The 56,744-nt window shown below is 69.0% G+C and carries 52 protein-coding genes (1 of these 52 running past the window's edge); 20 read left to right on the top strand and 32 right to left on the bottom strand.

The window, feature by feature from the left end:
- Positions 1-123: 123 nt before the first annotated feature.
- The gene (locus JLI01S_RS00005) at positions 124-894 is read left to right on the top strand and encodes an SURF1 family cytochrome oxidase biogenesis protein (RefSeq protein WP_068258277.1); all 771 of its coding nucleotides are present in this window, start codon (positions 124-126) and stop codon (positions 892-894) included.
- A gap of 3 nt (positions 895-897) precedes the next feature.
- Here the strand turns inward: JLI01S_RS00005 and JLI01S_RS00010 are convergent, their stop codons facing one another.
- The 5 genes from JLI01S_RS00010 to JLI01S_RS00030 all read right to left on the bottom strand — a co-directional run bounded on the left by JLI01S_RS00010 (position 898) and on the right by JLI01S_RS00030 (position 7,582).
- Positions 898-2,787: an ABC transporter ATP-binding protein gene (locus tag JLI01S_RS00010; RefSeq protein WP_084349082.1), complete on the bottom strand. Its 1,890-nt coding sequence runs from the start codon at positions 2,785-2,787 to the stop codon at positions 898-900.
- A gap of 71 nt (positions 2,788-2,858) precedes the next feature.
- Entirely contained in the window at positions 2,859-3,506 is a 648-nt protein-coding gene (locus JLI01S_RS00015) for a sirohydrochlorin chelatase (RefSeq protein WP_068258281.1), read from the bottom strand.
- Between the two features lie 10 nt (positions 3,507-3,516).
- On the bottom strand, positions 3,517-4,257 hold the full coding sequence (locus tag JLI01S_RS00020; RefSeq protein ID WP_068258283.1) for a phosphoadenylyl-sulfate reductase: 741 nt from the start codon (positions 4,255-4,257) through the stop codon (positions 3,517-3,519).
- The gene (locus tag JLI01S_RS00025; protein ID WP_068258285.1) at positions 4,254-5,918 is read right to left on the bottom strand and encodes a nitrite/sulfite reductase; all 1,665 of its coding nucleotides are present in this window, start codon (positions 5,916-5,918) and stop codon (positions 4,254-4,256) included. The genes JLI01S_RS00020 and JLI01S_RS00025 overlap by 4 nt, the downstream gene beginning before the upstream one ends.
- A 65-nt stretch (positions 5,919-5,983) precedes the next feature.
- A complete protein-coding gene (locus tag JLI01S_RS00030) occupies positions 5,984-7,582 on the bottom strand; it encodes an ABC-F family ATP-binding cassette domain-containing protein (protein ID WP_068258287.1) in 1,599 nt (532 codons plus the stop codon).
- A 112-nt stretch (positions 7,583-7,694) separates the two neighbouring features.
- Here JLI01S_RS00030 and ypfJ point away from each other — a divergent pair, with 112 nt between their 5' ends.
- Entirely contained in the window at positions 7,695-8,618 is a 924-nt protein-coding gene (ypfJ, locus tag JLI01S_RS00035; protein ID WP_068258289.1) for a KPN_02809 family neutral zinc metallopeptidase, read from the top strand.
- Between the two features lie 18 nt (positions 8,619-8,636).
- On the opposite strand, the gene JLI01S_RS00040 is transcribed toward ypfJ, so the two are convergent.
- Genes JLI01S_RS00040 through JLI01S_RS00080 form a run of 9 tightly spaced genes read right to left on the bottom strand, consistent with a single transcriptional unit; the run spans position 8,637 to position 15,746 of the window.
- Positions 8,637-9,197: an acVLRF1 family peptidyl-tRNA hydrolase gene (locus JLI01S_RS00040; RefSeq protein WP_068258294.1), complete on the bottom strand. Its 561-nt coding sequence runs from the start codon at positions 9,195-9,197 to the stop codon at positions 8,637-8,639.
- Positions 9,198-9,208: 11 nt separating this feature from the next.
- Positions 9,209-9,538: a metal-sulfur cluster assembly factor gene (locus JLI01S_RS00045; protein WP_068258296.1), complete on the bottom strand. Its 330-nt coding sequence runs from the start codon at positions 9,536-9,538 to the stop codon at positions 9,209-9,211.
- Positions 9,535-10,005, bottom strand: coding sequence for a Fe-S cluster assembly sulfur transfer protein SufU (sufU, locus tag JLI01S_RS00050; protein WP_068258298.1), 471 nt, complete (start codon positions 10,003-10,005; stop codon positions 9,535-9,537). The genes JLI01S_RS00045 and sufU overlap by 4 nt, the downstream gene beginning before the upstream one ends.
- Positions 10,005-11,285, bottom strand: a complete 1,281-nt coding sequence (locus JLI01S_RS00055) for a cysteine desulfurase (protein ID WP_068258300.1) — start codon at positions 11,283-11,285, stop codon at positions 10,005-10,007. Before JLI01S_RS00055 ends, sufU begins: the two co-directional genes overlap by 1 nt.
- 2 nt (positions 11,286-11,287) lie before the next feature.
- Positions 11,288-12,067, bottom strand: a complete 780-nt coding sequence (sufC, locus tag JLI01S_RS00060) for a Fe-S cluster assembly ATPase SufC (RefSeq protein WP_068258302.1) — start codon at positions 12,065-12,067, stop codon at positions 11,288-11,290.
- A gap of 31 nt (positions 12,068-12,098) precedes the next feature.
- Positions 12,099-12,434: a non-heme iron oxygenase ferredoxin subunit gene (locus JLI01S_RS00065; protein WP_068258304.1), complete on the bottom strand. Its 336-nt coding sequence runs from the start codon at positions 12,432-12,434 to the stop codon at positions 12,099-12,101.
- On the bottom strand, positions 12,431-13,600 hold the full coding sequence (gene sufD, locus JLI01S_RS00070) for a Fe-S cluster assembly protein SufD (protein WP_068258306.1): 1,170 nt from the start codon (positions 13,598-13,600) through the stop codon (positions 12,431-12,433). Before sufD ends, JLI01S_RS00065 begins: the two co-directional genes overlap by 4 nt.
- Positions 13,600-15,021 carry a Fe-S cluster assembly protein SufB gene (gene sufB, locus JLI01S_RS00075; RefSeq protein ID WP_068258311.1) on the bottom strand — a complete coding sequence of 474 codons (1,422 nt, stop codon included), beginning with the start codon at positions 15,019-15,021 and terminating at the stop codon, positions 13,600-13,602. Before sufB ends, sufD begins: the two co-directional genes overlap by 1 nt.
- A complete protein-coding gene (locus JLI01S_RS00080; protein WP_068258313.1) occupies positions 15,018-15,746 on the bottom strand; it encodes a helix-turn-helix transcriptional regulator in 729 nt (242 codons plus the stop codon). Before JLI01S_RS00080 ends, sufB begins: the two co-directional genes overlap by 4 nt.
- 87 nt (positions 15,747-15,833) lie before the next feature.
- Here JLI01S_RS00080 and JLI01S_RS00085 point away from each other — a divergent pair, with 87 nt between their 5' ends.
- From JLI01S_RS00085 to JLI01S_RS00095, 3 genes are read left to right on the top strand one after another with little or no spacing between them, the layout of a single operon-like run.
- Complete coding sequence (locus JLI01S_RS00085) at positions 15,834-16,541, top strand: ABC transporter ATP-binding protein (RefSeq protein WP_068258315.1); 708 nt, start codon at positions 15,834-15,836, stop codon at positions 16,539-16,541.
- A complete protein-coding gene (locus JLI01S_RS00090; RefSeq protein ID WP_068258317.1) occupies positions 16,534-17,289 on the top strand; it encodes an ABC transporter permease in 756 nt (251 codons plus the stop codon). Before JLI01S_RS00085 ends, JLI01S_RS00090 begins: the two co-directional genes overlap by 8 nt.
- A gap of 53 nt (positions 17,290-17,342) precedes the next feature.
- Entirely contained in the window at positions 17,343-18,254 is a 912-nt protein-coding gene (locus JLI01S_RS00095) for a COX15/CtaA family protein (RefSeq protein WP_068258318.1), read from the top strand.
- Between the two features lie 196 nt (positions 18,255-18,450).
- On the opposite strand, the gene JLI01S_RS00100 is transcribed toward JLI01S_RS00095, so the two are convergent.
- Positions 18,451-19,404 carry a heme o synthase gene (locus JLI01S_RS00100; RefSeq protein WP_068258319.1) on the bottom strand — a complete coding sequence of 318 codons (954 nt, stop codon included), beginning with the start codon at positions 19,402-19,404 and terminating at the stop codon, positions 18,451-18,453.
- A gap of 314 nt (positions 19,405-19,718) precedes the next feature.
- On the opposite strand from JLI01S_RS00100, the gene tkt reads away from it, so the two are divergent.
- Genes tkt through pgl form a run of 6 tightly spaced genes read left to right on the top strand, consistent with a single transcriptional unit; the run spans position 19,719 to position 27,957 of the window.
- Positions 19,719-21,815, top strand: a complete 2,097-nt coding sequence (gene tkt, locus JLI01S_RS00105; protein ID WP_068258578.1) for a transketolase — start codon at positions 19,719-19,721, stop codon at positions 21,813-21,815.
- On the top strand, positions 21,812-22,951 hold the full coding sequence (tal, locus tag JLI01S_RS00110) for a transaldolase (RefSeq protein ID WP_068258323.1): 1,140 nt from the start codon (positions 21,812-21,814) through the stop codon (positions 22,949-22,951). The genes tkt and tal overlap by 4 nt, the downstream gene beginning before the upstream one ends.
- On the top strand, positions 22,948-24,564 hold the full coding sequence (locus JLI01S_RS00115; RefSeq protein WP_068258324.1) for a glucose-6-phosphate isomerase: 1,617 nt from the start codon (positions 22,948-22,950) through the stop codon (positions 24,562-24,564). Before tal ends, JLI01S_RS00115 begins: the two co-directional genes overlap by 4 nt.
- Positions 24,561-26,105 (top strand): glucose-6-phosphate dehydrogenase, encoded by a 1,545-nt coding sequence (gene zwf, locus JLI01S_RS00120; RefSeq protein ID WP_068258328.1) that lies wholly within the window; start codon positions 24,561-24,563, stop codon positions 26,103-26,105. The genes JLI01S_RS00115 and zwf overlap by 4 nt, the downstream gene beginning before the upstream one ends.
- Positions 26,102-27,226 (top strand): glucose-6-phosphate dehydrogenase assembly protein OpcA, encoded by a 1,125-nt coding sequence (locus tag JLI01S_RS00125; protein ID WP_068258330.1) that lies wholly within the window; start codon positions 26,102-26,104, stop codon positions 27,224-27,226. Before zwf ends, JLI01S_RS00125 begins: the two co-directional genes overlap by 4 nt.
- Entirely contained in the window at positions 27,223-27,957 is a 735-nt protein-coding gene (gene pgl, locus JLI01S_RS00130; protein WP_068258332.1) for a 6-phosphogluconolactonase, read from the top strand. The genes JLI01S_RS00125 and pgl overlap by 4 nt, the downstream gene beginning before the upstream one ends.
- Before the next feature lie 72 nt (positions 27,958-28,029).
- Here pgl and JLI01S_RS00135 read toward each other — a convergent pair whose 3' ends face one another.
- The 10 genes from JLI01S_RS00135 to JLI01S_RS00180 all read right to left on the bottom strand — a co-directional run bounded on the left by JLI01S_RS00135 (position 28,030) and on the right by JLI01S_RS00180 (position 37,137).
- The gene (locus tag JLI01S_RS00135) at positions 28,030-28,380 is read right to left on the bottom strand and encodes an RNA polymerase-binding protein RbpA (protein WP_068258334.1); all 351 of its coding nucleotides are present in this window, start codon (positions 28,378-28,380) and stop codon (positions 28,030-28,032) included.
- Positions 28,381-28,407: 27 nt separating this feature from the next.
- On the bottom strand, positions 28,408-28,653 hold the full coding sequence (gene secG / locus JLI01S_RS00140; protein ID WP_068258336.1) for a preprotein translocase subunit SecG: 246 nt from the start codon (positions 28,651-28,653) through the stop codon (positions 28,408-28,410).
- A 94-nt stretch (positions 28,654-28,747) separates the two neighbouring features.
- Complete coding sequence (tpiA, locus tag JLI01S_RS00145) at positions 28,748-29,542, bottom strand: triose-phosphate isomerase (protein ID WP_068258337.1); 795 nt, start codon at positions 29,540-29,542, stop codon at positions 28,748-28,750.
- 1 nt (position 29,543) lies between these two features.
- On the bottom strand, positions 29,544-30,752 hold the full coding sequence (locus tag JLI01S_RS00150) for a phosphoglycerate kinase (protein WP_068258338.1): 1,209 nt from the start codon (positions 30,750-30,752) through the stop codon (positions 29,544-29,546).
- A 36-nt stretch (positions 30,753-30,788) separates the two neighbouring features.
- Positions 30,789-31,796 (bottom strand): type I glyceraldehyde-3-phosphate dehydrogenase, encoded by a 1,008-nt coding sequence (gene gap / locus JLI01S_RS00155; protein ID WP_068258340.1) that lies wholly within the window; start codon positions 31,794-31,796, stop codon positions 30,789-30,791.
- Positions 31,797-31,900: 104 nt separating this feature from the next.
- Positions 31,901-32,884, bottom strand: a complete 984-nt coding sequence (gene whiA / locus JLI01S_RS00160) for a DNA-binding protein WhiA (protein WP_068258342.1) — start codon at positions 32,882-32,884, stop codon at positions 31,901-31,903.
- A 58-nt stretch (positions 32,885-32,942) separates the two neighbouring features.
- Complete coding sequence (locus tag JLI01S_RS00165; protein ID WP_068258344.1) at positions 32,943-33,893, bottom strand: gluconeogenesis factor YvcK family protein; 951 nt, start codon at positions 33,891-33,893, stop codon at positions 32,943-32,945.
- Between the two features lie 2 nt (positions 33,894-33,895).
- Positions 33,896-34,801, bottom strand: coding sequence for an RNase adapter RapZ (gene rapZ, locus JLI01S_RS00170; protein WP_068258346.1), 906 nt, complete (start codon positions 34,799-34,801; stop codon positions 33,896-33,898).
- Positions 34,798-36,741, bottom strand: a complete 1,944-nt coding sequence (gene uvrC / locus JLI01S_RS00175; RefSeq protein WP_068258348.1) for an excinuclease ABC subunit UvrC — start codon at positions 36,739-36,741, stop codon at positions 34,798-34,800. Before uvrC ends, rapZ begins: the two co-directional genes overlap by 4 nt.
- A 9-nt stretch (positions 36,742-36,750) precedes the next feature.
- A complete protein-coding gene (locus tag JLI01S_RS00180) occupies positions 36,751-37,137 on the bottom strand; it encodes a Rieske (2Fe-2S) protein (RefSeq protein WP_068258350.1) in 387 nt (128 codons plus the stop codon).
- A gap of 263 nt (positions 37,138-37,400) precedes the next feature.
- On the opposite strand from JLI01S_RS00180, the gene JLI01S_RS00185 reads away from it, so the two are divergent.
- The 5 genes from JLI01S_RS00185 (at position 37,401) to JLI01S_RS00205 (ending at position 42,974) form a co-directional block, all read left to right on the top strand.
- Positions 37,401-38,579: a branched-chain amino acid ABC transporter substrate-binding protein gene (locus JLI01S_RS00185; protein ID WP_174521296.1), complete on the top strand. Its 1,179-nt coding sequence runs from the start codon at positions 37,401-37,403 to the stop codon at positions 38,577-38,579.
- A gap of 168 nt (positions 38,580-38,747) precedes the next feature.
- Positions 38,748-39,707, top strand: a complete 960-nt coding sequence (locus JLI01S_RS00190; RefSeq protein ID WP_068258354.1) for a branched-chain amino acid ABC transporter permease — start codon at positions 38,748-38,750, stop codon at positions 39,705-39,707.
- Entirely contained in the window at positions 39,704-41,371 is a 1,668-nt protein-coding gene (locus tag JLI01S_RS00195) for a branched-chain amino acid ABC transporter permease (protein ID WP_068258358.1), read from the top strand. The genes JLI01S_RS00190 and JLI01S_RS00195 overlap by 4 nt, the downstream gene beginning before the upstream one ends.
- Positions 41,368-42,264, top strand: a complete 897-nt coding sequence (locus JLI01S_RS00200; protein WP_068258360.1) for an ABC transporter ATP-binding protein — start codon at positions 41,368-41,370, stop codon at positions 42,262-42,264. Before JLI01S_RS00195 ends, JLI01S_RS00200 begins: the two co-directional genes overlap by 4 nt.
- A 5-nt stretch (positions 42,265-42,269) precedes the next feature.
- Positions 42,270-42,974: an ABC transporter ATP-binding protein gene (locus JLI01S_RS00205; protein ID WP_245634475.1), complete on the top strand. Its 705-nt coding sequence runs from the start codon at positions 42,270-42,272 to the stop codon at positions 42,972-42,974.
- Between the two features lie 68 nt (positions 42,975-43,042).
- On the opposite strand, the gene uvrA is transcribed toward JLI01S_RS00205, so the two are convergent.
- Entirely contained in the window at positions 43,043-46,147 is a 3,105-nt protein-coding gene (gene uvrA, locus JLI01S_RS00210) for an excinuclease ABC subunit UvrA (RefSeq protein ID WP_068258580.1), read from the bottom strand.
- Positions 46,148-46,227: 80 nt separating this feature from the next.
- Here uvrA and JLI01S_RS00215 point away from each other — a divergent pair, with 80 nt between their 5' ends.
- From JLI01S_RS00215 to JLI01S_RS00225, 3 genes are all read left to right on the top strand, one after another.
- Positions 46,228-48,084 carry a glycoside hydrolase family 15 protein gene (locus tag JLI01S_RS00215; RefSeq protein WP_245634471.1) on the top strand — a complete coding sequence of 619 codons (1,857 nt, stop codon included), beginning with the start codon at positions 46,228-46,230 and terminating at the stop codon, positions 48,082-48,084.
- Positions 48,081-48,749: an MBL fold metallo-hydrolase gene (locus tag JLI01S_RS00220; RefSeq protein WP_068258362.1), complete on the top strand. Its 669-nt coding sequence runs from the start codon at positions 48,081-48,083 to the stop codon at positions 48,747-48,749. The genes JLI01S_RS00215 and JLI01S_RS00220 overlap by 4 nt, the downstream gene beginning before the upstream one ends.
- 150 nt (positions 48,750-48,899) lie before the next feature.
- Complete coding sequence (locus JLI01S_RS00225) at positions 48,900-49,781, top strand: bile acid:sodium symporter family protein (protein WP_068258363.1); 882 nt, start codon at positions 48,900-48,902, stop codon at positions 49,779-49,781.
- A 21-nt stretch (positions 49,782-49,802) separates the two neighbouring features.
- Here JLI01S_RS00225 and JLI01S_RS00230 read toward each other — a convergent pair whose 3' ends face one another.
- Positions 49,803-50,435 (bottom strand): LysE family translocator, encoded by a 633-nt coding sequence (locus JLI01S_RS00230; protein ID WP_068258365.1) that lies wholly within the window; start codon positions 50,433-50,435, stop codon positions 49,803-49,805.
- Positions 50,436-50,459: 24 nt separating this feature from the next.
- On the opposite strand from JLI01S_RS00230, the gene JLI01S_RS00235 reads away from it, so the two are divergent.
- Positions 50,460-51,347 carry an EamA family transporter gene (locus JLI01S_RS00235; RefSeq protein WP_068258368.1) on the top strand — a complete coding sequence of 296 codons (888 nt, stop codon included), beginning with the start codon at positions 50,460-50,462 and terminating at the stop codon, positions 51,345-51,347.
- Positions 51,348-51,436: 89 nt separating this feature from the next.
- Here JLI01S_RS00235 and JLI01S_RS00240 read toward each other — a convergent pair whose 3' ends face one another.
- The 5 genes from JLI01S_RS00240 to rpsA form a co-directional block, all read right to left on the bottom strand.
- Positions 51,437-52,426 (bottom strand): TerC/Alx family metal homeostasis membrane protein, encoded by a 990-nt coding sequence (locus JLI01S_RS00240; RefSeq protein ID WP_068258581.1) that lies wholly within the window; start codon positions 52,424-52,426, stop codon positions 51,437-51,439.
- Positions 52,427-52,656: 230 nt separating this feature from the next.
- Positions 52,657-54,744 (bottom strand): excinuclease ABC subunit UvrB, encoded by a 2,088-nt coding sequence (gene uvrB, locus JLI01S_RS00245; protein WP_068258369.1) that lies wholly within the window; start codon positions 54,742-54,744, stop codon positions 52,657-52,659.
- A 33-nt stretch (positions 54,745-54,777) separates the two neighbouring features.
- Positions 54,778-55,131, bottom strand: a complete 354-nt coding sequence (locus JLI01S_RS00250; RefSeq protein WP_068258370.1) for a hypothetical protein — start codon at positions 55,129-55,131, stop codon at positions 54,778-54,780.
- On the bottom strand, positions 55,132-56,331 hold the full coding sequence (gene coaE, locus JLI01S_RS00255) for a dephospho-CoA kinase (RefSeq protein WP_068258371.1): 1,200 nt from the start codon (positions 56,329-56,331) through the stop codon (positions 55,132-55,134).
- A gap of 87 nt (positions 56,332-56,418) precedes the next feature.
- On the bottom strand, positions 56,419-56,744 hold the 3' end of the coding sequence (gene rpsA / locus JLI01S_RS00260; protein ID WP_068258372.1) for a 30S ribosomal protein S1. Its footprint extends 1,192 nt past the window's final position; the window shows 326 of its 1,518 coding nt (coding positions 1,193-1,518); its start codon lies off the right edge, out of view — the gene reads right to left on this strand; it ends in the stop codon at positions 56,419-56,421.

The following is a 56,744-nucleotide window of genomic DNA, read 5'->3' on the forward strand; positions in this document are numbered from 1 at the left end:
GTCCCGCCGCAAGGTGTGGCTCGCGTGCGACGAGCACGAGGAGGTCCTGCGCGACCACTTGGCGGTGCGCGGTTTCCCCGTGACGACCTGCGCGGTCGACGAGATCCCTGCCGACGCCGGCTGATGCTGCGCCTGGCTGTCACCCCGAGATGGCTCGGGTGGTTCGCTCTCGCGCTCGCGGCGTCCATCGCCTGCGTCTGGCTGGGCCAGTGGCAGTGGGGCAAGTACGAGGACAAGTCGGCGCGGGCCGACCGGATCGAGACCCACTACGCGGCCGCCCCCATCCCCGTCACCCAGGTCCTCACCGACGAGCCCGTGCCGTTGCAGGACGAGTGGATCCGCGTCACCGCCACCGGTCAGTACCTGACCGACGAGCAGCTCCTCGTGCGCAACCGTCCACTCGACGGGACCTATGGCTATGAGGTGCTCGTCCCCCTTCGTCTTGAGGGTGGGCAGGTCCTGATCGTCGACCGCGGGTGGGTGCCCAACAGCCCGAAGGGGGCCGACATCGCCCCAGAGGTCCCCGCCGCCCCCGAGGGTGAGGTCACCGCCACCGGGTGGGTCCGCCTGGGCGAGAAGGACCTGGGCCGTGACATGCAGCCCGGACAGCTCGCCAGCATCAACCTCTCCGCAGCCGACGCCCAGATCGATGGTGACCTCCTCGGTGGCTACCTCTCGCTGCAGTCGGAGGACCCGCAGGTCCCGCGGCCCGAGCCGCTCGAGGTCCCCGACACCGGGACGGGCCCCCACCTGGCGTATGCCATCCAGTGGTGGCTGGTGATCCCGGCATTCTGGGCCTTCCTCGTCATCGCCCTGCGACGGGAGGCGCTGGAGGGCACCGAGCGCGTCCCGCGCCCCAAGAAGGTGCGCATCTGGGACGAGGAGGACGGCTGAGGCTCAGCCGGTGACGTCAGCGGCGGCGGTCGACACCTCGCCGTCGTACTGCGTCGAGTAGAGGTGTGCGTACAGGCCGCCGGCCGCGAGCAGCTGAGTGTGGGTGCCGCGCTCGACGACCCGACCGTCGTCGACGACGAGGATCTGGTCGGCAGCCCGGATCGTCGAGAGCCGGTGCGCGATGACGATCGCTGTGCGTCCCTCGAGCGCGCTGTCGAGGGCCCGCTGCACGGCGACCTCGGACTCGCTGTCGAGGTGGGCGGTGGCCTCGTCGAGGATGAGCACCGCAGGTGACTTCAGCAGCAGCCTGGCGATGGCGAAGCGTTGCTTCTCGCCGCCGGACAGCCGATGCCCTCGGTCACCGACGACGGTGTCCAGGCCGGCAGGGAGCGCCGCGACCAGACCGCGGACCTGCGCGGCCTCCAGAGCGGCCCACATCTCCTCCTCGGTCGTGTCCGGCTTGGCATACGCCAGGTTGGCCCGCAGCGTGTCGTGGAAGAGGTGGGCCTCCTGGGTGACCATGCCGACCGTCGAGCTGACGGACTCCAGCGTGGCCTCCCGCAGGTCGTGGCCCCCGATGCGCACCGTGCCGCGCGTCGGGTCGTAGAAGCGGGTGATGAGCGAGGTGATCGTGCTCTTGCCGGCGCCGCTGGGACCGACGAGGGCGATGAGCTGACCGGGCTCGGCCCGCAGACTCACGCCCTGCAGGACGGGTCCGCCTTCGTCGCGGTCTCCCGTCGTCGCGCCCTCGAGGGAACGCAGCGAGATGGAGTCCGCACCCGGGTAGGTGAAGTGGACGTCGTCCATCTCGACCGACAGCGCCTCGCCGTGCGGCAGCGGCCGGGCATCGGGCACCTCACGGATGCTCGAGGGCATGTCGAGCAGCTCGAAGAGTCGGGCGAAGGAGACGAGCGCCGTGAGGATGTCGACGTGGACATTGGAGATTGCGGTGAGCGGGCCGTAGAGGCGGGCGAGCAGCGCGGAGAGGGCCAGGAGCGTACCGACGGTCAAGGTCCCCTCCACGGCCATCACACCGCCGAAGCCGTAGACCATCGCGGTCGCGAGCGAGGCGAGCAGGGTGAGCATCACGAAGAAGACGGCGCGGTTGACCGCGATCCGCACGCCGATGTCACGCACGCGGGCAGCGCGCTCGTCGTACTGGGCCACCTCGCGGGCCGGCTGACCAAAGATCTTGACCAGCAGCGCCCCGGCGACATTGAAGCGCTCGGTCATCTGGTTGCCCAGGTCGGCGTTGAGGTTCATCTGCTCGGACGACAGCGAGGCCAGGCGCCGCCCCATCCACTTGGCCGGGAGGATGAAGAAGGGGACGAGCACGAGCGCGGCGAGGGTCAGCTGCCACGACAGGGCGAACATCGCGCCGAGGATGAGCACGAGCGAGATGACATTGCTGACCACGGACGACAGCACCGTCGTGAAGGCCTGCTGGGCGCCGATGACGTCGTTGTTGAGTCGGCTGACCAGGGCCCCGGTCTGGGCTCTGGTGAAGAAGGCAATCGGCTGGCGCAGCACGTGCGCGAAGACCTCGGTCCGCAGGTGGTGGATCAGCCCCTCACCGATCCGCGCGGACAGCCAGCGCTGCACGAGGGTGGTGGCTCCCTCGACGAGCGCGATGAGCGCCACGAGGAGGGCGATCGTGACGACGACGCGACGGTCCTGGGGGATCACTCCGTCGTCGATGAGTCGCTGGAGCAGCAGGGGCACGGCCACGACGGTGAGCGAGCCGACGGCGACCAGCGCGAGGAAGCCGGCGATGATCCGGCTGAAGGGCCGGGCATAGCCCAGCACCCGCCGGGCGGTCCCGGGCGGCAGGGGCGCTCGCGTCGTCTCGTTGCTGCTCATCGAGCGCATGAGGCCCCATGCGTTGTTGGTCATCATCCGTGTGTGCTCCTCGTCGTCCGGTGGCGACAACCCCGCCGGTCCCCTCAGGATTCCCTACGGGTGTGTCAGCCGAGGGCCCGACGCAGCACGAGCGACGCGACAGCGGCGGTGTCCGCCAGCCCTCCGGGGACGAAGGGGGACCCTGCGGCCTGCGCGAGGACGGCCACCTTGTCGTGGAGTACGCCCTCCGCGAGGGTCGCCGGGACCACGACCCGACCGGCCGTGGCGCCAGCGCGTGGCGCGGCGAGGGTCATGGTCATCCAGCCCGCCCGGGGGTGTGCATCGAGCAGGGTCCGGATGCTCTGGCCGGCCTGGCCGGAGCGTGATCCCCCGGCGACGAGCAGCACCGGCTGGTCGACAACGTGCCCGGCGGCCACCAGGCGCTCGTCGACGGCGTCGAGCAGCAGTGGGTCTCCCCCGAGCGCAGGAGCGACCCGGACCGGCGCTCCTGCCGCGCCGAGGGCTCGCACCGCAGCGGGCACGTCGACACGCGCGTGGAAAGCGGGGGTGACGAGCATCGGCACGACGGTGACCTCGTCGGTCAGGCTCGGGCCGAGATCGTGGGGACGGGGGTCGTCGTGCTCGATGTAGACCAGGCGGGTCTCACCACGGCCCGCGTCCGCCAGGGGCCCGGCGACCCGCTCGCGGAGCCGCTCCAGCGTGCTCGAGTGCCGAGGGTCCGGTGATCCGTGCGCCAGCAGGATGGTGGTCATGCCGGGCGCATCACGTGTGGAGTCCGCACTCCACCTTGTCCGTGCCCGACCAGCGTCCGGCCCGAGCGTCCTCGCCCTCGGCGACGGGTCGGGTGCAGGGGGCACACCCGATGGAGGCGTACCCACTCTGGCGAAGGGGGTTGAGGAAGACCGACTTCTCGGCCGCGTACTGGTCGACGTCGTCCTGGGTCCAGCCCGCGATCGGGTTGAGCTTGACCATGCCGCGGCGCTCGTCCCAGCCGACGATGGTGATGTCGGTGCGGGTCGGCGCGTCCTCGCGGCGCATGCCGGTGACCCAGGCCCCGTGCTCCTCGAGCGCGCGGTTGAGCGGCTCGACCTTGCGCATGGCGCAGCACAGATTGGGGTCCCGGTCGTGCAGCTGCGGACCGTGCTCCGCGTCCTGCTCGGCCACCGTCAGGCGCGGGTAGATCGTCCGGATCGTGATGGGCAGCATCGCGTCGTATGCGTCTCGCGTGCCGAGCGTCTCCGCGAAGTGGTAGCCGGTGTCGAGGAAGAAGACGTCGGCGCCCTCGAGGGTCGTGCCGACGAGGTGGACGAGTACCTCGTCGCCCATCGAGCTGGCCACGGTGAGGTCGCGACCGAAGGTCTCCTGGGCCCAGGTCAGGGCACGACGACCCAGCTCGACTCTCCCTTCGTGCGTGTCCCCGTGCTCGGCCTCGAGCGCGGCGAACTGCTGCTCACCCGCTCGGGCGATCTCCTGCAACCGATCCTGCGAGAGGGCGGCACTCATCGGATGTCATCCTCTTCGGCGCGGCGGACCCAGAGCGCGAAGGACTCGCCGTCGCTGCGCTGAGCGAGATAGGTGCGGGCGAGCCGCTCGATGTAGTCGGGCAGGTCGTCCCCGGCAACCTTGAGTGCGCGGGTCTTGCGGGCCAGCGCGAGGTCCTCGGCGAGTGCGCCGCCGAGGTGGACCTGGAAGACCTCCAGGTGGCTGCCGTCGTCCTGCTTCTCCAGCATTCCCTTCAGGCCGACGTCGGCCACCTGGCTGCGTGCGCAGCTGTTGGGGCAGCCGTTGAAGTGGATGCTGAAGGGGACGTCGATGTCGAGGCGCTTCTCGAGCTCCTCGACGGTCCAGCGGGCCCGCTTCTTGGTGTCGGTCAACGCGAGCTTGCAGAACTCGAGACCGGTGCAGGCCATGACATTGCGGCGCCACTCGCTCGGGTGGACCTCGAGATCGAGGTCCTTGAGGTCGACGGCGAGTTGGTCCGCAGCAGCCGGGGGCACATCGAGGACGAGAACCTTCTGGTGCGGGGTGAACCGGATGCGCCGGCTACCGGTGGCCTCGGCCAGCTCGGCAAGGCGAGTCAGCTTGGTTCCGGTCATCCTGCCGGCGATCGGCGCAGCGCCGACCCAGACGCGGCCGTCCTTCTGCTCGTGGATGCCGACGTGGTCGCGTCGCGACCCGGGCACGGCCTTGGCCTCCGGCCCATCGGGAAGGGAGCGCCCCAGGTAGTCCCTCTCCAGCACCTCGCGGAACTTCTCGGCACCCCAGTCGGCCATGAGGAACTTCAGCCGGGCCTTGTTGCGCAGGCGTCGGTAGCCGTGGTCGCGGAAGATCGCCGTGACGCCGGCCCACACCTCGGGGACCTGCTCGAGGGAGACCCACACGCCCAGCCGCTGGGCGAAGATCGGCTTGACCGACAGGCCGCCGCCCACCCAGAGGTCGAAGCCCGGACCGTGCTCGGGGTGGTGGACGCCGACGAAGGAGATGTCGTTGATCTCGTGCGCGATGTCCATCGAGGGCGAGCCGGAGATGGCCGTCTTGAACTTCCGGGGCAGGTTGGAGTACTCGGGGTCACCGATGAACTTCGCCTTGATCTCGTCGAGGGCCGGCGTGCCGTCGATGATCTCGTCCTTGGCGATGCCGGCCACCGGTGAGCCGAGCATCGTGCGCGGGCAGTCGCCGCAGGCCTCCGTCGTCGACAGACCGACTGCTTCGAGACGCCGCCAGATCTCCGGCACGTCCTCGATCCGGATCCAGTGCAGCTGGATGTTCTGCCGGTCGGAGATGTCAGCGGTGTCCCGTGCGAAGTCCGTGCTGATGCCCGCAACCGCGCGAAGCTGGTCGGTCGTCATCCGTCCGCCGTCGCTGCGAACCCGCATCATGAAGAACTCGTCGTCGAGGCCGTCCTCGCCCGTGTGCGTCCCGTCGAGGCCCTGCTTGCGCTGCGTGTAGAGGCCCCACCAGCGCATGCGACCGGTGAGGTCGTCCTTGGCGATGGAAGCGAAGCCCTGCTTGGAGTAGGTCTCCTCGATCCGCGCGCGCACGTTGAGCGCGTCGTCCTCCTGCTTGAACTCCTCGTTGTGGTTCAGCGGAGTCCGGTCGCCATCTGCCCAGGCTCCGGTGGACTTCGTGCGCGTGGGTCGGGTCGTCACAGTCACAGAACTCATAGTAGTGACTCACTTATGGAACTCATAACTCACCGTTATGTGTCTCACGTGGTGGAGCGCGGGCCTCAGGCCAAGGTGACCAGATCCCGGTAGTCCGGGCTGTAGAAGTCCTCGACGCCGTCGGGCAGGAGCAGGATCCGCTCGGGCTGGAGCGCGTCGACCGCGCCCTCGTCGTGCGTCACGAGGACGACGGCACCCTTGAAGGTCGACAGCGCCCCGAGGATCTCCTCACGGCTGGCAGGGTCGAGGTTGTTGGTCGGCTCGTCGAGGAGCAGCACATTGGCGCTGGAGACGACGAGCAGCGCGAGCGACAACCGCGTCTTCTCCCCACCCGAGAGCACCCCGGCCGGCTTGTTGACGTCATCCCCGCTGAAGAGGAAGGAGCCGAGCACCTTGCGGACCTCGGTCTCGCCGAGGTCCGGGGCCGCTGACTTCATGTTGGCCAGCACCGACCGGTCGACGTCCAGGTTTTCGTGCTCCTGGGCGTAGTACCCGAGCTTGAGGCCGTGGCCGGGCTCGACCTGTCCGGTGTCCGGGGCGTCCACACCCGCGAGCATGCGCAGCAGGGTCGTCTTGCCGGCGCCGTTGAGCCCGAGGACGACGACCTTGGTCCCCCGGTCGATGGCCAGGTCGACGTCGGTGAAGATCTCCAGGCTCCCGTAGGAGCGGGAGAGACCAGAGGCACGAAGGGGGGTCCGCCCGCACGGCGCCGGGTCCGGGAAGCGCAGCTTGGCCACGCGATCCTGGGTGCGTTCGCCCTCGACGCCGGCGAGCATCCGCTCGGCGCGCTTGATCATCTGCTGCGCTGCGGTGGCCTTGGTGGCCTTGGCGCGCATCTTGTCCGCCTGCTCGAGCAGGACGGTCGCCTTCTTGGTGGCGTTCTGCACCTCGCGCTTGCGGCGACGCTCGTCCGTCTCGCGCTGCTGGAGGTAGTTCTTCCAGCCCATGTTGTAGATGTCCAGCTCGCACCGGTTGGCGTCGAGGTGGAAGACCCGGTTGACGACGACCTCGAGCAGCTCGACGTCGTGGCTGATGATGATCAGCCCTCCCTTGTAGTTGCGCAGGTGCTCACGCAGCCAGGCGATGGAGTCGGCGTCAAGGTGGTTGGTCGGTTCGTCGAGCAGGAGCGTCTCGTTGCCGGAGAAGAGGATCCGGGCCAGCTCCACCCTTCGTCGCTGACCACCCGAGAGCGTCTCAAGGCTCTGGTCCAGGCGCGCCTCGTCGATCCCGAGGGCAGAGGCGATGCTCGCGGCCTCGGACTCTGCGGCGTACCCGCCGGCCGCGTCGAACTCCTCCTGCAGCCGACCGAAGCGCCCCATCGCCTTCTCCAGTGTCTCGGGGTCGGCGCTCGCCATCCGCTTCTCCGTGGTGCGCAGATCGGTGACGATGCGGTCCAGACCACGGGCCGAGAGGATCCGCTGGCGACCGGTGACGGTCAGGTCCCCCGTGCGCGGGTCCTGGGGAAGGTAGCCGATGCCGCCGGTGGAGGTGACCTCCCCCGACGCGGCCTGCGCCTGACCGGCGAGCACCTTGGTCAGGGTCGTCTTGCCGGCGCCATTGCGTCCGACGAGGCCGACGCGGTCTCCTGCGGCCATGCGGAAGGACGCGCCGTCCAGCAGGATCCGCGAGCCTGCCCGCAGCTCGATGCTGCTTGCTGTGATCACGGGTGGTTCTCCTGCACGTACGAAAGGTCGGTCGCCGGTTAGTGTAAGTCGCAGACCCGCCGGTCACCGCATCCGTCCCGGTCGCCCGACCGAGCCCCATGGAGGAACGCCCATGAGCATCAACGACAACGCCTCGCTCGACACCTCCCGGATGGGCGGCGGCGGAGGCGGCCGGGGGCGCGGTCCCGTGATCGCCGGCGGTGGCGGCATCGTGGGCCTGATCATCGCCGTGATCCTCGTCCTGACCGGCAACGGGGACATGCTCGGCGGTGGCGACGCCCCCCAGGAGACCGCGCAGGGGCAGAGCGACCAGCGCCTGGCCGAGAAGTGCAAGAGCGGCGCTGATGCCAAGAATGACCGCGAGTGCCTCATGGTCCTCGGCGAGAACAGCCTCCACGACTACTGGAGCAGCCAGCCCGATCTGGCCAAGGCCCTGCAGGACGCCAACCAGCGGTTCCGCGGACCGGACAAGGTCGTGGTCTACACCGGCCAGACCCAGTCCCAGTGCGGGACGGCCAGCAACCAGGTCGGTCCCTTCTACTGCCCCGTCGACGAGCAGATCTTCATCGACACCGACTTCTACGACATCATGGAGCAGCAGCTGGGTGCCGAGGACGGCGTGCTCGCCGAGCTCTACGTGCTCGCACACGAGTACGGCCACCACATCCAGAATGTCTACGGCGTGCTCGACGAGGCCCAGAAGGACCCCAAGGGCGCCGACTCGGGTGCCGTGCGCGTCGAGCTGATGGCCGACTGCTTCGCCGGCATGTGGATCCAGCACGCGACCGAGACCAAGGACGCCAAGGGCCAGGCACTGCTCACCGACATCAGCGACGCGGACGTCACCAATGCCATGGGCGCGGCCAAGTCGGTCGGTGACGACGAGATCCAGAAGAAGTCCGGTGGCGGTGTCCAGCCCGAGTCGTGGACCCACGGCTCGGCCAAGGCCCGTCAGGCCTGGCTGCTGCGCGGGATGAAGGCCGACTCGGTCAACCAGTGCGACACCTTCGAGGTCAGCGACCCCAACAACATCTGACCCCCGTTCCCGAGGGGCTCAGTCCTCCAGCGTGATCCGCACCGCCCGCGCTCGGCGCGCGGCCTCCTGGAGCACCGCGTAGCGCGGGTCGGGCAGGTCCCACAGGACCCGGCGCGGCAGGTCGCGCAGGTGCGCGAGCCGGTCGTCGTCGAGGACTTGCTCGGACATCCGTCGGTCCCCCCCGAGGACGAGCGCGTCGATGCTCCCCGCCGACAGATGACGAAGCGCGAGCTCGCTCACCTTGCCGATGACCCCGTCGGCCTGGTTGCCCCGACGGCGCGCATACCGCTGCTGGCTCCAGCCGCCCTTCTTGGTCTTGCCCTGCACATAGGCGGTGCCGCAGGTGTGGGCGAGGAGGTCGCCCCCTTCGTCACGGCCGACGGCGTGACCGCCACGGCGCACGAGGACCAGCCCGATGCGGGAGTGGTCGAAGCCCTCCCCCGTGGCAGTGGAACCGTCACCGCCGGTGAGCACGAAGGAGCCCGGCACGTCGGCGCGCGTGGCGCCGTCGTGCCGGGCTGCAAATCCTTCGACCCACCGCTCGAGGCGGGCCGGGGCCACCTCGACGGTGCGGGACATGCTGGGGTGACTCAGATGTTGAAGCCGAGCGCGCGCAGCTGCTCGCGGCCGTCATCGGTGATCTTGTCCGGACCCCACGGCGGCATCCAGACCCAGTTGATCCTGGAGTCGGTGACCAGGTCGGTGAGGGCCTGGGTGACCTGGTCCTCGATGACATCGGTCAGCGGGCAGGCCGCGGAGGTGAGGGTCATGTCGATGACCGCGTGGTTCTGCGGGTCGACGGTGATGCCGTAGACGAGGCCGAGGTCGACGACGTTGATCCCCAGCTCGGGGTCGACGACGTCGCGCAGCGCCTCCTCGACATCAGCGACATTGCTCGGTGTGGGTGCCTGGGCAGTCATGCGGTCTCTCCTTGGGATGCGGTCGCGATGTCGACGCCGGCCTGGGCCAGCGCGTCGGTGAGGGCCATCCAGCCCAGCAGAGCACACTTGACGCGCGCTGGGTACTGGGCGACTCCGGCCAGGGCCACGCCGTCGCCGATGACCTCTTCGTCGCCCGGGTCCTGGCCGCGGCTGGTGAGCATCTGGCGCATGGCCTCGTGCACGACCATCGCGTCGTCGATGCCCTCTCCGGTGATCTCCTCGGCGAGGATCGAGGTGCTCGCCATGGAGATCGAGCAACCCATCGCCTCGTAGGAGATGTCGGTGATCGTGGCGTCGTGCCCGGTGCCGTCGAGGTGGACGCGCAGCGTCACCTCGTCACCGCAGGTGGGGTTGACGTGGTGCACCTCGGCCAGGTGGCCCTCACGCAGGCCGTGGCCGACCTGGCGCTTGGAGTGGTCGAGGATGAGCTCTTGGTACAGGTCCATCAGGCAGCTCCTGTCTCGACGCCGAAGATCGCGGGCACGCGGTCGAGCGCGGCCACGAGCGTGTCGATCTCGGCCGGGGTGTTGTAGACGGCCAGCGAGGCGCGGGTGGTGGCAGCGACACCGAAGGCGCGGTGCAGCGGCCAGGCGCAGTGGTGACCCACACGCACGGCGACCCCCTGGTCGTCGAGGACCTGGCCCACGTCGTGCGCGTGGACACCGTCGACGACGAAGGACACTGCCGCGCCGCGGTGGACCACGTCGGCCGGACCGATGAGCCGGACCCAGGGCCGCTGCGCGATCGCCTCGAGCAGCTGCGCCGTGAGGGCCTGCTCGTGCGCGGCGATGCGCTCGACACCGATGTCCTGCATCCAGCGCACGGCGGCACCCAGACCGATGGCCTGGCTGGTCATCGGCACGCCGGCCTCGAAGCGGGTGGGCGGCGGCGCGTAGGTGCTGCCCTCCATCCGCACGATCTCGATCATCGACCCGCCGGTGAGGAAGGCGGGCATCTGCTCGAGGAGGTCGTAGCGACCCCACAGGACGCCGATGCCGCTCGGGCCGTACATCTTGTGGCCGGAGAAGGCGAGCAGGTCCACGCCGAGCTCGGTGACGTCCACCGGCAGGTGGGGCACCGACTGGCAGGCGTCGAGGACCGTGATCGCTCCGACGGCCTTGGCCGCAGCGACGATGCGCGGGACATCGCTGACGGCGCCGAGCACGTTGGAGGCGTGGGTGAAGGCCAGGACCTTGGTGCGCTCGGTGACCATCTCGTCGAGCTGCTCGAGGTCGAGACGACCCTCGTCGGTCACGCCGATCCAGCGCAGGGTGGCACCGGTGCGCCGGCACAGCTCCTGCCACGGGATGAGGTTGGCGTGGTGCTCGGCCTCGGTGATCAGGATCTCGTCACCCTCACCGACGCGAAGGGGGGATCCCACCTCCGCGTTGGAGAAGGCGTAGGCGGCAAGGTTGAGCGCCTCGGTGGCGTTCTTGGTGAAGACCACCTCGCGCTCCTGCGCACCGATGAGACCGGCGATGTCGGCTCGGGCGCCCTCGTAGGCCTCGGTGGCCTCCTCGGACAGCGCGTGCGCCCCACGGTGCGGCGCCGAGTTGGCCGTGAGCAGGAAGTCGCGCTCGGCGTCCAGGACGGCGAGCGGCTTCTGCGAGGTCGCACCGGAGTCTAGGTAGACGAGAGGCTTGTCCCCGCGCACCGTGCGCTCGAGGATGGGGAACTGGCCGCGGATCGCGGCCAGCTCGCCCTCGGGGATCAGCTGCGGCGTCATGCTCAGGCCCCAGCGGTCGTGGCGGGCTCCCCCGTCGTCAGGAAACGGTCATAGCCCTCGGCCTCGAGGCGGTCGGCCAGCTCGGCGCCACCCTGCTCGGCAATGCGCCCGTCGACGAAGACGTGGACCTGGTCGGGGGTGATGTAGCGCAGGATGCGCGTGTAGTGCGTGATGAGCAGGACGCCGGCATCGGTGCCCGCCTTGGCGCGGTTGACACCCTCGGAGACGATGCGCAGGGCATCGACGTCCAGACCGGAGTCGGTCTCGTCGAGGATGGCGAACTTGGGCTTGAGCAGCTCCATCTGGAGGATCTCGTGGCGCTTCTTCTCGCCACCGGAGAAGCCCTCGTTGACATTGCGCTCGGCGAAGGCGGGGTCCATCCGCAGCTCGTCCATCGCATTGCGGACGTCCTTGACCCAGTGCCGCAGCTTGGGAGCCTCACCGTCGATGGCTGTCTTGGCGGTCCGCAGGAAGTTGCTCACCGTGACGCCGGGAACCTCGACGGGGTACTGCATCGCGAGGAAGAGGCCGGCGCGGGCCCGCTCGTCGACGGACATGGCGAGCACGTCCTCGCCGTCGAGGGTCACCGTGCCGGAGGTGACGGTGTACTTGGGGTGGCCGGCGATGGAGTAGGCCAGCGTGGACTTGCCGGACCCGTTGGGGCCCATGATCGCGTGCGTCTCACCGGAGTTGATGGTGAGCGTGACACCCTTGAGGATCTCCTTGGGGCCGTCCTCGGTGGTGACGCTGACGTGCAGGTCGGTGATCTCTAGCGTTGCCATGTTCGTCGTCTTTCCTTCGTGAAGTGTGTGGTCAGTCGGCCAGCGAGACGAGGACGTCACCGTCGGCGCTCACCTGGACGGTGTGCACCGCGACGGGGACGGTCGCAGGCAGGCTGGTGGGCCGACCGGAGAGCAGGTCGAAGCGGGAGCCGTGCAGCCAGCACTCGATGGTGCAGCCGTCGACCTCGCCCTCGGAGAGCGAGACCTTGCCGTGGGTGCACTCGTCGTCGATCGCGTGGACGGTGCCGTCCTCGACGCGCACCACGGCGATGACACGACCGGAGACCTCGGCCTTGGCGGCCTCCCCGGTCGTCAGCTCGTCGAGGTGGCAGACCCGGACGAAGCCGGGCTCTGCGACGGCGCTCATGCAGCGCCGCCCTCGAGCTCGATGTCGATCGCGGCCATGATGCGCTCGCTGATCTCCGGGTCACCGACCCGCTGGACGATGCTGTTGAAGAAGCCGCGCACGACGAGGCGACGGGCCTCGTCCTCGGGGATGCCGCGCGACTGCAGGTAGAACAGCTGCAGGTCGTCGAAGCGACCCGTCGTCGATGCGTGGCCGGCACCGATGATCTCGCCCGTCTCGATCTCGAGGTTGGGGACGGAGTCGGCGCGTGCGCCGTCGGTCAGCACGAGGTTGCGGTTGAGCTCGTAGGTCTCGGTGCCCTCGGCCGCCGCGCGGATGAGGACATCGCCGACCCACACGGTGTGCGCGGTCTCGCCCTGGAGGGCGCCCTTGTACTCGACATTGCTCGTGCAGTGCGGCGCCTCGTGGTCGACGAAGAGCCGGTGCTCGAGGTGCTGTCCCGCGTCGGCGAAGTAGACGCCCAGGCCCTCGAAGGAGCCGCCGGGGCCGGCGTAGGTCGCGTTGGTGTTGAGCCGCACGATGCCGCCACCGATGGTGATGGCGATGTGTCGCACGCTCGCGTCACGACCCACGACGACATCGTGCTGGCCGAGGTGGTGGGCGTCATCGGCCCAGTCCTGCAGCGAGACGATGGTCAGCTGCGAGCTGTCGCCGGAGATGACGGAGAGCAGCTCGGTGTAGTCGCTCGTGCCCGAGTGCTCGATGACGACCGTCGCCTTGGCGAAGGCACCGACGCGCACGACGTGGTGCGCACGCACGGTCTCGCGGCTCGCGCCGTCGAGCCGGATGCGCACCGGCTCGGTGAGCTCCGCCTCGGCCGGGACGTCGATGACGACGACCGAGTCCCCGCTCGCAGCGACGGCCGCGGCGCGGTCGGAGGGCAGCGGGACGCCAGCCGCGCGCACCTCGTCGGCGGAGACCGTCGAGCGGGTCACGCCCTCGGGCAGCTCGTGCGTGACGCTGAGCGTGGAGCTGTCACCGGCCTCGCTGAAGAGGTCGGTCAGCTCGCCGACCGGCGTGAAGCGCCAGTCCTCCTCGCGCCCGGTGGGCATCTCGAAGTCGGAGACCTCCCAGGAGCGGATGCGCTCCGCGCGGGACTGGTCCGGGACGAGGGTGTCCGCGGAATGGGTATGGGCCTTGGGGCCCGAGTCAGCCAGCAGGCTCATCAGCCGACGGCTCCTTCCATCTGGAGTTCGATGAGGCGGTTGAGCTCGAGGGCGTACTCCATCGGCAGCTCGCGCGCGATGGGCTCGACGAAGCCACGCACGATCGTCGCCATGGCCTCCTCCTCGTTGAGCCCGCGGGACATGAGGTAGAAGAGCTGGTCGGCGGACACCTTGGAGACCGTGGCCTCGTGACCCATCTGCACCTCGTCCTCGCGGACGTCGACGTAGGGGTAGGTGTCGGACCGACTGATCGTGTCCACGAGCAGGGCATCGCACACGACATTGGACTTGCTGTTGGTCGCGCCCTCGAGGACCTGCACGAGGCCTCGGTAGGAGGTACGACCGCCACCACGTGCCACCGACTTGGAGATGATCGAGCTCGACGTGTTGGGGGCGGCGTGCACCATCTTGGCGCCCGCATCCTGGTGCTGTCCCTCGCCGGCGAAGGCGATCGAGAGGGTCTCCCCCTTGGCGTACTCACCCATGAGGAAGCACGCCGGGTACTTCATCGTCACCTTGGAGCCGATGTTGCCGTCGACCCACTCCATCGTGCCGCCCTCGGCGACCGTGGTGCGCTTGGTGACGAGGTTGTAGACGTTGTTGGACCAGTTCTGGATGGTCGTGTACCGCACCCGGGCGTTCTTCTTGACGACGATCTCGACGACGGCGCTGTGCAGCGACGCGGTCGTGTAGATCGGCGCCGTGCAGCCCTCGACGTAGTGCACGGAGGAGCCCTCGTCGGCGATGATCAGCGTCCGCTCGAACTGGCCCATGTTTTCGGTGTTGATCCGGAAGTAGGCCTGCAACGGGATGTCGACGTGGACGCCCGGCGGGACGTAGATGAAGGAGCCACCCGACCACACGGCAGTGTTGAGCGCGGCGAACTTGTTGTCACCGGCGGGGATGACGGTGCCGAAGTACTCGCGGAAGAGGTCCTCGTGCTCGCGCAGCCCGGTGTCGGTGTCGACGAAGATGACGCCCTGTTGCTCCAGGTCCTCACGGATCTGGTGGTAGACGACCTCGGACTCGTACTGAGCGGCGACGCCGGCGACGAGGCGCTGCTTCTCCGCCTCGGGGATGCCCAGTCGGTCGTAGGTGTTCTTGATGTCGTCGGGCAGCTCGTCCCACGAGGCGGCCTGGTTCTCCGTGGACTTCACGAAGTACTTGATGTTCTGGAAGTCGATCCCGGTGAGGTCGCTCCCCCAGCTCGGCATGGGCTTCTTGCCGAAGAGGCGCAACGACTTCAGCCGCAGGTCGCGCATCCACTGCGGCTCGCTCTTGCGGTCGCTGATGTCGAGCACGACCTCTTCGTTGAGGCCTCGCCTGGCGGTCTCGCCGGCGGCGTCGCTGTCGGACCAGCCGTACTCGTAGCGGCCGATGTCCTTGAGCCCGGGGTTGAGCTCTTCGATGTTGGTGCTCATCGCGTGGACCTCTCTGTGTGGGGACGCGCCCCCGCGGTGGGGACGAAGGTGGTGCAGACGTGATCGCCCTGAGCCAAGGTGGCCAGGCGTTGGACATGGACGCCGAGGAGGCGGGAGAAGGCATCGGTCTCCGCCTCGCACAGCTCGGGGAACTCAGCCGCGACATGCTGGACCGGGCAATGGCCCTGGCACAGCTGCAGACCGACGACGACGTCGTCGCCGACCGTACGCGCGCTGGCAGCGTAGCCCTCGACACCCAGTGCCTCCACGAGAGCCTCGGTCCGGGCACGCGGGTCATCGCCCGCGGCCTCGATGCGGCTCTCGCAGCGCTCCTCGAGGGAGCGGATGCGCTGGTCGGCGAAGGCGCGTACGGCGTCCTCACCGCCGGTGTCGCGCAGGAAGCGCATGGCATCAGCGGCCAGCTCGTCGTAGTCCGCGCTCAGGTGCTCGTGACCGGTGTCGCCGACGACCCACTCCCTGGCGGGTCGGCCGCGGCCGCGCTTGCCCGTGTGGGGCGCCCGGCTCGTCACGGCACTCGTCTCGGCCAGCTGGTCGAGGTGTCGCCGCACGCCGGTGGCGGTCAGCCCCAGCTGCGCGGCCAGTGCGGCTGCGGTGATCGGTCCCTGCTCGCTGATGACGGCCAGGACGCGGTCTCGCGTGCGCGCATCACGACCGACGTCGTCGGGGACCGACGACGACCTCGTGACGTGCGATGAATTAACCACACACCCATGTTACGTAATTAGCCGGGTAAGGCAACAAAGGGAGCCCTAACCCGACCCTGTCGGCCGCGCTGCCTAGACTCCCCTCTCGTGACACGTGCCGTCGTCGTGGAGGACCTGCGCCGCGTCTTCGGCGACACCCGCGCCGTCGACGGGGCCACGTGGGCTGCCGAGACGGGCGAGATCACCTGCGTCCTGGGCCCCAACGGTGCCGGCAAGACGACCACCATCGAATGCCTCGAGGGCCTCCAGCGACCCGACTCCGGGACCTGCCGGGTCCTCGGCACCGACCCCTGGCAGGCAGACGCCGACCACCGGGCCCGAGTCGGCGTCATGCTCCAGGACGGCGGCCTGCCGCAGAGCGTCTCGGCAGCGCGGCTCCTCGGGCACCTGCAGCGGCTCTACCGGACCCACCGCACCGACGAGCTCGTCGAGCGGCTCGACATCACCCCCTTCGCCCGGACGCCGGTGCGCCGCCTGAGCGGTGGGCAACGACAACGCGTCGCCTTGGCCGCTGCGCTGCTCGGTGACCCCGAGGTGGCCTTCCTCGACGAGCCGACCGCCGGGCTGGACCCGCATGCCCGGCTGGCGGTCTGGGACCTGGTCCGGGAGCGCCGCGACGAAGGCGTCGCCCTCGTCGTCACCACCCACGGCTTCGACGAGGCCGAGCGCCTGGCCGATCGCGTCGTCATCCTCGACCGGGGCAGGGTCGTCGCGGACGACACCCCCGCCGCCATCGCCGCAGGCGGCCGGCTCGAGGACGCGTACTTCGCCCTGACCGGAGGGACCCGTGGCTGAGACCGTCCTCTCCCCCGCCGAGCCGCAGCGACGCCGCATCCTCGCGCAGGCACGCTTCGAGGCCGAGATCTTGGCGCGCAACGGCGAGCAGCTCCTCGTCTCGCTCGTCCTGCCCGCCCTGGCCATGGTCGCCCTCATCGCCTCTCCCTACCCGGACCTGCCCGAGCCGCGAGTGGCACTCGTCGTGCCGGGCGTGCTCGCCCTGGCCGTCGTCTCGACGGCATTCACCGGACAGGCGATCCAGACCGCCTTCGACCGTCGCTACGGCGTGCTGCGCCTGCTGGCCACGTCACCCGTCGGCAGCGACGGGCTGCTCGCCGGCAAGGCCGTGGCAGTCGCCGCGGTCGCGCTCCTGCAGCTCATCGTCCTGGGCGCCGTCGGTGTCGCCCTCGGTTGGCGGCCGGACCTCCTCGGTCTGCTCCTCGCACCCGTCTCCGCTGCGCTGGGAGTCTGGGTCTTCGTCGCCCTCGCCCTGCTCCTCGCCGGCGCGCTGCGGGCCGAGGCAGTTTTGGCCCTGGCCAACCTCGTGTGGGTCCTCCTCGCCGGCGTCGGCGGGCTGCTCCTGCCCGGCGACACGGTCGGCGGGCTCGACGCGGTCGTGCGCTGGCTGCCCTCCGGGGCGCTCGGGGACGCCTTCCGCGATGGCCTGACCGGCGCCGGCGTGCCCCTGCTGCCGTGGGCAGTGCTCGTCCTGTGGGGCGTCGGCCTCAGCCTCGCGGTGGTGCGCACCTTCCGCTGGCGGGACTGACCCCCTTCGCCCCCGTGGTCAGGCGCGCTGTGGTTACGACATACCGTAGTGGCGTGCCACAGACCCTCTCCTCGGCAGCTCGCACGTGGCTGCCCCGCCTGCTCCTGCTCAACCTGATCGCTGAGATCGGGATCGTCGTCACGGGAGGGCTCGTCCGCCTCACCGGCTCCGGCCTCGGCTGCCCGACCTGGCCCGAGTGCGTCCCCGGGTCGTACGTGCCGACGGTGGAGCAGGAGGAGGGGATCCACAAGTTCATCGAGTTCGGCAACCGGACGCTCACCGGCGTCGTGGGCATCCTGGCCCTGCTCGTGCTGTGGGGCCTGTACCGCTGGGCCCGTGAGCGTCCCGAGCTGATCCGCGCCGCGTGGGTCGTGCTGGCCGGCGTGGGCGCCCAGGCGATCGTCGGCGGCATCACGGTGCGCACCGGCCTCAATCCGTGGATCGTGGCCTTCCACTTCCTGTGCTCGATGGCTCTCGTCGCCGTCTCGGCGTGGCTGTACTGGCGCCACCAGCAGCCCGGTGGCGCGACCCACTCGCTGCTCCACCCGCTCGTCACCCGTCTGGAGTGGGTGCTGGCAGCGGTCGCGGTCGTCGTCCTCGTGCTCGGCACCGTCGTCACCGGCTCGGGACCGCACTCGGGCGACGCGGACGCCCCGGCCCGCACCGGCTTCGACCCGCGCACCATCTCGTGGCTGCACGCCGATGCCGTCATGCTCTTCATCGGGATCTGCGTGGCCGTCTGGCTGGGAGCGAAGCTCACCGAGCGCGCCGCCGGCCCGGCCCGCGCCTGGTGGCTGGTCCTGATGGTCACGCTCGCCCAAGGCCTGATCGGCTACGTGCAGTACCTGACCGAGCTGCCCGAGGTGCTCGTCCTGGCCCACATGTTCGGAGCCAGCGCCCTCGTCGTCGTCATCGTCCGGGCGGTCGTCCTCTCCCGCACGACGGAGACCCGCCCCGTCGACTGACCCACCCGCTCACACCCGTTGGTTGATGAGCGCCGGCACGGTTGTGTGTTGAACCAGTAGTTGTGGACGCCGGCAGGCCCTGTACAGCCGCCCCGGCCCCCGCGGCTACCACTTCAACACACAACCTTCGGCAGGATGTCCGGGCAGACGAAGGGGGCGGGTGGTGCCGAACCTCTGTGCCCGAGGGAAAGAAGACTCAGGCGAGGCCGGGCAGCGCGAAGTGCAGCAGCGGATCGATCGCGACACCGAGGAACAGCAAGGTCACGTACGTGATCGAGAAGTGGAAGAGCCGCATGGGCTTGAGGACCGACTGCTTGGTCTCGCCTCGCTTGGCCACCGACAGCAGGCGGTGCGCCTCGGCGACGAAGAGCGCACCTGAGACGACGGCCGCCACGAGGTAGATCCAGCCCATGTCGGCCACCGGGATGAGCGCGAGGGAGGTCAGGACCATCACCCACGAGTAGGCGACGATCTGGCGGGCCACGGTCGTCATCTGCCGGACGACGGGGAGCATCGGCACACCGGCCGCTGCGTAGTCGTCGGAGAAGCCGATGGACAACGGCCAGTAGTGCGGCGGAGTCCAGAAGAAGATCACGAGGAAGAGGATGATCGCGGGCCACTCGACGGAGTTGGTCACGGCGGACCAGCCGATGAGGGTCGGCATGCACCCGGCGATGCCGCCCCAGACGATGTTCTGCGACGTCCGACGCTTGAGGATCATCGTGTAGAGGACGGCGTAGAGGACGATCGCGGCGAGCGAGAGCATCGCCGAGAGCGGGTTGACCAGCAACCACAGCCACGCTGTCGCGAGAGCCGTCAGGATGAAGGCGAAGATCAGCGCGCCGCGGGCGGAGGCCTCACCGGTGACGAGCGGGCGGTTCTGCGTGCGACCCATCTGCGCGTCGATGTCACGGTCGTAGACCATGTTGAAGGTGTTGGCCGCCCCGGCACTCAGGCTGCCACCGACGAGGGTGAGCAGGATGAGCGAGAGGGAGGGGACGCCGCGCTGGGCGAGGAACATCACCGGGACCGTCGTCACGAGGAGAAGCTCGATGATCCGAGGCTTCGTGAGGGCGACGTACGCACGCACGGTGCGACGCCACGGACGGGTCGCCGGCGACAGCTCGCGCGTCGACTCGAGAGTGGTCACGGACTGCCTTTGCCGAAGGGGTGGGGTCGGGCCGCGCGGGGCGCTGGCCTGTGGCCCACTCTACCCGTGCCCCGGAGCCCGTCGGGCCCCACCCCACGCGGCGTCGCCCACATCACGCGCGCACTAGTGTGGTGGCGAGCACGCACGCCTCCGCAGCAGAAAGGTCCTCCGTGAGCACGGACACCGACACCTCCCCCAAGGCTCCCGCGAAGAAGGCAGCCAGCAGCGCTGCCCCCAAGGGCACCACTCGCACCGTGGCCTCCGCGAACCCCGCTGGCAAGGCCGGGACCTCCTCCCGCTCCTCCGACCTGCCGATGCCGGTCGCCAAGAAGGCCGGCTGGAAGGACCTGGACGTCCGCGCGGTCGACCTGGGCCGCCTGCTCGCGGCGGATGCCGTGCAGGAGTGCGGCAGTGGTCACCCCGGGACGGCGATGAGCCTCTCCCCGGTCGCCTACCTGCTCTACCAGCAGGTCATGACGCATGACCCGTCCGACCCCACCTGGCTGGGGCGCGACCGCTTCGTGCTGTCCATCGGGCACTCGTCCCTGACGCAGTACGTGCAGCTCTTCCTCTCCGGCTACGGCCTCGAGCTGAGCGACCTCAAGGCGCTGCGCACCTGGGGCTCGTTGACCCCCGGCCACCCGGAGGTCCACCACACGCCCGGTGTCGAGATCACCACCGGTCCGCTCGGGTCCGGCATCGCCTCCGCCGTCGGCATGGCGATGGCGCAGCGTCGCCAGCGCGGGCTCTTCGACCCCGAGGCCAAGGCGGGGACCTCCCCCTTCGACCACACGATCTGGTGCCTCGCCTCCGACGGTGACCTGCAGGAGGGCGTCTCCGCGGAGGGCAGCTCGCTCGCCGGCCACCAGGAGCTCGGCAACCTCAACGTCATCTACGACGCCAACCAGATCTCCATCGAGGACGACACCGACATCGCCTTCACCGAGGACGTGGGTGCGCGCTACCGGGCCTACGGCTGGGAGGTCATCGACGTCGACTGGCGCAAGACCGGCGACGGCAGTGCCTACGTCGAGGACGTCGACGCGCTCTACGCCGCGACCCAGCAGGCGAAGAAGAACACCAAGGCGCCGACCCTGATCGTCCTCCACACGATCATCGCGTGGCCGGCTCCCACCAAGCAGGACACCGGCGCCTCGCACGGCTCCGCGCTCGGCGCGGACGAGGTCGCGGCGACCAAGGAGCTGCTCGGCTTCGACCCGAAGAAGAACTTCCCGGTCGAGAAGGCCGTCCTCGACCACACCCGCGAGGTCACGAAGCGCGGCAAGGCCGCCCACAAGGAGTGGGACAAGAAGTTCACGGCATGGCGCAAGGCCAACCCGGACCGGGCAGAGATGCTCGACCGGATCGTCGCGGGCAAGCTGCCCGCCGGCCTCGACAAGGCACTGCCGACCTTCGAGGCCTCCGACAAGGGCATCGCCACCCGCGCTGCGTCGGGCAAGGTGCTGACCGCCCTCGCCGACGTCATGCCGGAGCTGTGGGGCGGCTCGGCCGACCTCGCCGGCTCCAACAACACGACGATGGAGGGCGAGCCCTCCTTCATCCCCAAGGGCAAGCAGACCAACACGTGGAAGGGCAACGAGTACGGCCGCACCCTCCACTTCGGCATCCGCGAAAACGGGATGGGCATGGCCATGAACGGCATCGCCCTGGAGGGTCTGACCCGTGTGTACGGCGGCACCTTCCTCGTCTTCTCCGACTACATGCGCCCCGCGGTCCGGCTCGCTGCGCTGCAGCAGCTGCCCGTGACCTATGTGTGGACGCACGACTCGATCGGCCTCGGCGAGGACGGTCCGACCCACCAGCCGATCGAGCACCTCGCCGCGCTGCGTGCGATGCCCGGGCTCGACGTCGTGCGTCCCGCCGACGCCAACGAGGTCAGCGTCTGCTGGGGCCAGATCCTCAAGAACACCTCGACCGCGGCGCTCGCCCTCTCCCGCCAGGGCACACCGACGATCGACCGGTCCGAGTTCGCTGCGGCGAAGGGAGCAGCCAAGGGCGCCTATGTCCTCGCCGAGTCGTCGACCGATGTCCCCGACGTCATCCTCGTCGCCACCGGCACCGAGGTCGCCATCGCCATGGAGGCACGGGCCACCCTGGAGAAGGCCAAGGTCGGCACCCGCGTGGTCTCGATGCCCTGCCGCGAGTGGTTCGACCAGCAGAGCAAGGCGTACAAGGACAAGGTCCTCCCGGCTGCGGTGCGGGCCCGCGTGTCCGTCGAGGCGGCGACTCCCTTCGGCTGGCGCGACATCATCGGTGACGCCGGTGAGAGCGTCGCCATCGACCACTTCGGTGCCTCGGCAGACGCCGGGACCCTCTACGACAAGTTCGGCATCACGCCGGCTGCCGTCGTCAAGGCGGCCAAGGCGTCCATCAAGAACGCGAAGGGATGATCGACATGGCACAGCTGCCCACCGCACCTGCACCCATCGCCGCGCTGCGCGAGGCCGGAGTCTCGGTCTGGCTCGACGACCTCAGCCGTGAGCGCCTGCGCTCGGGCAACCTGCAGCAACTCATCAACACGAGCGGGATCGTCGGCGTGACGACCAACCCCTCGATCTTTCAGGCCGCACTGGCCGACGGCGACGCCTACACCGAGCAGCTGACCCAGCTGGCCGCCGAGGGCAAGACCGTGGACGAGGTCGTCTTCGCCCTGACCACGGACGACGTGCGCGAGGCGTGCGACCTCTTCGCGCCGATCTACGAGGCCACCGACGGCGTCGACGGACGGGTCTCCATCGAGGTCGACCCCCGCCTGGCCCAGGACGCGGACCAGACCGCCGTCGTCGCCAAGCAGCTCTCCGAGACGGTGGACCGGCCGCAGGTCTACATCAAGATCCCCGCGACCGAGGCGGGCCTGCCGGCCATCACCGCGACGCTCGCCGAAGGCATCAGTGTCAATGTCACGTTGATCTTCAGCCTGGAGCGCTACCGCGCCGTGATGAATGCCTTCGTCGAGGGCATCGAGCAGGCCCTGACCGCCGGCAAGGACATCTCCACGATCCACTCGGTCGCGTCCTTCTTCGTCTCGCGCGTCGACAGCGAGATCGACGGACGACTGGACGAGATCGGCACGGACGAGGCCAAGGCCCTGCGGGGCAAGGCGGGTCTGGCCAACGCCCGGCTCGCCTACCAGGCCTACGAAGAGGTCTTCGCCACGCAGCGCTGGCAGCGCCTCGAGGCCGAAGGGGGACGCCGCCAGCGTCCGCTGTGGGCCTCCACCGGCGTCAAGGACCCGGCGTACCCGGACACCCTCTATGTCACCGAGCTGGTGGCCGACAACACCGTCAACACCATGCCGGAGAAGACGCTCGACGCGACCATCGACCACGGTGAGGTCACCGGCGATGCGGTGACCGGCACCTACGCGGAGTCGCAGCAGGTCCTCGATGCCCTGGACGACCTGGGCATCAGCTACACCGAGGTCACCGCCAAGCTCGAGCAGGAGGGCGTGGAAAAGTTCGAGAAGGCCTGGGCCGAGGTCCTCGGCGGGGTCGAGACGGAGCTGGCGAAGGCGGCGTCCAAGTGACCAGCCTGTCGGTCGCCGCTGCCGGCGCCGCGGCAGATGCCGTGGCGCAGCACGTCCCGACGCTCGTGGCCGACCGCGTCGCGGGCCGCATCTTCGAGCAGGATGCGACCTTGTGGGGCGCGGCCGCTGAAGACGAGGCGGGCAAGCGACTGTCCTGGGTACGCCTGGCCCGCACCTCGCGCCACCTCGTCGGCGAGGTGTCCGCCCTGCGCGAGCAGCTGCGCGAACAGGGCGTCGACCGCGTCGTCCTGTGCGGCATGGGCGGCTCCTCGCTCGCACCCGAGGTCATCTGTGCCACGGCCGGGGTCCCCCTCGTCGTCCTCGACTCGAGCCACCCGGACCAGGTGCGCGCTGCCGCAGTCGAGCTGGAGCGCACCGTCGTGGTCGTCTCGAGCAAGTCAGGGTCCACGGTCGAGACCGACAGCCAGCGCCGGATCTTCGAGCAGGCCTTCGCCGATGCGGGCATCGACGCCGCGCAGCGGATCGTCGTGGTCACCGACCCCGGCAGCCCCCTCGAGGAGGATGCTCGGTCCAAGGGCCAGCGGGTCGTCACGGCGGACCCCGACGTGGGTGGCCGCTACTCCGCACTCACCGCCTTCGGTCTGGTCCCCTCGGGACTCGCCGGCGCGGACATCGAGGCGCTCCTCGACGAGGCCGAGTCGGTCGCTGACCTCCTCGCCGAGGACGACGAGGCCAATCCGGCGCTGCGCCTCGGCGCCGCGATCGGCGGGACCACGCCGCTGCGCGACAAGCTCTATCTCGTCGATCACGGCACCACCGCTCGGGGTCTGGGTGACTGGGCCGAACAGCTCATCGCCGAGTCGACGGGCAAGCACGGCAAGGGACTCCTCCCGGTCGTGCTGGACTCCCCCGGCCGCACCACTCCCCCGGCAGACGCCACCATCGTGCGCCTCGTGCCCGACGACGGCGACGAGGCCATCCCCGAAGCCCCCTCGACCGTTGATGTCGGTGGATCCCTCGGCGCGCAGTTCCTCCTGTGGGAGACAGCGACTGCGGTCGCCGGCCGGCTCCTCGAGATCAACCCCTTCGACCAGCCCGATGTGGAGAGCGCCAAGCAGGCAGCTCGCGACCTGATGTCCGGCGACGGAGCCACCACGGCCACCGCCGACGTGGCGGACGGCCCGGTGACCATCGCTCACCTCGGTGGCGACTGGCTGGCGGGCGCGGACACGGTCGAGGCAGCAGTCGAGGCACTTCTGGCCCAGCTCGATCGCGAGCACGGCTACGTGGCCGTCATGGCCTATCTCGATCGGGAGGCCGATGCCCCCTTGGCCGAGGTCGCTGATGCACTTGCCGAGCGGGTGCAGCGTCCCGTGACCTTTGGCTGGGGTCCGCGGTTCCTGCACTCCACCGGTCAGTACCACAAGGGCGGACCGGAGACCGGTGTCTACATCCAGATCACCGATGCTCCGCGGGAGGACCTGCCGGTCCCCGGGCGTGACTTCACGCTCGGTGAGTTCATCTCGGCCCAGTCGGGTGGCGACGCGCAGGTGCTCGCCGACCACGGACGACCGGTGCTCGTCCTGCACCTCACCGAGCACGACGCCGGGCTGGCCCGGGTCGCCGAGGCCCTGCGCGGTGGCCGGGCATGAGCCCAGCGCGCGTCACGGCCGAGACCAACCCGCTGCGTGACCCGCGGGACAAGCGACTGCCGCGCATCGCCGGCCCGTGCAGCCTCGTGCTCTTCGGAGTGACGGGTGACCTCGCCCGCAAGAAGCTCATGCCGGCGATCTACGACCTGGCCAACCGTGGCCTGCTGCCGCCGGGCTTCTCTCTCGTGGGCTTCGCGCGACGCGACTGGGCCGATCAGGACTTCGGCAAGGTCGTCTACGACGCCGTCCGGGCGCACGCCCGCACTCCCTTCCGCGAGGAGGTCTGGCGCAGCCTGTCCGAGGGCTTTCGCTTCGTGCCGGGCACCTTCGACGACGACGACGCCTTCGACCTCCTGGCGCAGACCGTGCGCGAGCTCGACGAGCAGCGCGGCACCGGAGGCAACCACGCCTTCTACCTCTCGATCCCGCCTGGCTTCTTCTCCACCGTCTGCCAGCAGCTGCAGCGCTCCGGCCTGGCCACCGGCACCCAGGACGCGTGGCGACGAGTCGTCATCGAAAAGCCCTTCGGCCACGACCTCACGAGCGCCCAGGAGCTCAATGCGATCGTCGAGGAGGTCTTCCCGCCGGACTCGATCTTCCGCATCGACCACTACCTGGGCAAGGAGACGGTGCAAAACCTCCTGGCCCTGCGCTTCGCCAACCAGATGTTCGAGCCGGTGTGGAACAGCCACTACGTGGACCACGTGCAGATCACCATGGCCGAGGACATCGGCATCGGTGGCCGGGCAGGCTACTACGACGGCATCGGTGCCGCGCGTGATGTCATCCAGAACCACCTCCTCCAGCTGCTCGCCCTCACCGCGATGGAGGAGCCGACCAGCTTCGCCGCGGGTGCTCTACGTGCAGAGAAGGAAAAGGTGCTGGAGGCGGTCCGTGTCCCCGACGACCTCGGCCGCGGGACCGTCCGCGGCCAGTACGCGGCAGGCTGGCAGGGCGGCGACAAGGTCATCGGCTACCTCGATGAGGACGGTGTGGCTGCCGACTCGACGACCGAGACCTATGCGGCCCTGCGGCTGGACATCGACACCCGCCGATGGGCCGGGGTGCCCTTCTACCTGCGCACCGGCAAGCGCCTCGGTCGCCGGGTGACCGAGATCGCCGTCGTCTTCAAGAGGGCACCGCACCTTCCCTTCAACGACACCGAGACGGAGGAGCTGGGCCAGAACGCCGTCGTCATCAGGGTCCAGCCCGACGAAGGGGTGACCATGCGTTTCGGCGCCAAGGTCCCGGGCAACCAGATGGAGGTCCGCGACGTGACGATGGACTTCGGCTATGGGCGAGCCTTCACGGAGTCGAGTCCGGAGGCCTACGAACGCCTCATCCTCGACGTCCTGCTGGGCGACCCGCCGCTCTTCCCCCGTCACGAGGAGGTCGAGCTCTCCTGGAAGATCCTCGACCCGATCGAGCGCTACTGGAGCAAGCAGAAGGGTCGCGTCGAGCAGTACGGCGCCGGCACCTGGGGACCACCCTCGGCCGACACGATGATGCAGCGTGACGGACGCAGCTGGAGGATGCCGTGATCGTCGATCTGCCCAACGCCAGCACGTCGGCGATCAGCCAGCGCCTCATCGAGATCCGTGGGGACGTGGGGGCCATGGCCCTCAGCCGCGTGCTCACCCTCGTGCTCGTCGTCCCCGAGGACGACGCCGAGGATGCGCTGGCGGTCGCCAACTCGGCGAGCCACCAGCATCCTGCGCGGATCATCTGCGTGATCATCGCCAACTCGCGTGGCAAGGCGCGTCTCGATGCCCAGATCCGGGTCGGTGGCGATGCCGGCGCATCCGAGGTGGTCGTCCTGCGTCTCTACGGGGAGCTCACCCGGCACGCCCGCAGCGTCGCCACGCCGCTCATGCTGCCCGACTCACCCGTCGTCGCCTGGTGGCCCACCGAGGCACCCAAGGACCCGGCCGCCGACCCCGTCGGGGCCATGGCCCAGCGCCGGATCACCGACTGCGCTGCTGCTGAAGGGACCTCGGCGACCCTGAAGCGGCTGGCCCGCACCTACGCACCGGGCGACACCGACCTTGCCTGGAGCCGGATCACGCTCTGGCGTGGTCTGCTGGCCACGACGCTCGATGGGCCTCCCTTCGAGCAGGTCACCGCAGCGACGGTTGTCGGCGGCGAGGACTCCCCGTCGGCCGACCTGCTGGCCGGATGGTTGCAGCACCGCCTACGGTGCCCGGTCTCCCTCGTCCGCTCCCGCTCGGGATCCGGGATCGTCAGCGTGCGTCTGGAGCGGGCCTCGGGGCCGATCGACCTCGTGCGACCGCTCGCCGAGGACACGGCGACACTCGACCAGGCCGGCCAGCCCCGTCGGGCGATCGCGCTCGCCCCGCGCTCCGATGCCGAGTGCCTGGCCGACGAGCTGCGCCGTCTGGACCCCGACGAGGTCTACGAGGACGCCCTCACCCGTGGCCTGCCCAAGGTCACCCGGCGTCGGATGACGATGACCGATGCCGTCGAGGACGGTCTCGTCCCCTCGCCCAGCGAGGCCCGACGGGCGGCAGAGCAGCTCGTTGACTCGTCCAAGAAGGCCCTGCGCAGCGCCATGGTGGAGGCTGCGCCCGAAGACGCGAGCTCGAGCACCGAGGCCGTCAAGACCGCGGTGCTCGACCGTCTCGACACCACCGACCCGGCATGAGCGGGGCCGGACCGCTCGTCCTGATCCACCCGGACGCGGCCGGCGTGGCTGCCATGGCGGGCGGTCGGCTCCTCGCTGCAGTGCAGGAGGCTGTCGTGGAGCGAGGCGCTGCGCACGTGGCGCTGACCGGCGGCTCGATGGGCTCAGCGCTCGTCGCCGCCCTGGCTGAGCACCCGCAGAGACAGATCGTGGACTGGTCCCGTGTGCACGTCTGGTGGGGCGATGAGCGGTATCTGCCCGCCGGCGACGCTGACCGCAATGACACGCAGAACGACCGCGCGGGCCTGACCCGACTGGGCTTGCTCCCGGAGCACGTCCATCGGGTCGCGGGACCGGACACCTCGAGGTCGGCGGAGGAAGCTGCCGCAGCGTACGAGCAGGCCCTGCGCGACCACGGCGCGGGGATGTGGGACATCGTCCTGCTCGGGGTCGGCCCCGACGGACACGTCGCCTCCCTCTTCCCCGGGCACCCGGCCCAGCTGACCGACGATGCCCTCGCGGTCGCGGTGCACGACTCCCCCAAGCCGCCACCGGACCGGGTGTCGATCACGCTCACCTGTCTGGGCAACTCCCGTCAGGTCTGGTTCGTCGTGGCCGGCGCTGACAAGGCGGACGCCGTGATGCACGCAGTCGTCGGCGCGCCGGCCCAGCAGAGCACCGCGGCGCAGGTCCGTGGTCTCGAGCGCACCCTGTGGCTGGTCGACGAAGCCGCAGCCTCGCTGCTGACCTGACCCGGCCAGACGGACGAAGGGCGGCACCTCCATCAGGAGGTACCGCCCTTCGTCCGTGCTGTGGTCAGCAGGTCACTGGATCAGGCCGCGGTCGCGCAGCTCACCCAGACGTTCGTCGAGGATGGCCTCGCCCTCGGTGTCGGAGCGACGCTCCTTGACGTAGGCGAGGTGGGTCTTGTAGACCTCCGCGGTCGGAGCTGCCGGCGGGTTGTCCTTGTCCTGCCCCGCGGGCAGGCCGCAGCGCTTGCACGGCCACTGCGCAGGGATCTCCACGCTGGCATCGACCGAGAAGGACGGCGTGACCTCGTGGCCGTTGGCACACCAGTACGTGACGAAGGCTCGCGGGGCGGCGTCGCCACGCTCAGCCTCGCCCATGGGTCCGGCGCCGATACGGCTACCGCGGATCGCGCTGCCACCTGCCATGCGAGCTCCTGGTGTGTGAGTGACGCGTCAGGCGTCGAAGCGGTCGAGGAGGCCGATGCCGACGATGGCCGTGAACCAGATCAGTCCCATGATCACGGTGAACCTGGAGAGGTTGCGCTCGGCGACGGAGGAACTACCCAGGGACGCTGACATGCCGCCACCAAACATCTCGGACATGCCACCGCCCTTCCCCTTGTGCATGAGGATGAGCAGGGTGAGGATCAGGCCGGTGATCACGAGGATCACCTGCAGTCCGATGCGGACGGCGTTCACGCGATCAGGTCCTTGTCGGTCGGGTCATTCGGTCCGGGTGCCACCGTGGTGGCAGCGCCCGCGTCAGGATACCCCGCGAGGCTGCTCAACACGGTCAGGCGGTGAGGTGCTGCTGGTAGCGGCAGATGGAGGCGAACTCCTCAGGCTGCAAGGAGGCACCGCCGACGAGGGCGCCATCGACATCAGCGCCGGCCATGATCGAGGCGATGTTGCCCGACTTCACCGAGCCGCCGTAGAGGACGCGCACCCTGTCGGCCGTCTCGGACGAGTAGATCTGTGCGAGCTTGCCGCGGATGGCCGCGCAGACTTCTTGAGCGTCCTCAGGAGTCGCGACCTCACCGGTGCCGATGGCCCACACGGGCTCGTAGGCGACGACGAGCGTCTGCGCCTGCTCCGGGGTGATGCCGGCCAGGCTTCCCTCGATCTGGGCCAGCACGTGGTCGACGTGCTCGCCGGCCTGACGCACCTCGAGGCCCTCGCCCACGCAGACGATCGGCACGATGCCGTGGCGGTAGGCCGCGACGGCCTTGCCCGCGACGACCTCGTCGCTCTCTCCGTGGCCGTCGCGGCGCTCGCTGTGGCCCACCGTGACATAGGTGCACCCGAGCTTGGCGAGGAAGGCACCCGAGATGTCACCGGTGTAGGCACCGGAGTCGTGGGGGCTGAGGTCCTGGGCGCCGTAGCGCAATGCCAACCGGTCGCCCTCCACGAGGGTCTGGACCGACCGGAGGTCGGTGAAGGGAGGCAGGACGACGACTTCGACGCTGGCGACGTCGTGCTTGGCGTCACGCAGGGTCCAATCGAGCTTTTGGACCAGGTGGGTGCCCTGGAGGTGGTCGAGGTTCATCTTCCAGTTGCCCGCCATGAGCGGGGTACGTGCCGGGGCCATGTCAGCCCTCCTCATCCTCGAAGACGGACAGTCCCGGCAGGTCCTTGCCCTCGAGGTACTCGAGGCTGGCGCCACCGCCGGTACTGATGTGGCCGAAGTCGCTGTCGCCAAAACCGAGTTGACGCACCGCGGCCGCGGAGTCACCGCCACCCACGACGGTGAGGGCTCCCCCCTGCGTCGCCTCGACCAGGGCTCTGGCCACGGCCTCGGTCCCGGCCGCGTACGGAGCCATCTCGAAGGCGCCCATCGGGCCGTTCCAGAAGACGGTGCGGCAGTCGGCCAGCGTGTCGGCGAAGTGCCGAGCCGACTCCGGGCCGATGTCCAGACCCATGCGGTCGGACGGGATCGCGTCGGCAGCGACGACGTCGTGATCGGCCTCTGCGGAGAACTCGGTGGCGGCCACGATGTCCGTCGGCAGGATGATGTCGACGCCATCGCGCTGTGCGCGCTCGAGGTACTCCGAGACCGTGTCGAGCTGGTCCTCCTCGAGGAGGCTCTTGCCCACCTCGTGCCCCTGCGCCTTGAGGAAGGTGAAGACCATGCCACCACCGATGAGGATGCGGTCGGCCGTCCCGAGCAGGTTGTCGATGACGCCCAGCTTGTCGCTGACCTTGGCACCACCGAGGACGACAGCATAGGGCCGCTGCGGATCCTGCGTCAGCCGCTGGAGGACGTCGACCTCGGTCTGGACGAGGCCGCCCATCGCTGCGGGCAGACGCGTGGCGATGTCGAAGACCGAGGCCTGGGCGCGGTGGACGACTCCGAAGCCGTCCGACACGTAGGCGTCGGCGAGCCCGGCGAGCTCGTCGGCGAAGGCACCGCGCTCGGCCTCGTCCTTGCTCGTCTCCCCGGGGTTGAAGCGCAGGTTCTCGAGCAGGGCGACCTGGCCGTCCTCCAGACCCTCGACGGTCGAGCGGGCCGAGGCACCCACGGTGTCCTCGGCGAAGGCGACATCCTCACCGAGGAGCTCGCCGAGACGTGCGGCGACCGGCGCCAACGAGTACTGCGGGTCCGGGGCTCCCTTGGGCCGTCCGAGGTGGGCACACACGACGACGCGCGCGCCGGCCTGCGTCAGACGGGTGATGGTCGGCAGCGATGCTCGGATGCGCCCGTCGTCGGTGATGGTCTGCCCATCCAGCGGGACGTTGAGGTCGGAGCGGACGAGGACGCGCTTGCCACGCAGGTCGCCGAGATCAGCGAGGGTCTTCACGGGGTGGGATGCCTTTCGGGTGGTGCGGTCGATGGTTCACAGCGATGCGCCGACGTGGACGACGAGATCGACGAGGCGGTTGGAGTATCCCCACTCGTTGTCGTACCAGCCGACGACCTTGACCTGGTTGCCGATGACCTTGGTCAGTCCGGAGTCGAAGATACAGCTCGCGGGGTCCGTCTCGATGTCCTTGGACACGATCGGGTCGTCCGTGTAGACCAGCTTGCCCACCAGCGGGCCCTCGGTCGCCGCGGCACGCATGATCTCGTTGACCTCGTCCACCGTGGTCTCCCTGGCCGCCTCGAAGGTCAGGTCCGTGACGGATCCGGTCGGGACCGGAACCCGCAGGGCGTAGCCGTCGAGCTTGCCCTCCAGTTCGGGCAGCACCAGCGCGACCGCCTTGGCGGCCCCGGTGGAGGTCGGGATGATGTTGAGGCCGGCAGCGCGAGCCCGCCGCAGGTCCTTGTGCGGGCCGTCCTGCAGATTTTGGTCCGCGGTGTAGGCGTGGATGGTCGTCATCAGGCCCTTGGTGATCCCGAGCCCGTCGTTGAGCACCTTGGCCATGGGGGCCAGACAATTGGTGGTGCACGAGGCATTGGAGATGATCGCGTGCTCGGCACCGTCGTAGAGGTCGTGGTTGACCCCCATCACGATCGTGATGTCGGCGTTCTTGGCGGGCGCCGAGATGATGACCTTCTTGGCACCGCCCGTGATGTGGGCGCGGGCCGCGTCCCCGTCGGTGAACAGACCCGTCGACTCGATGACGACATCGACGCCGAGGTCGTCCCACGGCAGGTCAGCGGGATCCCGCTCAGCCAATGACGTGATGAGTCGCCCGTCGACGCTGATCCCGCCGTCGACGACCTCGACGTCGCCGGGGAAACGCCCGAGGATCGAGTCGTACCGGAGCAGATGCGCTTGGGTGGCGTCGTCCCCCAGGTCGTTGAAGGCCACCACCTCCACGTCTGCGCCTGACGCCATGACGGCGCGGAAGAAGTTGCGGCCGATCCGGCCGAAGCCGTTGATGCCTACACGAACAGTCACTGTGGGGTGCCTCCCTGGGAGATTCCACGATCGCCGCGGGTGCGGCTCCGTTCACCTTCACCCTATGGCCTGCATCACGTACGCGGGGGCCGCCCCACCCGTGATCAGCCGTCGAGCATGTCCGAGGTCAGGGTGGATTCGGTCCCGGGGATGCCCTCGTCCTCGGCCCGCTTGTCGGCCATGGCCAGCAGGCGCCGGATCCGACCGGCCACCGCGTCCTTGGTCATCGGCGGGTCCGCGCGCTGACCGAGCTCCTCGAGCGAGGCCTCCTTGTGCTCCAGACGCAACTGCCCCGCCTCACGCAGGTGGTCGGGCATCTCGTCGCCGAGGATCTCCATGGCCCGCTGCACGCGAGCGCCGGCCGCGACGGCGGCCCGTGCCGAGCGCCGCAGGTTGGCGTCGTCGAAGTTGGCCAGGCGGTTGGCCGTGGCCCGCACCTCCCGGCGCATCCGGCGCTCCTCCCAGGCGAGCACGGCCTCGTGCGCACCCAGCCGCGTGAGCATCGCGCTGATGGCGTCACCGTCACGGATGACCACCCGGTCGATCCCCCGGACCTCGCGAGCCTTGGACGGGATCTCCAGACGTCGTGCGGCTCCGACGAGCGCGAGCGCTGCCTCCTGCCCCGGGCAGGTGATCTCGAGAGAGGAGCTGCGCCCCGGCTCGGTCAGCGACCCGTGGGCGAGAAAGGCGCCACGCCAGGCGGCCTCGGCGTCGCACTGGGAACCCCCGACGACTCGAGGAGGCAGACCGCGCACGGGCCGCCCGTCGGCGTCGATGATCCCCGTCTGACGTGCCAGCGCCTGACCGTCCTGGCTCACCCGCACCTTGTACCGGCTGCCCTTGCGCAGCCCCCCGGCGGCGAGCTGTTCGATGGGGTCGCAGTCGTAGCCGTAGAGCTCCTTGATGTTCTTGCGCAGGCGTCGCGCGATCTGGGCCGTGTCGAGCTCCACCTCGATGACGATCCGCCGGTTGACCAGGTGCAACCCGTTGGCGAAGCGGAGCAGGCTGGCGACCTCCGCCTTGCGGCAGCAGGTCTTGGTCACCTCGACTCGACTCAGCTCGTCCTTGACCTTGTCGGTCATCGCCATCGGTGGGTTCCTTCCACGTCGTCTGCTGTACAGGCTGTCGCTACGTGCGTCACCCGGGTCACGAGAGGATGTCACGATAGGCCGCGGCGAGCCGCAGCGTGTCATGCTCCCCGGCACGGTCGAGCCGCGCGAGCGGGGCGACGGCCAGGTCAGCCCCCAGTGTGCCGCAGGCCTCGACGAGGCGATCACGATCGTCGATCGTCGTCGGATCGGTCAAGACCGTGTCGAAGCGCAGCTCGGGGGCGAGGGCGTGCAGCGTCTCGATGTGTCGAGTGGCCGAGAACCCGCGGGTCTCCGCGGTGTGCATCTGCAGGTTGAGGGTCAAGACCTTGTGTGCCCGCGCTCGCGTCAGCGCCTCACGCAGCTCCGGGACCAGCAGGTGCGTGAGGACCGACGTGTACCAGGAGCCCGGTCCGAGGATGATGTGGTCGGCCTCGTCCACGGCTGCGACCGACTCCGGTCGAGCCGGAGGGTCGTCAGGGACCAGCGAGATGGACTGCACCAGGCCCTGGGTACGGGCGACGGCCACCTGACCACGCACCGTGGTCGAAGCCGCCGGGTCAGCCTGGTCCAGGCCGGTGACCTCCGCCAGCAGCTCGAGCGGGACCGCAGCCATGGGCAGTACCCGGCCCCGCGCGCTCAGCAGGCGGCCGACCAGGTCCAAGCCGGTGACCGGGTCGTCGTGCAGCTGCCACAGGGCGACGATGAGCAGGTTGCCCAGCGCGTGGCCGGACAGGTCACCGTCACCCGTGAAGCGGTGCTGCAGGACGTCGCCCCATGTCTGGCCCCACTCGCTGTCATCGCACAGCGCCGTGAGTGCCATCCGCAGATCCCCCGGCGGCAGGACGTCGTAGTCGTCACGCAGGCGACCGGAGGAGCCACCGTTGTCCGCCACGGTGACGATGGCGGTCACCTGCTCGCAGACGAGGCGAAGGGCGGACAGGCTGGCGGCCAACCCGTGCCCACCGCCGAGGGCGACGACCCGCGCGGATCGAAGGGCATCCACCACGGTCACTCCTGTCCCAGATCACGGTGGACGACGAAGGTGGTGACCTCGTCGGAGGCGAGCCGCGCTGCGACGGCCTCCGCGATGGCGACCGAGCGGTGCTTGCCGCCCGTGCACCCGACGGCGAGGGTCACATAGCGGCGGCTCTCCCGCAGATATCCCGCGATGACCGGCTCCATGAGGGTCTCGACACCCTCGATGAACTCCTGGGCCCCCGGCTGGGAGAGGACGAACTGCGCGACCTGGGTCTCCCGTCCCGTGTACGGACGCAGCTCGGGCACCCAGAAGGGGTTGGGCAGGAAGCGCATGTCGAAGACGAAGTCGGCGTCGAGCGGGACACCGTACTTGAAGCCGAACGACAGGACGGCCAGGCGCAGTCGCTCGGAACGCTCGTCGGTCATGAAGAGGGGGCTGATCTTGCGGCCGAGCTGGTGGACGTTGAGCCCTGAGGTGTCCACGACGCTCTCGGCCGTCGCCCGGACGTCGGCCAGGACCTCACGCTCACGCACGATCGCATCCAGCAACCGTCCAGCGCCCTGGAGGGGGTGCGGTCGCCGCACGCTCTCGAAGCGGCGGACCAGGGCCTCGTTGGTGGCATCGAGGAAGATCAGGTGCGTGCGCCAGCCGCGCTCCTTGAGCAGGCGGATCGACTCGGTGAGGGTGTCGAAGCCCTGTGCACGCACGTTGAGCACGATGCCGATGCGCTCGATCGGGCTGTCGCCGACGAGCTTGCCCTCACGCTCCGCAGAGACCTGCAGCAGGTCCGGCAGGAGGCTGACGGGCAGGTTGTCGATGACGTACCACCCCTGGTCCTCCATGACCTTGCCCACCGTCGAGCGGCCGGCGCCGCTCATACCGGTCACGACGACGATCTCGGGTCCGGGCAGCTGGACGGTCTCGGTAGCGCTCACGTCGGGTCTCCTTCGTCGAGGACCTCACCGGTGGTGAGGTTCACGGCGGGTGCTGTGGTCTCTGCGGCCAACTCTGCCGCAATCCTCTCCGCGAGTGCAGGTCCGATGCCCGTGGTCGTCGCGAGCTCCTCCGCGCTCGCCGCCCTGATGCGCTTGACGGAGCCGAAACGGGCCAGGAGCGCACCCCGCCGAGCGTCGCCGAGGCCGGGGATCCCGTCGAGCGCGCTGCGGGTCATCGACTTGCTGCGGCGTTCCCTGTGGAAGGTGTTGGCGAAGCGGTGCGACTCGTCGCGCAGACGCTGCAGGAGGTAGAGCGCCTCGCTGGTGCGCGGGAGGATCACCGGGTGGTCGTCACCGGGGAGCCAGACCTCCTCGAGACGCTTGGCCAGGCCCACGAGAGCCACGTCGTCGACGCCCAGCTCGTCGAGGACCTGCTGGGCAGCCGCGACCTGGGGGGCACCGCCGTCGACGACGACGAGGTTGGGCGGGTAGGCGAAGCGGCGTGCCTCTCCCGTGTCGGGGTCGGTCGCCTCGCGCTCGCGGTCCTTCACGTGCCGTTGGAAGCGGCGGCTGAGGACCTCGTGCATCGCGGCCGTGTCATCGGTGCGCCCGTCGACATCGCCGCGCACGATGAAGCGACGGTACTCCCCCTTGCGGACGAGTCCATCCTCGAAGACGACCATCGAGCCGACGACATCGCTGCCCTGCACATGGCTGATGTCGTAGCCCTCGATGCGCAGGGGGGCGTCGTCCAGCCCGAGGGCCTCCTGCAGCTCCTGGAGGGCCTGACTGCGCGCCGTGAGGTCGCCGGCCCGGGCCACCTTGTGCCGAGCAAGGGACTGCTGGGCATTGCGGGCAACCGTCTCCATGAGGGCCCGCTTGTCACCACGCTGCGGCACGCGCACGGTGGATCCGCTGCCCCGCCTCTCGCTGAGCCACACGGCAACCTGATCCGCATCAGGGGGCAGCACGGGCACGAGGACCTCCCGGGGGACGCTCTCGCCCCCTTCGCCGCCGTAGACCTGCTGGAGCAGGTGCTCGACCAGCTCGGGCAGGTCCTCGGCGTCCTTTTCGGCGACCCATCCGCGCTGACCGCGGATGCGTCCCCCGCGGACGTGGAAGACCTGGATGGCGACCTCGAGCTCGTCGTCGGCGAGGGCGAAGATGTCGGCGTCGGTCCCGTCGGAAAGGACGACCGCCGACTTCTCCAAGGCCTTGGTCAAGGCGGCGACATCGTCGCGCAGACGCGCCGCCTGCTCGAAGTCCAGGTCCGCGGCCGCGCTCCGCATCTCACGCTCGAGGCGGCGCACGAAGCGGGCCGTGTCCCCGGCGAGGAAGTCGCACAGCTCTCGGGCCAGCGCCCGATGCTCCTGCTCGCTCACCCGTCCCACGCACGGTGCAGAGCACTTGTCGATGTAGCCGAGCAGGCAGGGGCGGCCGGACTGCTCGGCCCGCTTGAAGACTCCCTTGCTGCACGTGCGCACCGGGAAGACCCGCAGCAGTAGGTCGAGCGTCTCGCGGATCGCCCACGCATGCGTGTACGGACCGAAGTAGCGCGTCCCCTTGCGCTTGGCACCGCGCAGGACCTGGGCCCGAGGAAACTCCTCACCCATCGTCACCGCGAGATAGGGATAGGACTTGTCGTCGCGGTACTTGACGTTGAACCGCGGGTCGTACTCCTTGATCCAGGCGTACTCCAGCTGCAGGGCCTCCACCTCGGTGGAGACCACCGTCCACTCCACGCTCGCACCGGTGCGCACCATCCGGGAGGTCCTGGGATGGAGGGCGGAGATGTCCTGGAAGTACGAGGACAGACGTGAGCGCAGCGACTTGGCCTTCCCGACGTAGATGACCCGGCCGTGCTCGTCGCGGAATCGATAGACACCGGGGTCTGTCGGGATCGACCCCGGAGCGGGTCGGTAGGTTGCCGGGTCTGCCACCCTCCGAGCCTACGAGACGACCACGTCAGTGCCGTCGACGGTCGCGGTCCGCACGGTCAGTCCCTCGGCGGCTGGGCCCTGCAGCACGGACCCGTCGGCCAGCGCGAACTGGCTGCCGTGGCAGGGACAGACGATCGACTCGGTCGTCACCTGGTCGACAGCACAGCCTTGGTGGGGACAGCGCGCGGCGAAGGCCTTGAAGTCTCCGGCCACGGGCTGGGTGATGACGACCTGACCCCGGACGAGGCCCCCGCCCTGGGGCACCTCGCTCGCCGGGACCCGCACGGCGGCGCCCTCCCCCGTGTCGGCATCGTCCTCGGACGAGCAGGAGCTCAGCGCGCTCGTCCCGCCGAGGCAGGCTGCGAGACAGATGGCGCTCCGGCGGGTGGTCGTCATGGTGGCCTCCTGGGCACGTGCGTGGGGGAAACAGTGTCATCGTCCCACCCTCCTGCCCCGAGGACAGATCTTCAGGACTTGGTAACGAGCCGGATACGGTCTTGCCAACTGAGACCGATCTCGCGTCCAACAGGCCTACATTCCCTCCACAGCCTGCGACACCGAAGTCGCTGGCCGCGGCCGCATGGCCAGACCCCTAATCAGGAGGACACGTGAATAGGCGTTCCGTCATCTCAACCGGTGCGACGCTCCTCGTCGCATCCATGGCCTTGACCGCATGCGGAACCCGCGGCGGTGACGGCGGCGGCTCTGGCGACGGAGGCGACAGCAGCGACAAGGTCGTCAAGATCGGCGTCATCTCGCCGCTCTCCGGTGACCTCTCCGCCCTCGGTCTTGGCATCCAGCACTCCGTCGAGCTCGCCGCCAAGCAGGCCAACGAGTCCGGTGATCTCGGCGACTGGAAGATCGAGGTCGTTCCCGAGGATGACGAGGGCAAGCCCGAGGTCGGCAAGAACGCCGCCTCCAAGCTCGCCTCCGACAAGGACGTCATCGGCGTCGTGGGCAGCCTGAACTCGTCCGTCGCCGGACCGGTCCAGCCGATCCTCGACAAGGCGAAGATCACCATGGTCTCCCCGGCCAACACCAACCCGACGCTCAGCCGCGGCGCGAAGCCCGCCGAGGCCCCCGAGCGCGTCTACGACAGCTACTTCCGCACCTGCACCACGGACGACGTCCAGGGGCCCTTCGCTGCGCGTTACCTGTACGAGAAGGCCGGCATCAAGGAGCTCGCCACGGTCCACGACAAGAAGACCTACGGCCAGGGTCTCGTCGACGCCTTCACCGCGGAGTACAAGAAGCTGGGTGGCAAGATCGTCGCCGCCGAGACGATCAACCCGGACGAGGACAAGTTCTCCGCGGTCGTCTCCTCGCTGAAGGCCAAGAAGCCCAAGGCGGTCTACTACGGCGGCGAGTACCCGCAGGCCGCACCGCTGAGCCAGCAGATGAAGGCCGGCGGCCTCGACGTCCCGCTCATGGGTGGTGACGGCATCTTCTCCGGCGAGTACGTCAAGCTCGCCGGCAAGAACGCCGTCGGCGACCTGGCGACCTCCGTGGGCGCCCCGACCGAGAGCCTCGACGCGGGCAAGAAGTTCCTCGAGGACTACGAGACCGCTGGCTACAGCGACCCCGCTGAGGCCTACGGTGCCTACGCCTACGACGCCGGCACCGCGCTCATCGAGGCGATGAAGGTCTCCCTCAAGGACGCCGAGACGGTCGAGGACGCCCGCCAGGGCACCATCGACGCCATGAAGGACGTCTCCTTCGACGGCGTCACCGGCAAGGTCGCCTTCGACGAGTACGGCGACACCACGACCCGCATCCTCACCGTCTACGAGGTCAAGGGCAACGAGTGGGCGGCCGTCAACACCGAAGAGTTCAAGTGATCGATCTGATCTGACCGCCAGGTCGGACCAGCCGTTGGGGTGGGGGGGCGTCATGCCTCCCCACCCCAACGGCGAGCACGCCACCCTCGACGTCAGTCGACACACCTCTCGACACTTCCCCCGACACGTGGTGACCACACGACCTTTGGTCACGTCCCAGGAGGACACGTGGAACTAGTCGCCCAGCAGATCGTCAACGGTCTGACCATCGGGTCCCTGTATGCACTCATCGCCGTCGGCTACACCGTCGTCTACGGCATCATCCAGCTCATCAACTTCGCCCACGGCGAGATCTTCATGATCGGCGCCTTCGGGGCACTCTCCACATCGCTGATCCTCTTCCCGGGTCAGACCGCCTTGTGGACCCTGCCCCTCATCCTCATCGGCGCCGTCGCCGCGGCCGTCGCGGTGGCCGTCATCATGGAGCGGATCGCCTACCGCCCGCTGCGCAATGCACCACGCCTGGCTCCGCTCATCACCGCCATCGGCATCTCGGTCTTCCTGCAGGAGCTTGTCCGGGTCGGGTACAACGACCCGACGCTCTTCATCTCGAATGTCAACCCCTTCGACTTCCCCTCGGCCAAGCAGAAGGTCGTCTTCCCCCAGGTCGACGGCATCTCCGGCGAGTCCTTCGACCTCGGCGGGATCATCCTGCAGCGGCCCGCAATCTTCACCATGGCCTGCCTGGTCATCAGCGCCATCGGGCTCTGGTACTACATCAACCGCACCCGTAGCGGACGCGCGATGCAGGCGGTCTCGCAGGACCCGGACACCGCTCGACTCATGGGCATCAACGTCGACCGGATCATCGTCACGGCCTTCGCGATCGGTGCGGCCCTCGCGGCCGTCGCCGGTGTCGCCTACGGCCTGCAGACGACCAACATCAACTTCAAGATGGGCTTCATCTACGGGCTCAAGGCCTTCACGGCCGCCGTCCTCGGGGGCATCGGCAACATCCAGGGCGCCGTCGTCGGTGGCCTGGTCCTCGGGATCCTCGAGTCGATGGCCATCCAGTACATGCCCGGTGGCTCCCCGTGGAAGGACATCTGGGCCTTCTCGATCCTCATCCTCGTTCTCGTCTTCAGGCCCCAAGGAATCATGGGCGCAAAGGTGGTGGACCGCGCATGAGCACGCTGTCCCGCAATCCCCGTCTCGCTGGCATCCTCGCGATGGCCGGCTCCGTCCTCCTCATCCTCTCCGGACTCCTGTCCTGGAGCTACGAGGCGATCCTGGGGGACATCTCGGTCCGCTTCTGGCCGGTCACCCTGCAGGTGTACGCCATCGTCATGGGCGTGCTCGCGCTGCTCCTCGCGCTCGTCGCGGCCGGACCACTGCACCGCTGGGCCGAGCACATCGACGCCGCCCGTGGACTGCGCACGATCGGTGTCACCGCCGCGCTCTTCGCCGCAGTCGCGCTCGTGGCCATCACGCACGAGACCGGTGGTCTCATCAACGCCAACGAGGGCGTGTGGATCGCTCTCGTCGGTGGGCTCCTCGTCACGGCTGGCGGCTACCTGCGACCGGAGACCAAGGTCCTCGACCCGGCCGAGGTCGCGCTGCCGGCCTGGCTCGAGATCGTCGTCATCACCCTCCTCGTCGGAGTCGGGCTCTACACGGCCCAGTACGCCCTCAAGCAGGCCGACCCCTGGGTGCTCGTGCTGCTCGTCGGCATGCTCATCGGCGTGACCTTGACGGCGACCCGGTCCAACATCACCTCCTGGATCGGTGGCGTCACGATGCGTCATCACCGGGTCTTCATGCTCGCGACCTTCGTCGTCGTCCTCGCCTTCCCCTTCACGCAGGGCGGCTCGGAGGCCAACCTCAACATCGCCGGCAACGTCCTGATCTTCGCCGCCACCGCGTTGGGCCTGAACATCGTCGTCGGTCTGGCCGGTCTGCTCGACCTCGGATACATCGCCTTCCTCGGCGCCGGCGCCTATGTGGGTGCGACGATGTCGTACTCGGCCTTCGCGACGATCGGGTGGAAGCCACCCTTCCTCGTCGTGATGCTCATCGGTGGCATCGTCTCGAGCATCCTCGGTCTGATCATCGGCTCCCCCACGCTGCGGGTCTCCGGTGACTACCTGGCCATCGTGACCCTCGCCTTCGGCGAGATCTTCCGGCTGGCGATGTTCAACCTCGATGGCCAGTCCGGCCCGATGATCACCCGTGGGTCCAACGGCATCAACGCCATCCCGGACCTGAACTTCTTCGGGTTCAACTTCGGCCAGACCCACAACATCCTGGGCATCGACATCCCGCGGGCCGGCAACTACTACTTCGTGCTGATCGCCCTCATCGTCTTCGTCATCGTCGTCTTCAGTCACCTCAACAACTCCCGCATCGGTCGTGGTTGGGTGGCCATCCGCGAGGACGAGCGGGCGGCCGAGGCGATGGGCGTCAACGTCTTCGGACTCAAGATCCTGGCCTTCGCCGGCGGTGCATCACTCGCCGGCATGGCGGGGACGGTCAAGGCCCACATGGACCAGGCCGTCTCTCCGGACAGCTACATCTTCCTCGAGTCGGCCTTCCTGCTCGCTGCCGTCGTCCTCGGCGGCATGGGCACGGTCGGCGGCGTCCTCGTCGGCGCCGCGATCCTGAAGTTCCTCCCGGAGAAGCTGCGCTTCCTCGACGACTACCGCCTCCTGATGTTCGGCCTCGTGCTGGTCATCATGATGCGGGTGCGGCCCGAGGGGCTCATCGCGAGCAAGCGGCGTCAGCTGGAGTTCCATGACGACGACGAGGAGTTGGCCGAGACAGTGGTCATCGACGAGCTGGAGGCAGCCAAGTGAGCACCGCGACCGTCACACCGTCCGACGCCGAGGCGACGGGCGAGGCCAAGGTCATCCTCGATGCCCGCAATGTCACGATGCGCTTCGGCGGCCTCGTCGCCGTCGGCGATGTGTCGATGGAGGTGCGCGAGGGCGAGATCGTCGGCCTCATCGGACCCAATGGTGCGGGCAAGACGACTTTCTTCAACTGCCTCACCGGGATGTACAAGCCCACCGAAGGTCGGGTCTCGCTCTTCGGCACGACGATCCCGCCGAAGCCCCGCGCCGTGGTCAAGGCGGGGATGGCTCGCACCTTCCAGAACATCCGCCTCTTCGGCAACATGACGGCGCTCGAGAACGTCATGGTCGGCCGCTTCTGCCGCACCTCCTCCGGAGCCTTCACCTCGATCATCCGGGGTCCGAAGTTCCGCCGCGAAGAGGCGGAGACGACGGCCAAGGCCCACGAGCTGCTCAAGTACGTGGGGCTGGGGGCCAGCGCTCACCTGTTGGCTCGCAACATGCCCTACGGCGACCAGCGTCGCCTCGAGATCGCGCGCGCTCTCGCGACCGATCCCAAGGTGCTGCTGCTCGACGAGCCGACCGCGGGGATGAACCCCAAGGAGACCGAGCAGGCCATGGCGCTGATCTTCAAGATCCGCGACTCCGGCCTGGCCGTCGTGGTCATCGAGCACGACATGCGCTTCATCTTCAACCTCTGCGACCGCGTCCTCTGCCTCGTGCGGGGAGAGGTGCTCGTCCAGGGCACTCCCGGCGAGGTGCAGTCGGACCACCGGGTCATCGAGGCCTACATCGGTGCGGCTGACGACGAAGACGACGAGGTGGCGCCGCTCGAGGTCGAGACGGCCTTCAGCGCGCCGGTTGACAGCGCCGAGGACACGGAGGACAAGCGATGAGCGCCATGCTCGAGGTCAAGGACCTGGAGGTCTCCTACGGCAAGATCATCGCGGTCAAGGGCATCTCCTTCACCGTCGACGAAGGAGAGGTCGTCACCCTCATCGGGACCAACGGTGCGGGCAAGACGACCACCCTGCGCACGATCTCTGGCCTGCTGCGTCCCAGCGGTGGTGAGATCTCCTTCCAGGGCAAGCGGATCGACAGCATGCCCGCGCACGAGATCGTCACCATGGGCTTGGCCCACTCCCCCGAGGGTCGGCGCATCTTCCCCAAGATGAGCGTGGAGGAAAACCTGCGCCTGGGGGCCTTCGGGCGCCGGGACAAGGAGATCAACAAGGACATCCAGGCGGCCTACGAGCTCTTCCCGATCCTGGGTGAGCGCAGCAACCAGCCGGCCGGAACCTTCTCCGGTGGTGAGCAGCAGATGCTCGCCATGGGCCGAGCGATGCTCTCCCGGCCCAAGCTGCTCATGCTCGACGAGCCCTCGATGGGCCTCTCGCCGATCATGATGAAAAAGATCATGGCCACGGTGAAGACCCTGCAGGCGCAGGGCACGACGATCCTGCTCGTGGAGCAGAATGCGCGCGCTGCTCTGCGACTGGCGACCACGGGCTACGTGCTCGAGGTCGGCAAGATCGTCACCGAGGGCACCGGTCACGACCTGCTGCACAGCGACGAGGTCCGCAAGGCCTACCTCGGCGAAGACTGACCGACTGACGAAGGGAGGAGCCTCACCTCGGTGCGGCTCCTCCCTTCGTCATGTCGCGGGGCCGGCGATCAGCCCGCCTTCCTCGCTCGACGGGCGGCAGCGCTGGCAGCGCTGGAGACAGCCTTCTTCGCCGGCTCGGCAGCTGCGGGCTTCTTGGCGGTCGCCTTCTTCTTCGCAGGTGTCTTCTTCGTGGCTGCTGACTTCTTGTTGCTCGGCCTTGCCCCCGTGGCGGGAGCTTGGTCATCATCCGCGGGGACGAGAGTGCCGACGACGGGCTTGGTCGCCGCCCCGGCGAGGACCGGCGCGAGGAACTGGCCGGTGAAGGAGCGCGGTACAGCGGCCACCTGCTCCGGTGTCCCGCTCGCGACGACCTGACCGCCGCCGGATCCGCCTTCGGGGCCCATGTCGATGACCCAGTCGGCGCACTTGATGACGTCGAGGTTGTGCTCGATGACCAGGACGCTGTTGCCCTTGTCCACCAGGCCCTGCAGGACGATCAGGAGCTTGCGGATGTCCTCGAAGTGCAACCCGGTCGTGGGCTCGTCGAGGACGTAGATGGTGCGTCCGTTGGACCGCTTCTGCAGCTCGGCCGCGAGCTTGACCCGCTGTGCCTCACCACCGGACAGCGTCGTCGCGGGCTGGCCCAGCCGCACATAACCCAGGCCGACCGCGTTGAGGGTCTTCATGTGGCGGGCGATCGCCGGGACGGCCGCGAAGAAGTCCTCGGCCTCCTCGATCGGCATGTCGAGGACCTCGGAGATGCTCTTGCCCTTGAAGTGCACCTCGAGGGTCTCGCGGTTGTACCGCGCGCCGTGGCACACCTCGCAGGGGACGTAGACGTCCGGCAGGAAGTTCATCTCGATCTTGAGCGTGCCGTCGCCCGAGCAGGCATCGCAGCGACCGCCCTTGACGTTGAAGGAGAACCGCCCCGGCTGGTAGCCACGGACCTTGGCCTCACTCGTCTGGGCGAAGAGCTTGCGCACGTGGTCGAAGACGCCGGTGTACGTCGCGGGGTTGGACCGCGGGGTGCGTCCGATGGGGCTCTGATCAACGTGGACGACCTTGTCGAGATGCTCCAGACCGGTGACCGTCTTGTGCCGACCGGGGACCCTGCGGGCACCGTTGAGCTTGTTGGCCAGCACGTTGTAGAGGATGTCGTTGACGAGTGTCGACTTGCCCGAGCCCGAGACCCCGGTGATCGCGACGAAGTTGCCCAGGGGAAGGGCCACCTCGATGTCGCGGAGGTTGTTTTCCTTGGCCCCCTTGACCATCAGCTCACGACCGGGGTCCTGCGGCCGACGCACGGCGGGCAGTGGGATCTCGAGCTCACCCGAGAGGTAGCGTCCGGTGACCGAACGGTCGTTGGTCAGCAGGTCTGCCATGGGTCCGGAGTGGACGACGTGGCCACCGTGCTCACCGGCTCCGGGACCGATGTCGACGACCCAGTCGGAGGCAGCGATGGTGTCCTCGTCGTGCTCGACGACGATCAGTGTGTTGCCGAGGTCCCGCAACCGGGTCAGCGTCTCGATGAGCCGGTGGTTGTCGCGCTGGTGCAGACCGATGCTCGGCTCGTCGAGGACGTAGAGCACGCCCACCAGGCCGGAGCCGATCTGGGTGGCCAGTCGGATGCGTTGTGCCTCGCCGCCCGAGAGCGTGCCGGCGGCACGCGAGAGCGAGAGGTACTCCAGGCCGACGTCGAGGAGGAAGCCGAGTCGGGCGTTGATCTCCTTGATGACCTGCTCGGCGATCTGCTGCTCACGCTCGGTGAAGTCCACGGTGTCGAGGAATCCGGCGGCCTCACGGATGGACAACGAGGACACGTCGGCGATGCTGTGGCCGCCGACGAGGACGGCGAGGGACTCCGGCTTCAGTCGGGTGCCCGAGCACGTCGGGCAGGGGATCTCCCGCATGTACCCCTCGTACTTCTCACGGCTCCAGTCCGACTCGGTCTCGGTGTGCCGCCGCTTGATGAAGGGGATGACCCCCTCGAAGCCCGTGCTGTAGGAACGCTCGCGCCCGAAGCGGTTGCGGTACTTGACGTGGACCTTGTGGTTGCGCCCCTCGAGCAGCGCCTCGCGGGCACGGCTCGGCAGTGCCCGCCACGGGGTGTCCATGTCGAAGCCCAGGTCATCGCCGAGCGCTGCCATCGTGCGTTGGAAGTACTGGGCGGACTGTGTCCCCTGGGCCCACGGTGCGATCGCGCCCTCGCCGAGCGTCAGGTCGTCATCCGGGATGACGAGGTCGGCGTCGACCTCGAGCTCGGTCCCCAGGCCGGTGCACACCGGGCAGGCGCCGAAGGGAGAGTTGAAGGAGAAGGAGCGCGGCTCGATCTCGTCGATGTTGAGGGCGTGGTCGTTGGGGCAGGCCATCGTCTCCGAGTAGCGGCGCTGCCGCTTGGGGTCGTCCTCCTCGAGATCGACGAAGTCGATCGTCAGGACACCGCCGGCGAGCCCGAGGGCGGTCTCCACGGAGTCGGTCAGGCGCTGCTTGGCCGCCCGGTCCTCCACCCCCTTGGCCACGAGTCGGTCGACGACCACGTCGATCGTGTGCTTGACCTGCTTCTCCAGCGTCGGCGGCTCCGACAGCGAGACGACCTCACCGTCGACGAGGGCGCGGCTGTACCCCTTGGCCCGGAGCTCGGCGAAGAGGTCGACGAACTCGCCCTTGCGTGCGCGGACCACGGGTGCGAGGACCTGGAAGCGGGTGCGCTCGGGCAGCTCCAGCAGGCGATCGACGATCTGCTGGGGGCTCTGGCGGGTGATCGCCTCACCACAGACCGGGCAGTGCGGCCGGCCGACGCGGGCGAAGAGCAGGCGCAGGTAGTCGTGGACCTCGGTGATCGTGCCGACCGTGGAGCGCGGGTTGCGGTTGGTCGACTTCTGGTCGATGGAGACGGCCGGGGACAGGCCCTCGATGAAGTCGACGTCCGGCTTGTCCATCTGCCCGAGGAACTGACGCGCGTATGCCGACAACGACTCGACATAGCGGCGCTGGCCCTCGGCGAAGATGGTGTCGAAGGCGAGGGAGGACTTGCCCGAGCCCGACAGGCCGGTGAAGACCACGAGCGAGTCTCGGGGGATGTCGATGTGGATGTTCTTGAGATTGTGCTCGCGGGCACCCTGCACGACGATCCGGTCGTGGAGGCGGGAGCCGGCAGCCTTGGCAACAGTCACGTCCTCCACCTTAGGTGGCGCCACCGACAGCCCACTCCACCCTCCGCGCAGGGCCGGCCCTCACGGCCTAGCCTGTGACGATGAGCACCCCGATCGAGGACTACGCAGCCATCGGCGACACCGAGACCGCGGCCTTGGTGTCGATGAAGGGGTCGGTGGACTGGTTGTGCCTGCCGCGCTTCGACTCCTCGTCGAGCTTCACGGCGCTGCTGGGCACCCCCGAGCACGGCCGGTGGCTCATCGGGCCGGTCGACGATGCCGAGACCACGCGCTCCTACCGCGGTGACTCCTTCATCCTCGAGACGATCCACCGGACGGCCACGGGCGCGGTCAAGGTCATCGACCTCATGCCGCTCGGTGATGGTCGGGCCGACCTCGTGCGCGTCGTCGAGGGCCTCGAGGGCGAGGTCGAGATGCGCCACGAGTGGGTCGTGCGCTTCGGCTACGGCCGCATCCGTCCCTGGGTGGCGCACTCCCCTGGTCACGAGCAGGACTCCGAGGTCATCACGGCCATCGCCGGCAACGACATGCTCGTGCTGCGCGGCTCCCGCCTGCCCCATCCCGACGGCGGCCACCACCGCGACCAGTGGACGGTCCGGGCCGGTGAGCACTACAACTTCTCGACGACCTGGGTCGCGTCGTACAAGCCCATCCCCCCGCCGCTGGACATCCACTCGCGCATCGAGGCGACCCACGAGCGCTCCTCGCAGTGGGCCGCGCGCTGCACCTACGAGGGTCCGTACCGCGCCGAGGTGGTGCGCTCGCTGCTCACCCTGCGTCTGCTGACCGACACCCGACGGGGTGGCATCGTCGCCGCCGCCACGACGAGCCTCCCGGAGGACTTCGGTGGCAGCCGCAACTGGGACTACCGCTACTGCTGGCTGCGAGACGCCTCGCTCACCCTCGAGTCGCTCCTGAAGTCGGGCTATGTCGGCGCGACCAAGCTGTGGCGCGACTGGCTGGTGCGTGCCGTCGCCGGCGACCCCGAGGACATGCAGATCATGTACGCCGTCGACGGTGGTCGCGAGCTGCCCGAGCGCGAGCTGGACCACCTGCCCGGGTACGCCGACAGTCGTCCGGTGCGCATCGGCAACGGCGCCGTCAACCAGAAGCAGACCGATGTCCTCGGTGAGGTCATGATCGCCCTCGAGGACGCACGGGCCCAGGGGCTGAAGGAGTCGACGCAGTCGTGGGCGGTGCAACGCGCCCTCGTCGACAACCTCGCGGAGCACTGGGACCAGGCCGACAACGGGCTGTGGGAGATCCGCGGACCCTTGCGCCACTTCACTCACTCCCGGGTCATGGTCTGGGCGGCCTTCGACCGGGCGATCCGGGCCGTGGAGCTGCACGGCTACGAAGGGGACGTGGAGCGGTGGCGGGAGCTGCGTGAGCGGGTGCGTGAGGACGTCCTCGCCAAGGGGTGGAACGAGGACAAGCAGTCGTTCACCCAGCACTACGACACCGACGAGGTCGATGCCTCCCTGCTCCTGATCCCCATGGTCGGCTTCCTGCCACCCGAAGACCCCCGGGTGCTGGGCACGGTGACAGCCATCGAGCGCGACCTCATGCGTGACGGCTTCCTCCTGCGCTACCGGACCGAGAGCGGTGTCGACGGGCTCGAGGGTGACGAGCACCCCTTCCTCGCGTGCTCGTGGTGGCTGGTGAGCGCCTACGCGCTCACCGGACAGCTCGACAAGGGTCACGCCCTCATGCGGCGTCTGTGCGGCCTGCTCAACGACGTCGGCCTCGTCGCCGAGGAGTACGACGTCGAGGGGCAGCGTCAGGCCGGCAACTTCCCCCAGGCCTTCAGCCACCTCACCCTCATCGGTGCCGCCTACGCCCTCCGCGACGCCGAGGCCGCCGAGAAGCGCGGCCAGGAGCCCGAGACCGACAACACCGCGACGCCCATCCACCCCGTCGAAGGAGAGCCGACATGACCGAGACCTACGATCCCGACGTCTCCCCGGGGGGCCCCTGGTCCACCCGCGAGCTGGCCGGGCTGACCATCCGCAAGATGTCCGTGTCCGAGATGCACAACAACGTCTACCTCCTCACCTGCCGCACGAGCGGCGCACAGCTGCTCATCGACGCCGCCGACGAGGCCGACCGGATCCGGGACCTCGTGGCGGCTGGCGGCACGGGCCTCGACCACCTCGTGACGACCCACCAGCACTGGGACCACGTGCGAGCCCTCGTGGACGTCACCAAGGACCTCGCTCCCGAGACCCACGCCGGCGAGGACGACGCCTCATCCTTGCCACAGCTTCCGGACCACCGGTTGCGTCACGGCGACCGCATCGCCTTCGGTCACGCGGTGCTCGACGTCGTCCACCTGCGCGGTCACACGCCCGGGTCGGTGGCGCTGGCCTACGACGACCCGCAGGGTCACGTGCACCTCTTCAGCGGTGACAGCCTCTTCCCCGGTGGCGTCGGCAACACCAAGATGCCGGGGCAGAGCTTCGAGGCGCTCTACGCCGACGTCACGCACCGCGTCTTCGATGTGTACGACGACGACACCTGGGTCTACCCGGGGCACGGGTCCGACACGACCCTGGGCGCGGAGCGACCGCACCTCGATGAGTGGCGCGCACGCGGCTGGTGAGCGTCCCGGCGTCCGCGACGTCGTGATGACGGGGGTTGACGGCCCATGACCGAGCCGTCACACTCGTCATTCCACGACATCGCTACTCCCCAGTAACTTCAGCGGTGTCCCTCTGGCCGCAGAGGCTTGACCAGACTCGAGGACACCGCCATGAACGACTCTGCCCTGATCTCCGTCGGCTTGCCGATCGCGCTCGCGATCATCATGTTCGGCCTGGGCCTGAGCCTCACGGTCGCCGACTTCCGCCGCGTCGCCCGCTCGCCCAAGGCCGTCGTCGTCGCGCTCGTCCTGCAGGTGCTCGTGCTGCCTCTCGTCGCCTTCGGCCTGGTCGTCGCCTTCGACGTGGATCCGCTCCTCGCGGTCGGCGTGATGCTCCTGGCCGCCTCCCCGGGCGGGACGACAGCCAATCTCTTCAGCCACCTCTTCCGGGGTGACATCGCCCTCAACATCACCCTCACGGCGGTCAACTCGGTCCTGGCTGCCGTCACCATTCCGCTGATCACCAATCTGGCCATCGACTACTTCGATGCCGATGGGGACCTCGGGCTCCAGTTCGGCAAGGTCCTCCAGGTCATCGCGATCGTGCTCCTGCCGGTGGCACTCGGGATGGTGGTGCGCAGCCGCTCACGCGCCTTCGCCGCTCGTGCTGACCGGCCGGTGCGGATCTTCTCCATCGTGGTCCTGGTCGTCGTGGCGCTCGGTGCGTTGATCGGCGAGCGGGCCAACGTGGGCGAGTACCTCCAGCAGGTCGGTCTCGTCACCGCCCTCTTCTGCCTGGCGAGCCTGACCCTCGGCTACGTCGGAGCCCGGGTGATGCGCCTGGACGCGCCGCAGGCCATCGCGACATCGATGGAGGTCGGCATCCACAACACCACCATCGCTCTGACCATCGCCCTCAGCGTGCTCAACAGCACCGAGGTGGCGGTACCTGCGGCGGTCTACTCGGTCTTCATGTACATCTTCGCGACGGCCTTCGGCTTCGCCATCAGCCGCGGCACGGTGCGCACTGCGGCAGCACAGCCCGCCGACTGACGAAGGGGGCGGCCCCCTTCGTCAGTGGGAGGAGGCGACGCTGGCGCCGAAGCCGATCATCACCACACCCATCGATGCCTCGATGCGGCGGCGGATCCGGGGTGCATTGAGCACCGTGCGGGCACGGTCCGCCACCAGCACGATGACGGTCAACCAGGCCGAGCCGAGCGCCACGAGGCTCAGGGCGTAGAGCGCCAGCACCGGCAGGCTCGCCCCCGAGCCGAGGAACTGGGGCAGCACCGCCAGGTTGAAGGCGAGCACCTTGGGGTTGGTGATGTTGCACAAGAAGCCCTGCACTACGGTGGTCCGACGCCGCTGGTTCGCCCCCGGAGCTGCCGCCGGATCCACCACGGCGACCTCGTCGACATCGATGCGGCGAGCTGCACGCAGCGCCTGGACACCGAGGAAGAGCAGGTAGGCAGCACCCACCCACTTGACCGTGAGGAAGAGGGGCTCGCTCGCCACGATGATCGCGCCCAGCCCACCTGCCGCGAGCAACCCCTGCAGCGCACCGGCGGCGCTGACCCCGGCCATCGTCAGCAGACCGGCGCCGCGACCTCGCACCAGAGCGGCTCGCAGGGTGAGGGCGGTGTCCGGCCCCGGAGCGATGCTGATCACGAGCACCAGCACGAGGAAGGACAGATAGGTCGTCATGCCAGCAAAGACTAGGGTGACGCCGTGAGTCGTGTCGATGCCGTCCCAGCGCCGGTCCTGGTCCTTGCGGGCGTGCTGTCGGTGCAGTTCGGTGGAGCACTCGCCGCCACGCTCGTCCCCGAGATCGGTGCCGCAGGGTCCGTCGTGCTGAGGCTGGTCATCGCCACCGCGCTGCTGGTCGCCGTCGCCCGCCCGAGATGGCGCGGCCACAGCCGTCGGGACCTCGGGACGATCCTGTGCTTCGGCTTGGCCATGGGGCTGATGAACTTCGCCTTCTACGCCTCGCTCGGCCACCTGCCGATCGGTGTCGCGGTGACGATCGAGTTCGTCGGTCCCCTGTCCCTCGCCGCAGTGCTCTCCCGCCGCCCGCGCGACCTGCTCGCCGTCGCCACCGCCGCGATCGGCGTCGTGCTGATCTCACGTGCCCTGAGCCTGCCCTTCGACCAGCTCGAGGGGACCGGCATCCTGCTGGCGCTCGCGGCCGGGGCGTGCTGGGCGGCGTACATCGTCTTCTCCGGGCGCACCGGCGCGGCCTTCCCCCAGCTCGAGGGCCTGGCCCTGGCGATGGTCGTCGCGACGGTGGTCGTCCTCCCCTTCGGACTGTGGGATGTCGCCCGGCACGGCACTGGCGCCTGGGACGCGGAGGTCCTGCTCAAGGGGCTGGGCATCGCCGTGCTCTCCTCGGTCCTGCCCTACTCGCTCGAGCTCTTCGCCCTGCGGCGTCTGGCTCCAGCCGTCTTCGGCATCCTGCTCAGCCTCGAGCCCGCGGTCGCCGCCCTCGCCGGGCTGCTTGTGCTCGGGCAGCGCCTCTCCCCCGTGCAGCTGGTTGGTATGGCCCTCGTCGTCGTCGCCAGCGTCCTCGTCCTGGGCTTGGGAGCAGCCCGGAAGCCAAAGGCAGAGCTCCCCGTCTGACGGCCCTTTCCCGTTGGGCAGACATGGCGAAGGGGGCCGCCCACCATCGCGGTGAGCAGCCCCCTTCGGCGTGGGACGAAAGCCTGGGCTCAGCTTCCCGAGATGGAGCCGGCCTTGGCGTCCTTGTTGGACTTCCACAGGCTGGCGATCGTGGTGACCCCGAGGATCACGACGATGGCACCCAGCGAGAAGAGCGTGGAGATCTCGGGGACCGCCACAGGCTCGCCGCCGTTGAGGAAGGGCAACGTGTTTTCGTGGAGCGCGTGCAGGATGAGCTTGACGCCGATGAAGGCCAGCAGCACGGACAGCCCCAGGCTCATGTAGACCAGCTTCTTCAGCAGACCACCGATGAGGAAGTACAGCTGGCGCAGACCCATCAGGGCGAAGAGGTTGGCCGTGAGCACGATGTACGGCTCCTTGGTCAGGCCGTAGATCGCCGGGATCGAGTCGAGCGCGAAGAGCAGGTCGGTCATGCCGAGCGCGAGGACCACGATGAAGATCGGAGTCGCGAGTCGCTTGCCGTTTTCCTTCGTGAAGAGCTTGGAGGACCACTCGGTCGTGCTCGGCACGGAGCGCTGGAACCACTTGATGACGCCGTTGGGCTCCCAGTCCTCCTCCTCGTCGTCCCCATCGGTCGCGAGCTTGATCGCGGTGTAGATGAGGAAGACGCCGAAGATGTAGAAGACCCAGGCGAACTGGTTGATCGCGGCGGCGCCGACGAAGATGAAGATGGTGCGCAGCACGATGGCGATGATGATGCCCCACAGCAGAGCGGTCTGCTGGAAGCGCTGCGGAACGCTGAACTTCGCCATGATGATGATGAAGATGAAGAGGTTGTCGACCGAGAGCGAGTACTCGGTCAGCCAGCCGGCGAAGAACTCGGTGCCCCGATCACCGCCCTCGGTCAGCCACAGGACGATGCCGAAGATGACGGCTGCCGCGACATAGATCCCGAGGGTGATCGAGACTTCCTTCGTCGTGGGCACATGCGGCCGGCGGGCCACCATGATCACGTCGAAGGTCAGCACCGCGGCGGCGACGGCAAGCGTGAGGAGCCACGCCCACGTCGGCACGTCCATGGTGCCGCCGCTCATGATCGCCGGGTGAAGCGAGGAGATGGTGGACAAGAGAAACCTTCCGGACAGGGGACATACGTCCGGAGGTCTCTCCCACCTGGGTCAGGCCACTGTCCCGGGTCGGACGAACCGACCGTGCTGACGAGACAGCGCTCGGGGATACTCCCCTCCGTTGCCCCGAGTCTCTCACGCCGTGCGACCGAATGCGCCGAACGGCGGGCGAGGGGGATCCGTCAGCGGGTCGCGGCCGTCATCTGCCGCAGCTCCTTCTTGAGGTCGCCGATCTCGTCGCGCAGTCGGGCTGCCAGCTCGAAGTGGAGGTCCGTCGCCGCCTGGTGCATCTGGTCGGTGAGCTCCTGGATGAGACGCGCCAGCTCGGTCGCCGGCAGGTCCCGGCCGCGCTCGGTGGACTCTGCGCCCCCCGTGCCGCCGCGACCCTTGCCCCGGGTCTGGCTCCGGCCGGACCCGAGCAGCTCGTCGGTGTCAGCATCCTCGCGGCGCAGCATGTCGGTGATGTCGGCGATCTTTTTGCGGAGCGGCTGGGGGTCCAGGCCCCGCTCGCGGTTGTAGGCGATCTGCTTGACCCGACGACGGTGGGTCTCGTCGAGAGCCTGCTGCATCGACGGAGTGACCTTGTCTGCGTACATGTGCACCTGGCCCGACACATTGCGCGCGGCACGACCGATCGTCTGGATGAGCGAGCGCGCACTGCGCAGGAAGCCCTCCTTGTCGGCATCGAGGATGCTCACGAGCGAGACCTCGGGCAGGTCGAGCCCCTCGCGCAGCAGGTTGATCCCCACGAGGACGTCGTACTCGCCCAGCCGCAGCTCGCGCAGCAGCTCGACCCGCCGCAGCGTGTCGATGTCCGAGTGGAGATAGCGCACCCGCACCCCCTTGTCGAGGAGGTAGTCGGTGAGGTCCTCGGCCATCTTTTTGGTCAGGGTCGTCACGAGCACGCGCTCGTCACGATCGGCACGCTGGCGGATCTCGTGCAGCAGGTCGTCGATCTGACCCTTGGTCGGCTTGAGGACGACCTCGGGGTCGATGAGGCCGGTCGGGCGGATGACCTGCTCGACGTAGCCGTCGGACTTGGCCAGCTCGTAGTCGCCAGGGGTCGCCGAAAGATAAACGGTCTGGCCGATGCGCTCGAGGAACTCCTCCCACCTCAGCGGACGGTTGTCCATCGCGCTGGGAAGTCGGAAGCCGTGCTCGACGAGGGTCCGCTTGCGTGAGGCATCGCCCTCGTACATGGCGCCGATCTGCGGCACGGTCTGGTGGGACTCGTCGAGGACGAGGAGGAAGTCCTCGGGGAAGTAGTCCAGGAGGCAGTTGGGTGCGGTGCCCGGCAGACGTCCGTCGATGTGCATCGAGTAGTTTTCGATCCCCGCGCAGCTGCCGACCTGGCGCATCATCTCGATGTCGTACGTCGTGCGCATCCGCAGCCGCTGGGCCTCGAGCATCTTGCCCTGACGCTCCATGCTCGCCAGGCTCTCCTCGAGCTCGCTCTCGATGCCCGCGATGGCCCGCTCCATGCGCTCGGGCCCGGCGACGTAGTGGGTCGCCGGGAAGATGTGCATCTGCTGCTCCTCGCGCACGACCTCGCCGGTCAAGGGGTTGAGGGTGTGGATGCGCTCGATCTCGTCGCCGAAGAACTCGATCCTCACGGCGAGCTCCTCGTAGACCGGGATGATCTCGACGGTGTCGCCCCGCACCCGGAAGGTGCCGCGGGTGAAGGCCAGGTCGTTGCGCGTGTACTGCATCGTGACGAACTTGCGCAGCAGCTCGTCGCGGTCGATCTCGTCGCCGACCTCGAGAGTGACCATCCGGTCGACGTACTCCTGGGGAGTACCGAGGCCGTAGATGCAGGACACGGACGCCACGACGACGACGTCTCGCCGGGTCAGCAGGCTGTTGGTGGCGCTGTGCCGCAGCCGCTCGACCTCCTCGTTGACCGAGCTGTCCTTCTCGATGTAGGTGTCCGACTGGGGGACGTAGGCCTCGGGCTGGAAGTAGTCGTAGTAGCTGACGAAGTACTCGACGGCGTTGTTGGGCAGCAGCTCGCGGAACTCGTTGGCCAGCTGCGCGGCGAGCGTCTTGTTGGGGGCCATCACCAGGGTGGGGCGTTGGACCTGCTCGATGAGCCAGGCGGTCGTGGCCGACTTGCCGGTACCGGTGGCGCCGAGGAGGACGATGTCCTCCTCGCCCGCTCGCACCCGCGTGGCCAGGTCCGCGATCGCCGTGGGTTGGTCGCCGGCCGGCTCGAACTCCGAGATGACCTCGAAGGGAGCCACCGTGCGTTGTAGATCGGTCACCGGGCGCATGACGTCAACCGTATGCCACCCCACCGACAACGCTCAGAAGTCGACCGGGTGCTCCTGCACGTCGGCCCGGGAGTCACCGCTGCGGATGACCCGCCAGTGACCGCCGGGGCCGCGCCGCAGGGTCCACCGGCCCAGGCGTGCGATGGGCGCCAAGGCCATCACCATGCCGCGGACCGCGTCCTGCGCCTCGTCGTCCTCGGCGGCGTCGTGCGCCCCGGTCACGAGGAAGCGCAGGTGGATCTGCGGTTGTCCGCGCACGATCTCGACGGAACGATCCTCGACACGGTGCCCGAGGGCCAGCAGCTCCTCGGCGCGGGGCAGCAGGCTCTCGGGTGGCACACCCGGTGACACCCCGTGGACGTCGACCGCGACACGGTAGGAGGGCACTCAGGGACCCTCGCCCTCGGGAGTCCACTGGGCCTCCTGCGCCCACGCCTCGACCCGCTCGTGCGCCCCGTCGAACCATGGCTCCTTGGCATCGGCGTACTCGCCGCGCTGGAGGCCGGCTGCGGCCAGGCGGTGCTTCTCGGCGCGGTAGTCCGTGCGCGCCGACTCGTCGGAACGCAACCAGTCGCGGAAGAGCAGCGCCCACCGCCAGCCGGGCGAGCCGACCTCACGCACGTGCAGGTGGATGGGTACCGCAGGGTCGCAGCCGAGGTGGTAGCGCTTGGGCCAGGGCTGTCCGTCCTTGGACGAGTCCTGGTCGATGCCCTCGATGCGGGGCCACCCCCCCTGGTCCATGGCGGCCCGGAAGGCCTCGGAGTCGGCCACGGTCAGCGACTCGACGCCCACCTGCAGGTCGATGACCGGCTTGGCGGACATCGGCACCGAGGTCGACCCGACGTGGTCCACGGTGACGGCGAGGTCACCGAGGCGATGGCGCAGCCGGGCGATCTCGCGGGCGGCCTGGCCGGCCCACGCAGGTTGCGGGTCGAGCAGGGTCAGCTCCTGCGGCGCCCGCACCGGCGTCGATGTGGCCAGGTTGTCGGCGAAGGGGGTCAACCGCTCCTCCCAGAGCCGGTCGACTGCGGCGAGGAGCGCCTCCGGCGCGCCGTTGTTGTCGAGGAGGACGTCGGCGACAGCCCGACGCTGCTCGTCGGTCGCCTGGGCCGCGATGCGTGATCGGGCCTCCGCCTCGGGCGTTGCGCGGTTGGACACGATGCGCCGCACCCGCTCCTCCTCGTCGGTGTCGACGATCAGGACGAGGTGGTACTCCCCCGCCATCTGCTTCTCCACGAGCAGGGGCATGTCGTGCACCGCAACCGCAGTCCCGGCTTCCTCCGCCGCGCTGAGGCGCTGCGCCGTCCGCCCCCAGATCGCCGGGTGGGTGATGCCTTCGAGGTCGGCCAGCGCCTGCGGGTCACCGAAGACCACGCGCCCGAGTGCTGGTCGGTCCAGGGCCCCGTCAGCCGTGAAGACGCCCTCGCCGAAACGCTCGCGGATCTGGTCCAGTGCTGGCTCGCCCGGCTCGACCACCTCCCGAGCGATGAGGTCGGCGTCGACGACGACGGCTCCCAGCTCGGCCAGCCGACGCGAGACCGTCGACTTGCCCGACCCGATCCCACCTGTGAGTCCGATGCGCAGCATGGGCCCGATCCTAAGCACGTCCACCGACGACGAAGGGGGCGCCGCACCGGATCGGTGCGACGCCCCCTTCGGGTGGTGCTGCTCGGGTCAGTTGCCCGTGAGCTTCTCGCGGAGCGCGGCAAGCGCCTCGTCGGAAGCCAGCGTGCCCTCGTTGGTCGGTGCCTGGGCACCGGCGCTCGGGGTGGACGAGCTGCTGCTGCTGCCGCCGCCGCTGCTGTCCGAGCTGTACGAGGTGGCGGCGACGGTGTCGTTGCCACCCTCGGCGGCGGCTGCGTCGTCCGCAGCAGCCTTCTCGACCTGGGCGCGGTGCGACTCCCAGCGCGAGTGGGCGTCGGCGTACTGCTTCTCCCAGGCCTCACGCTGCGTGTCGTAGCCCTCGAGCCACTCGTTGGTCTCGGAGTCGAAGCCCTCGG

The organism is Janibacter limosus NBRC 16128, from assembly GCF_001570985.1.
GTDB classification, from domain to species: Bacteria; Actinomycetota; Actinomycetes; order Actinomycetales; family Dermatophilaceae; genus Janibacter; species Janibacter limosus.

What these genes read in the sequence shown, in the direction of transcription:
- whiA (WP_068258342.1), bottom strand. Translation starts at nt 32,884, where the DNA reads ATGGCGATGACCGACAAGGTCAAGGACGAGCTGAGTCGAGTCGAGGTG.
- JLI01S_RS00040 (WP_068258294.1), bottom strand. Translation starts at nt 9,197, where the DNA reads ATGTCCCGCACCGTCGAGGTGGCCCCGGCCCGCCTCGAGCGGTGGGTC.
- pgl (WP_068258332.1), top strand. Translation starts at nt 27,223, where the DNA reads ATGAGCGGGGCCGGACCGCTCGTCCTGATCCACCCGGACGCGGCCGGC.
- tpiA (WP_068258337.1), bottom strand. Translation starts at nt 29,542, where the DNA reads ATGGCCCCGGCACGTACCCCGCTCATGGCGGGCAACTGGAAGATGAAC.
- JLI01S_RS00065 (WP_068258304.1), bottom strand. Translation starts at nt 12,434, where the DNA reads ATGAGCGCCGTCGCAGAGCCCGGCTTCGTCCGGGTCTGCCACCTCGAC.
- JLI01S_RS00205 (WP_245634475.1), top strand. Translation starts at nt 42,270, where the DNA reads ATGCTCGAGGTCAAGGACCTGGAGGTCTCCTACGGCAAGATCATCGCG.
- JLI01S_RS00225 (WP_068258363.1), top strand. Translation starts at nt 48,900, where the DNA reads ATGAACGACTCTGCCCTGATCTCCGTCGGCTTGCCGATCGCGCTCGCG.
- JLI01S_RS00135 (WP_068258334.1), bottom strand. Translation starts at nt 28,380, where the DNA reads ATGGCAGGTGGCAGCGCGATCCGCGGTAGCCGTATCGGCGCCGGACCC.
- JLI01S_RS00055 (WP_068258300.1), bottom strand. Translation starts at nt 11,285, where the DNA reads ATGACGCCGCAGCTGATCCCCGAGGGCGAGCTGGCCGCGATCCGCGGC.
- JLI01S_RS00005 (WP_068258277.1), top strand. Translation starts at nt 124, where the DNA reads ATGCTGCGCCTGGCTGTCACCCCGAGATGGCTCGGGTGGTTCGCTCTC.
- zwf (WP_068258328.1), top strand. Translation starts at nt 24,561, where the DNA reads ATGAGCCCAGCGCGCGTCACGGCCGAGACCAACCCGCTGCGTGACCCG.
- uvrB (WP_068258369.1), bottom strand. Translation starts at nt 54,744, where the DNA reads ATGCGCCCGGTGACCGATCTACAACGCACGGTGGCTCCCTTCGAGGTC.
- sufB (WP_068258311.1), bottom strand. Translation starts at nt 15,021, where the DNA reads ATGAGCACCAACATCGAAGAGCTCAACCCCGGGCTCAAGGACATCGGC.
- JLI01S_RS00215 (WP_245634471.1), top strand. Translation starts at nt 46,228, where the DNA reads ATGAGCACCCCGATCGAGGACTACGCAGCCATCGGCGACACCGAGACC.
- JLI01S_RS00185 (WP_174521296.1), top strand. Translation starts at nt 37,401, where the DNA reads ATGGCCTTGACCGCATGCGGAACCCGCGGCGGTGACGGCGGCGGCTCT.
- JLI01S_RS00010 (WP_084349082.1), bottom strand. Translation starts at nt 2,787, where the DNA reads ATGACCAACAACGCATGGGGCCTCATGCGCTCGATGAGCAGCAACGAG.
- JLI01S_RS00020 (WP_068258283.1), bottom strand. Translation starts at nt 4,257, where the DNA reads ATGAGTGCCGCCCTCTCGCAGGATCGGTTGCAGGAGATCGCCCGAGCG.
- JLI01S_RS00015 (WP_068258281.1), bottom strand. Translation starts at nt 3,506, where the DNA reads ATGACCACCATCCTGCTGGCGCACGGATCACCGGACCCTCGGCACTCG.
- JLI01S_RS00025 (WP_068258285.1), bottom strand. Translation starts at nt 5,918, where the DNA reads ATGAGTTCTGTGACTGTGACGACCCGACCCACGCGCACGAAGTCCACC.
- sufC (WP_068258302.1), bottom strand. Translation starts at nt 12,067, where the DNA reads ATGGCAACGCTAGAGATCACCGACCTGCACGTCAGCGTCACCACCGAG.
- tkt (WP_068258578.1), top strand. Translation starts at nt 19,719, where the DNA reads ATGCCGGTCGCCAAGAAGGCCGGCTGGAAGGACCTGGACGTCCGCGCG.
- JLI01S_RS00230 (WP_068258365.1), bottom strand. Translation starts at nt 50,435, where the DNA reads ATGACGACCTATCTGTCCTTCCTCGTGCTGGTGCTCGTGATCAGCATC.
- JLI01S_RS00180 (WP_068258350.1), bottom strand. Translation starts at nt 37,137, where the DNA reads ATGACGACCACCCGCCGGAGCGCCATCTGTCTCGCAGCCTGCCTCGGC.
- JLI01S_RS00220 (WP_068258362.1), top strand. Translation starts at nt 48,081, where the DNA reads ATGACCGAGACCTACGATCCCGACGTCTCCCCGGGGGGCCCCTGGTCC.
- JLI01S_RS00240 (WP_068258581.1), bottom strand. Translation starts at nt 52,426, where the DNA reads ATGGACGTGCCGACGTGGGCGTGGCTCCTCACGCTTGCCGTCGCCGCC.
- ypfJ (WP_068258289.1), top strand. Translation starts at nt 7,695, where the DNA reads ATGAGCATCAACGACAACGCCTCGCTCGACACCTCCCGGATGGGCGGC.
- JLI01S_RS00045 (WP_068258296.1), bottom strand. Translation starts at nt 9,538, where the DNA reads ATGACTGCCCAGGCACCCACACCGAGCAATGTCGCTGATGTCGAGGAG.
- sufU (WP_068258298.1), bottom strand. Translation starts at nt 10,005, where the DNA reads ATGGACCTGTACCAAGAGCTCATCCTCGACCACTCCAAGCGCCAGGTC.
- JLI01S_RS00195 (WP_068258358.1), top strand. Translation starts at nt 39,704, where the DNA reads ATGAGCACGCTGTCCCGCAATCCCCGTCTCGCTGGCATCCTCGCGATG.
- coaE (WP_068258371.1), bottom strand. Translation starts at nt 56,331, where the DNA reads ATGCTGCGCATCGGACTCACAGGTGGGATCGGGTCGGGCAAGTCGACG.
- sufD (WP_068258306.1), bottom strand. Translation starts at nt 13,600, where the DNA reads ATGAGCCTGCTGGCTGACTCGGGCCCCAAGGCCCATACCCATTCCGCG.
- tal (WP_068258323.1), top strand. Translation starts at nt 21,812, where the DNA reads ATGATCGACATGGCACAGCTGCCCACCGCACCTGCACCCATCGCCGCG.